Source organism: Prevotella sp. SGI.167, from assembly GCF_050313615.1.
Lineage (GTDB): Bacteria > Bacteroidota > Bacteroidia > Bacteroidales > Bacteroidaceae > Prevotella.
Genome location: NZ_JBNPLT010000006.1, coordinates 57,110 through 114,780, shown reverse-complemented (window position 1 = coordinate 114,780; position 57,671 = coordinate 57,110). Strand labels below are relative to the sequence as shown.

Genomic DNA, 57,671 nt, shown 5'->3' with positions numbered 1-57,671 from the left:
AACATGTCAACAGGCTTGATCTCTGCACCCAACTTCAAGGTGCTTACACCTTGCAGATTCAATCGGGTATCGTTATTCATAGCCTCGTCACTGCTACTGCTCTCATAATAGTCTCCCCAATAAGCATCATAATAACCGCCATCTTTTACACGGTTGTCCATATGGTCGTACCATGCATACTCATAAGTTGCACCAAGAGCCAGATAATTACTTACTGTATGGCCCAAGCTGGCACCCACCTTCCATGGTGTATTGAGACGGAAATCATAATCTATACTCTGACCTCTATCACCCTTGACATAACAAGGCTGCTGACTTCCATCTTTTTCCTCATAGGTAGCAGGATCATTGTTTCCCCAAATACTAATATCATTATCACCACTAACCGTAAGATCATAGAAGATAGGGCTATTGAAATAAGCACCAATACGGAAAGGAGAATCCTTGACAGGACGGAAGATAACACCTGCCTTCACATCAAATCCAGTACCTGTAATCTTCAGCTGTTCAAAAGAATCCATTATATTGCCGTCAACGAAGTTTTCGGAATAAAAGGAATTGCTGTTGTAATGAACGTCATGAAGACCGATGGTCAGACCCAGCCAAACCTGATTATTAAGCGATCCACTGATATTGAAATCATAGGTACCGATATAACCATGCTGATACTGACCAAACAAATACTGATTAGCCTCAGCATAAGCCAAGCCACCATCGGTAGGAACAGTAAACAAACCAGGCTGATAGTTTCCTGAATTATCCTTATACCCACCAAGGTTGGCGTCCTGACTGGTCCACCCCGCATACTCCTTGAAATTCTTAGCTGCGGTTATCTTATTAAGAGAAACATCCTTCAATGCTCCGGCAGCATTCAGAATTTGTCCAAAATCAGCACTCTTATGATAATTGAAAGCCAGATTCAGCCAATTGGTACCTTTGTTTTTCGGACTCCATACGATACCCACCTGGTCAAAGGTAGGATGACTCTTCTTACCATTAAAGGTAATAGTAGAAGCATTGTATTCCGTATAATTCTCTGCGTCTGTCTGAGCAATAACTCCTGCAGTAAGAGTCACTTGACTTCTACGGAAAAGACCAACACCAGCAGGGTTACTGCTGATAGTGGAAATATCGGCACCCAAAGCTTCCATAGCACCACCCATACCCACATAGCGGGCAGTACCGGTAAGCTGGGGTGCAGCCAACTTAGCGTCCTGATAAGTTTCTTGCGCAGCAGCAGTCATGCTAGCCATGAGCATACTGGCAAAGAATATATGTTTTAAATTATTCATAATCTTCTCAAATACTAATTATTGTTATCATTTTATCTTCTTCCACCGAAGCTGCCGCCACCAGAGTGACCGCCACCGCCACCGAAGCTACCGCCACCGGAACGGCCACCGCCACTGAAGCTACCACCTCCGAAGCTGCCGCCACTGTTACCAAAGCCTGAATTGCCGCGACTACCCCAAGAAGAGTTGTTATTGTTGTAGTTGTAGTTGCCGTTATTCTGGCGCTGACCAAAGCTGCGATTAGATCCACTTCGGCGCGAATAAGTATTGCGATTATTACCAGCAATGCCAGTAAACCGATGATTAGAACCATCGATACGGCCCGGGTTGTTATAACGCTTGTTGCCAGCAAATCCGCCATAACTTACATGACCAATCATCGGACCACCCCAATACCATGGGTTATAATATCCACCCCAGCCATAGTACCATGGGCTGTACCAGCCACCATACCAACCAGCATAGCCATAATACCATGGATCGTACCAAGGGTCAAACCAAGGATCATACCAGCCGGCATAATATCCGTAACGCCAAGGATTGTGCCATCCCCACATACGGCTGCGCCAGTAATAAGGACCATAGCCATAATAGTCGTAGAACCAAGGATCATAATATCCATCCCAACGGCTCATTTCCCGAGTCCGGCTGAAGTCTTCTTCCGGGTCAGCATATTTCTGAGCAAAATAAGCATCATCATAGATACTGTCAGGAGCAACACCCTTTCCTACATGAAACTGGATGATATCATTACCCAGGGAATCTTTCCCTACATTCTCATAATGACTCAAGAATCTACCACCGCGATTATATTCATCCACGCTTCGGTTGCTTCCACTCCAGTACAAGGCATATATACTGTCTCTACGTGCTTTCTGCTCGGCATAAGCACGCTGTAATTGCGCACGATGCTCAGCTTGCTTCTTGGCCTCTTTCTTTGGATTGAAGTAGAGGTCATCGTCCTGCGCCATTGCCGTAAAAGGCATGGTTGCTGCCATGAGGACTGCTAGAAGATACATCTTTTTCATTTTACTATTCTCCTATTTTGATATGGAGTTTTTACTCCATTTTGGGTTATTATTTATATAAATATAATAATCATAATGCAAAAATATTGCATATCTTACTGCAAAAGTACAGAAAAACCCTAAATAATGGTAGGATTTCCCCTATTTTTTATAATTTTGCAGAAAAATTAAATGAATTCAAACGTTTTTCAACATTTATACACATAAAAAGGCATGAAATACTTAGTAGCATCATTCAATATTAAGACCGCTCCCGACCTGATGGAAGCAGCTCGCGACCTCCTTGCCGACGGAGCTGCCGAGGCTGGATTTGAATCGTTCGAGGAAACGGAAACAGGCATGGAGGCATACGTACAGAAAGACCTTTTCGATAAGGAGGCACTTGATGCCTATATCTCTGATTTTCCTATCATGGATACCCAAATCACCTATGACATCCAGGATGCCGAGGACAAAGACTGGAATCAGGAATGGGAGGAACAAGGATTCGCTCCTATTTTTGTGGACGACCAAGTTGTTATATACGATGCCAAGCATCCAGAACTCTATCCAGACACAAGTAACCGTCCGGACATCATCGAGATAGGTATTGAAGCAAAACTTGCCTTTGGCACAGGAAATCATGAGACTACCCGTATGATTATCTCGCAATTGCTCCAGATGTCTATCAAGACCAAACGCATTCTGGATTGCGGTACCGGAACCGGCATTTTGGGACTCACCTCTTCCAAACTAGGAGCCAAAGATGTTGTAGGATATGACATCGACGAATGGAGCGTTGAGAATGCCAAACATAATGCTGTCCTCAATGGCGTTGACAATATGGAAGTATTCTTCGGAAACAGCAGCGTTCTCAACCATGTCAGCGGCGTATTTGATGTAGTGATGGCAAACATCAACCGCAACATCCTGCTTGAAGACATGAAACTGTTCCGCAGCGTCATGAACATTGGTGGCTCTCTGATACTCAGCGGATTCTACGAAGAGGACATTCCTGTTTTGCTGGAAAATGCTGCAGAGCTTGGACTTCATGAAACCAACCGTCATGTTGACAACAACTGGGCTTGCCTAGTACTTGGGGAATAGAAAAGCCAGAGCGTCAGATTACCCTATCAACAGTAAAAATATAAGGTGTAATTCATAAAGTACATTTTTCATTGTACATGATGAATTACACCTTACACATTCCGTCACTCGTTAAATATTTTCTCATTGTTATTACTTCCTATGCACAATTGCTTCAAGTCGTAATAACTTCCATTGTAGATATCAAAATCTACATATCCCTTGATGCCAGGCAACTTACCAGCATCCGTATGCTGCCAGAACTTCCATTTGCCCTTGTATTGCACCTTGTCCACATAATAATGGGCTATCCAATAAGGATAATCATCAAAAACCGGCGCACTTAGGTATTGCTCCTTAAACTTATAATAAGTATAGATGATAGGCTTCACATGATACCTGTCTTCTACGATATGCAACCACGTAAGTACATCACGCTGAAAATCCTCCACGCTCTTATCATCCGGTTTGTGCTCGATGTCAAGCACCGGCGGCAAATCTCCATCGGTAAGATGTACTTGCTGCAGGAAATAATAAGCCTGTTCACGAGCCGTAGATTTATTGCTCCAGAAATGATATACACCACGGATAAAACCAAAATCGCGAGCCTGATTGAAATTAGAACGGAAATTCTCATCCAACCTGCTGGAGCCCTCAGTGCTCTTAATGATGACAAAACGCACAGGGCATCCCTTAATCATTGCATTCTTAAGCTGCTCCCAATCTATATCTCCCTGATAATGAGAGATATCTATACCATGAATTTCATATCCTTCAGGATATACCTCATCACCATAAAGCGCACGCCATCTAAAACCGGTAGGACCTACGAAGAAATGGTAAAACAAAAAAACATACAGTACAACAACTGCTATTCCGCCAATCCACCAAGCCCAACGGGGATAACGGCTCCAAAGCCCCGACGAACGTCTGGACCTACGTCTACGGGCAGGTCGCTTCGCCGTGGTTCTGACCGGGGAAGAAGAAGTTTTCTTCGCTCCACCACATTTGTTGTTGTTGCTAGTTTGTTTGTTTACCATGATAATGAATTATATATAAAAAAGAGGGAGGAGGTGCATGCATGGCTATACAGCCTACGGCAAGACATCCCCTCCCTAAAGGTCGGCTAGAAGAATCTAGCACCTATATAAGAATGTTTATTCCTGAATCATCAGAAACATATTTCTTACTTAGCCTGCTCCAACTGGAGAGTCTTTGTGGTCTGGTCGCAAACCTCAGATGGACCCCAGTACTGGATAGGACCTGGATATACAAAAGCTGTCTCCTTAGCCCACTGCTCACGCTTAGAAGCGAAGAACTTGAATGGAGCACCGTCGAGCTCTACGAGAGCCTTGCGGATTACTGGCTTGTTGGCACCGTTACGACGCTCGATGTTCATCATCATTGTGATAGGCACACCACCAGCAATCCACTCAGCAGCAGGAGCTGTTGTGTTCTTGATGATTGACATGTAACCAGTCTTGCCGTTAGCGATGAGGCGAGATGCGTTGAAACCGAGTGAGTAGCAGTAGTCTGCATCGTAGTTAGAAGGAGCTGCGCAACGTCCCTCGTAACCGAAGAAGTGGTGCTGAGCTGAGAACTTACCTACGAACTTACCCTCCTTCTTCCAAGCAGCCAACTTCTCAGCTACCATACGAGAGAGCAACTTCTCTGTCTCGATGAGAGAAACCTGTACGTTTCCGTGAGGGTCACGGTCGAGGCAGAGCTGGCGAGCTACGTCAGCTGGCAAAGACTCCAATACAGCGAGGTTGTCCTTAGCAATGGCACCCTTAACGAATGCAATCTGCTCCTCAGCACTTGCAAACTCACGGCTCTCGCCTGTTGCAGGGTCTGTAAGAACCTCGTTCAATTCTGCGATAAGCTTCTTGATAGCTGGGATGAACTCGATCAAGCCCTCTGGGATGAGAACAGTACCGAAGTTGTTGCCCTCAGCAGCACGGTTAGCTACTGCAGTTGCAATATAAGTAACAACATCATCGAGTGACATTTCCTTAGCCTCTACCTCCTCAGAAATCAAACAGATGTTTGGCTGAGTCTGGAGTGCGCACTCAAGAGCGATGTGAGAAGCTGAACGACCCATCAACTTGATGAAGTGCCAGTACTTGCGTGCAGAGTTACAGTCGCGCTCGATGTTACCGATGAGCTCAGAATATGTCTTACATGCTGTATCAAAACCGAAAGAAGTCTCAATCTGCTCGTTCTTCAAATCACCGTCGATAGTCTTAGGACAACCGATTACCTGAACGCCATACTTCTTGGCAGCATAGTACTCAGCGAGAACGCAAGCATTGGTGTTAGAATCGTCACCACCGATGATAACGAGCGCCTTGATACCGAGTTCACGGAGAATCTCGATACCCTTCTCAAACTGGTCTTCCTTCTCCAACTTGGTACGGCCAGAACCGATTATATCGAAACCACCAGTGTTGCGGTACTCGTCCATGAGCTCAGAAGTAATCTCCATATACTTGTGATCAACGAGACCACCAGGACCGAGGATGAAGCCATAGAGCTTGTTAGCTGGGTTGAGAGACTTCACGCCGTCGAAGAGACCAGAGATAACGTTGTGACCGCCAGGAGCCTGACCGCCAGAAAGGATAACACCTACGTTGAAAGCAGGGAGTTCCTGAGCCTCGCCAGCCTCGAAAGTAATAACAGGCATACCGTATGTGTTAGGGAAGAGAGCCTTGATTTCTTCCTGGTTACCTACTGACTGAGTTGCTGCACCCTCAACTGCCTTAACAGGACCCTGAAGCGCCTTTGGCAACTTTGGCTGATAAGCAGCTCTTGCAATCTGCAATGCACTTTTTTCCATAATTCTTTTATTAATATTTAATTAGTTGAAACTTCAAAAACACTGCAAATTTAAGGTTTTTCTGCGAGATACGGAAAGAAAAATGCTAAAAATGCGTTAATAAGAAGATTTTTTCTGAAAAAATATTGGATTTACAAAGAAAATGATTATCTTTGACCAATATTTCGAATCATTTATTAACTAAAAGATTATAATATGGCTAACAAAAGAGATTTAAAACGCACTATTAACTACATCACCAGCGAGCTTTTCGCTGAGACTGTAGCTGCCTCCTTGTATAACGGCAAACCGAGTCAGGAAGACGTAGATGGAATTCTGTCTTCAGTGGTGATGATTAACAACGATTTCATCAGCCGAGTTTCTCACCCGGAACCTGGCATCAAGGCTGGCGTCTATTACCAGAACTTGATTAAGGATTTCAACAAGCAGGTAAGCGAAGTGGTGAATCAAATCGCTAATTTGGGATAGCGACACGTCAGAAAGAGAAAAGAATTAAAAGAAATAAGGGAATAAGAGGAGTTTCTTTCCAAGACTCCTCTTTTCACCTATTTTTATATATAACATAAAAAATAATGATAAGAAACATCTGTCAGTGGGTATTGTACAAGCGTTTGGGATGGAAAAAGGATGTAGCCTTCGAACTTCCTGAAAAGTATATCATCTGCTTAGCTCCTCATACCAGCAACTGGGATTTGATTCTCGGTCAGCTGTTCGAACACGCAGAAGGTATGAAGTGCAATTTCCTCATGAAGAAAGAATGGTTTTTCTGGCCTCTAGGTCCCATCTTCCGCAGAATGGGAGGCATTCCGGTTTGGCGCAGCAAGCACACCAGCATGACCGACAACCTTGCAGAAGAAGCCAAGAAGCGCGAAAGCTTTGGACTTTGCATTACTCCAGAGGGCACCCGCTCACTGAATCCAGACTGGAAAAAGGGCTTTTACTTTATTGCCCTCAAGGCTGGTCTGCCTATCTATCTCTACGGGGTTGACTTCCAGCGTCGCCTTATCCAGTGCAACAAAGTCGTCATTCCTTCTGGAGATGTAGATAAAGACATGCGCGAGATAAAACTCTACTTCAAGAACTTTAAAGGCAAGAAGCCTGAGAAGTTCACCATTGGCGAAGTAGACTAAAAAAAGAGGGTTAAAAAGAAAAGTGAAACATCAACATATAACATATTGTTTAGTAAGCAGTTTGCTGTTGGCTACCGGAATTATATTCCAAGCTAACGGCAAATCGTCTTTTGCTACCTACGATGAAGGCAACAGCCTGGCTTGGGAAGGTATAGATTACGATGACGACCCATGGGTATTCAATGCCTCCCGTCCTTATTTCCCAACAGCAGGTCTGTCCAACCGGCATATCTCTTTATGGGCTTCCCACGGCCGCTATTATTGCAATGATCTCCGCCGTTGGAAATGGCAACGCCCCAACCTCTTTTGTACAACGGAAGACCTCTTCACCCAAACCATTGTGGTGCCTTATCTCATCCCAATGTTGCAAAATGCAGGTGCCGTGGTATTTACGCCCCGCGAAAGAGACTGGCAAAAGAACGAAATCATTGTAGACAACGATGATGCAGAAAAATCAGTATGCTACAAAGAATTGGCTACCGGCAGGAAATGGACCAATTGCGACTCTGTAGGCTTTGCCAACAAGCAGAACGTATACAGCGAAGGCGAGAATCCTTTCCGCATGGGTACGGCAAGAAAAGCCAAAGCTACCAAGCGGAAGAAATTCAGCCAGGTCAGCTATCAGCCCCGTTTCCCTGCAGAAGGAAAATATGCGGTTTATGTCAGTTACCAGACGGTACCCAAGAGCGTGAGCGATGCAAGATACATCGTCTATCATAAGGGAGAAAAAACAGAATTCACCGTCAACCAGAAGATGGGTGGCGGAACCTGGGTATACCTCGGCACCTTCGATTTCGACCGTGGATGCAATGAGTTCAACCGGGTGGTATGTACCAACCAGTCTTCCAAGAGAGGCATTGTAACCACAGATGCCGTACGCTTTGGTGGCGGTATGGGCAATATAGAACGCGAAGGCAATCTGAGCGAACTGCCCCGCTGCCTGGAAGGAGCGAGATATTACGCTCAGTGGGCCGGAGCACCCTACAAGGTTTACAGTGGAAGAGAAGGCAAGAACGACTATGCAGATGACATCAACACCCGCTCTCTGATGACCAACTGGCTGGGTGGCGGCAGTGTATACATGCCTGCTTTGGAAGGAAAGAACGTTCCTATCGAATTATCGCTGGCACTACATAGCGATGCTGGATATAATAGGGACGGTAAGTCAACCTGGGGCGCACTCTCTATCTGCACCACCGATTTCAACGATGGTATGCTGAACAGCGGTGTATCCAGAATGGCTTCCAAGGATTTTGCCAGAGCACTACGTGATAATCTGGTAACAGATATCAGCGCTATCTATGGCGAGTTTGGCAAGCGCTATCTATGGGACCGCAACTATTCGGAGACTCGCCTGCCCGAGGTTCCTTCAGCCATCCTTGAGATGCTCTCTCATCAGAGTTTCCCGGACATGCGTATCGCACAGGACCCAATGGGAAAATTTGCCATAGCCCGGTCTATCTACAAGACCATCTTGAGATATATAAACAGCAATCATGACAAGCCATACGTGGTTCAGCCACTGGCTCCCAAGAACTTCAGCGTAGAACTGGATGATAATTTTGCAAATCTTTCCTGGACTCCACAGCTCGATTCCATCGAACCATCTGCACGCCCTACCCGATATATCGTATATAAGGCTGAAGGCAAGGGAGGTTTTGACAACGGAACCGTTGTAAGACGTCCCAACTGTCAAATCAAGATGGAACCAGGCAAACTATATAGTTTCAAGGTGGCTGCCCTTAACGCTGGTGGCGAGAGCTTCCCAACCGAAACGCTCTCGGCACTCTACAATCCAACAGCTACGAAGTCGGTATTGGTTGTCAACAACTTCCATCGTCTCGCTTCACCACAAGTAGAAGACAATGATTCTATCCAAGGTTTCGACTTCGACAAAGACCCAGGTGTCAGCTATGGACTCACAGCCGGATGGAGCGGAAAGCAGACCAGCTTCGATATTAACAGGATGGGACAGGAAACCACCAACGGACTAGGTTATTGCGGCAATGAGATGATAGGAAAGTTTGTGGCAGGCAATGATTTCAACTATGTAGTAAGCCATGCACGGAGCATCGCTTTGGCAAACAAATACAACATTGCCAGCTGTTCCAGCGAAGCAGTCGCCAATGGCAAGGTTAGGATGGAAAACTATCAGGCAGTAGACCTTATCAACGGTCTGGAGCGAAATGATGGTTATACCCGTGAATATTACAAGACATTCACCCCTGCCCTGCAGAAACGCATCACCTATTATGCACTCAGTGGAGGCAAGATGCTTATCAGCGGTTCGTATAACGGAAGCGACATGCAGACAGAAGAGGAGCAAACCTTCATGAATGACATTCTCAAGGTGAATTATGAGCCTACGGGCACCAGATTCATCGTACAGGACATCAACCCGGAAGATTCCACCATCACGGAACGAGATAGTATCGTGTATACTACGGATAGTGTGGCAGGCATGGGGATGGAGTTCAACTATTACAGTCAGTTGAACGATCGCCACTACGCCACCACCCATCCTGAGATATTAAATCCTGCAGTGCAGAAAGCCTTCACAGCGATGCAATATACTTCAGGTGCCAGTGCAGCCGTAGCATACAAGAGTTCCAGCTATCGAACCTTCGTCATGGGATTTCCATTGGAATGTATCATCGATGAGAAAACCCGCAACGGCATCATGCTGGGAATCCTCAAGTTCCTGACAGAATAATCAAATTCTTAACGGAATAGGAGAATAAAAGAATAAACATAATAATAACAATTTGAGCAAACTTTGCAAATCATAAAGTTCAAAGTTCAAGGTTCAATGTTCAAAGTAAAAAAAGATATGTATAAAATTCAAGCAAACCAGTCTGGCACACGCTCTATCGAAGTGAGCGACCAGCATTTAGAGACTATTGACAAGTATCAGTTGCTCCGCAACCTCGTAGATAGCAATGGTATCATCGACGAGGAAGTGCTCGACAAGTTGAAGTTCAATGTTCGTTCTCTCCTGGAGAGCAGCGACATCAAGGACAAGGCGTTGCTCGACCTCTGCCTCGACGTAATCTACCATCAGAACATGAAGGCTCTCGGTCTCCACAATCTCGTATTGCTCTACGTAGACTGGAAGGACAAGAAGGCAGCAGAAGAAGCTGCAGGAGCAGAACCTGATGCAGTAAATGATTAAATAATTTTGAATGGATTATAAGTTAACAGACTTCCTGCCAACCACCAAGAAGGAGTGCGAACTCAGAGGATGGGATGAACTGGACGTCATCCTCTTTTCGGGAGATGCCTACGTAGACCACCCATCCTTCGGGGCTGCTATCCTCGGAAGAATCCTGGAGGCAAACGGCTATCGTGTAGCCATCGTTCCACAGCCCGACTGGCATGGCGACTTCCGTGACTTCAAGAAGCTCGGTCGTCCTCGCCTCTTCTTCGGTGTATCTCCGGGAGCTATGGACTCGATGGTGAATCGCTACACGGCAAACCGCCGAATGCGCAGCGAAGATGCTTTCAGCCCCGACTCCCGTCACGACATGCGCCCCGACTATCCGTCTATCGTCTATACCCAGATACTGAAGAAACTCTATCCCGATGTACCTGTGGCACTGGGCGGTATTGAGGCTTCGTTGCGCCGCATCAGCCACTACGACTACTGGAAGGATGAGCTGCGCAAGTGTATCCTCTGCGATTCGGGTGCCGACCTCATTCTCTACGGCATGGGCGAACGCTCTATCGTGGAACTTGCCAACGCCTTCGCCAAAGGCAAGACCATGGACCAGATTCACGAGATGCCGCAGGTGGCTTTCTACTGCAAGGAGAAGGACATTCCGGGCGGATTCAAGGACGATGACATCATCCTGCACAGTCATGAGGAGTGCCTTCACAACAAGAAGGGACAGGCAGAGAACGTGCGCCATCTGGAGGAAGAAGCCAACAAGATGCATGCTCAGCGCATGATTCAGGAGACCGACGGCAAGTATGTGGTGGTGAATCCACCGTTCCCGCTGATGACCACCGAGGAACTGGATGCCGCCTTCGACCTGCCTTATACCCGTCTGCCTCATCCTAAGTACAAAGGCAAGACCATTCCGGCATACGAGATGATCAAGTTCTCCGTAAACCTGCATCGCGGCTGCTTCGGCGGTTGCTCGTTCTGTACCATTTCAGCGCATCAGGGCAAGTTCGTGGTTTGCCGAAGCAAGGAGAGTATCCTGAAAGAGGTAAAGAAAATCATCGAAATGCCAGATTTCAAGGGATATCTGAGCGACCTGGGCGGTCCTTCTGCCAATATGTATGGCATGCACGGCAAGAACCAGAAAGCTTGCGAGGTATGCAAGCGACCATCATGTGTGAACCCACAGATTTGTCCGAACCTGAATACCGACCACAGCAAGCTGCTGGAGATTTACCATGCCGTAGATGCCCTGCCAGGCATCAAGAAGAGCTTCATCGGTAGTGGTGTGCGCTACGACTTGCTCCTGCACAAGAGCAAGGACGAGAAGGTAAACCAGGCAGCAAGGGAATATACCCGCGAACTGATTACCAAGCACGTGAGCGGCCGATTGAAGGTAGCACCGGAACATACCAGTCCAGAGGTTCTGAAGTTCATGCGCAAACCATCGTTCGACCTGTTCTACGAGTTCAAGCGCATCTTCGACAAGATCAACAAGGAAGAAGGACTCAACCAGCAGATCATCCCATACTTCATCAGTTCGCATCCGGGCTGTCATGAAGAGGATATGGCGGAACTGGCGGTCATCACCAAGGGTCTCGACTTCCATCTCGAGCAGGTGCAGGACTTCACTCCTACCCCAATGACGATATCTACGGAAACCTGGTACACGGGATATGATCCATATACATTGGAACCAGTATTCAGTGCCAAGACGCAGAAGGAAAAGCTTGCCCAGCGCATGTTCTTCTTCTGGTATAAGCCAGAGGAGCGCCGTGCCATCGAAAGTGAACTTCGCCGCATCGGCAGAGCCGACCTCATCGACAAACTCTACGACAAGAAGAGTTTTGACCGCGGATTCAAGGGAAAGAAAACCAATTACGATGACAAGGCTATTGGATCTACCTATGATAATCCGGGGGTTGGCAGAGGAGCTAAAGGCAAGCGTGGAGCCGGCAGAAATGTTCCAGAAGCAAACGCTGGCAGAGGTCGTGGAAGAAATACTTCAGACCGCTTTGCCCCAAAGGGTTACGGCAACGTGGGTTGCTATGACGAAGAGAAATACCTTAACAATGGAAAATCTCTCAAGTCAGGCAAACCCACGAATGCAAACATCCGCGATGCGGTAGCAGCAGCAAGAGCCGAACTCCGTAATCAGAAAGACCCAAATGCCGGTTTCTTCAAGGATAAGAAGAAAAAGAGTTTCAATCCTAATTTCGATAACGACAACCACAATCGCAAGAACCGTTATAACAGCGGTGACAAGAACGAGCGTGGAGGCAATCGTGGAAATCAGGGAAGAAACGAAGGCAGAGGAAGAAGAAGATAAAAATTAAGCCTGGATAGGATGATTTCTTTCTATCAACCCTATTCAGGCTTAAATTATCTTGCTGCACTCATCAAATAACTCCTTAAATTTTGTAGATTCTTTAATTCTTTACAAACTTAGTGGCAAATTTGTGAGACGCTGTCTCACAAATTAAAAATATTATTCGATGTTGTTTTCCTCAAACTCTGCAATCCATTCCCTAACCTTAGCTTGCAACAAAGCTTTATCTGGCAAGTATAATTGATATGCCGAAGCATAGACATGAGAGTCTTTTGGCAAAGTCAATTCTACAAGTGCATCATTCTTGCTCTCACAAAGTAATATGCCAATGGTTGGCTTTTCAAAATCCTGTTTTACAAAGCGGTCGTAATAGTTGACATACATCTGCATCTGTCCTAGGTCTTGATGAGAAAGCTTATCTGTCTTCAAATCAATAAGAACATAGCACTGTAGCAATCTATTATAGAAAACCAAATCTACATAATAGTTCTTTTTGAATTTGCTAACCACTGGTTAGCATTTTTGACATCAAAAGGATAACCACTATTTAGCCTTTTGGCATATACTATATAGAACTGCCTAATATTGCGGAGATTAGGATATGACCAACCCACCCCAAACCGCACAGTCAAACTCTTGGATAATTCTTGCAAGACCCGCTTCCCATATTCTGCACGAACATTCCCACTTTGTTCATACTCCATATTTACCAATATAATACTTGGTATAGACCTCAGTAGTATTGACTGAAGTCTTCACATAAGATCTTGCCTGTTCTATAAGACCAGATACCTTACTAAATAAGTCCTCTATGCTAGGAGGTCTTTATGATTCCATTTGCCATAACCCTATTATTGCTTAAGACATCATTAATCTTGTTTAGTTTCATAAATTCGCCGAATTTTATTGCAAATATACATTAAATGTTGCAATAACCGTTATAAATTAAACTATTTTATACAAATTTTCCAATAAAGCTATTGCAGCTTCAGATATGAAGATGACTTCAGGGCAAACCGAGGATTCCTTGACAATTTCTTCAATAAAAGCAAAAAACAGAGGGCCTCTTGTCCACAGAAACAATTTAAACTATATCTTCTTAAAAAACAGCCTAAAAGTTTGGATGTTACAAATATTAAGTTTATCTTTGCATATAATATAAATCGTATGAAACAGGTAGAAGAACGATACATCAACTTGCTGACCGATTTTGGCTTCAAGCGAATTTTTGGAACGGCAATGAACAAGGATTTGCTCATCTGCTTCCTCAACAGCTTGTTTAATGGCAGACAGGTTGTGAAGGACGTGTCGTATCTGAACCCGGAGCACGTCGGTGATGTTTATACCGACCGCAAAGCAATCTTCGACGTGTATTGCGAAGGAGAAAACGGCGAGAAGTTTATCGTAGAAATGCAGAATGCCTACCAGACGTATTTCAAGGACCGCTCTCTCTTCTACTCCACTTTCCCTATCCGCGAGCAGGCACCAAAGGGGAGTGAATGGGATTTCAAGCTCAATCATGTCTATACTGTTGCGCTGCTCAACTTCAACATGAATGAGGATGCCTTCGACAAGGAGAAGATTCGCCATCATGTACAATTGTGCGATACCGCTACCCACAAGATTTTCTACGATAAGCTGGAGTTTATCTATGTAGAGATTGCCAAGTTCAACAAGAGTTTGGATGAACTGGAAACATGGTATGATAAATGGCTATATGCACTGAAGAACCTCTATAAGCTTACCCAACGCCCAAAGGAGCTGTGCGACAAGGTTTTCGACCGTCTCTTTGAGGCAGCCGAGATTGCCAAATTCACACCTCAGGAACTGAGGGAGTATGAAGCAAGTAAGATGGCATACCGGGATATCAAGAACTCCATTGATACGGCGAAGCAAGAAGGTCTTGCGGAGGGTATGGAAAAAGGCATGAACCAGAAAGCCCTGGATATTGCCAGAAATATGCTGGCAGATGGTGTTGACATCAATCTGATCATGAAGTATTCTGGACTAACCCAGGAACAAATCGAGAAATTGAAATAAAATATAAAATGAATATCGTATGAAACAGGTAGAAGAACGATACATCAACTTGCTGACCGATTTTGGCTTCAAGCGAATTTTTGGAACGGCAATGAACAAGGATTTGCTCATCTGCTTCCTCAACAGCTTGTTTAATGGCAGACAGGTTGTGAAGGACGTGTCGTATCTGAACCCGGAGCACGTCGGTGATGTTTATACCGACCGCAAAGCAATCTTCGACGTGTATTGCGAAGGAGAAAACGGCGAGAAGTTCATCGTAGAAATGCAGAATGCCTACCAGACGTATTTCAAGGACCGCTCTCTCTTCTACTCCACTTTCCCTATCCGCGAGCAGGCACCAAAGGGGAGTGAATGGGATTTCAAGCTCAATCATGTCTATACCGTAGCCCTGCTCAACTTCAACATGAATGAGGATGCCTTCGACAAGGAGAAAATCCGCCATCATGTACAGTTGTGCGATACCGCTACCCACAAGATTTTCTACGATAAGCTGGAGTTTATCTATGTAGAGATTGCCAAGTTCAACAAGAGTTTGGATGAACTGGAAACATGGTATGATAAATGGCTATATGCACTGAAGAACCTCTATAAGCTTACCCAACGCCCAAAGGAGCTGTGCGACAAGGTTTTCGACCGTCTCTTTGAGGAAGCCGAGATTGCCAAATTCACACCTCAGGAACTGAGGGAGTATGAAGCAAGTAAGATGGCATACCGGGATATCAAGAACTCTATTGATACGGCGAAAAGGGAAGGTAGAATAGAAGCTAATATTGAAACAGCTCAACGTTTGCTGGCTATGGGGCTTCCAACAGAACAGGTTGCTAAAGCGACCCAGCTACCTTTGGACATGGTTCAAAATCTGAGCAACTAATAAAAGTGAAAACTAACGTTTTTCTTTTATACTGGATATCATACAAATAACCCCAACCGACTTTTTCAAGCGGGTTGGGGAATTTTTATTTCAATATAAAATATGACGACTGCTACCCTTTCATCTTTACAAACATCAAAGGTCCAATCCTTGTTAAGGAGGAAGATATGGATGCTTATATCAGAAGCCATGAAGATGACTTCATCGGTCAAGCCGAAGAATCCGTGCCAATCAAATCCTGCAGAAGATTATTTGAATTATTCGACATAGATACCGACTGGCTGGAATTATAATATACCGCCAAAGTACATGATAACAGGAGTACTTTGGCGGTACGGAATTTAAGGTTTACCCTTCGAATTAGTATCTATTCTGCGTTCTTCTTATCGGTAGTTATCGATTGAGAAAAGCAACTAAACTATCTTGCATAAAAGTTAACAAATTAGTTTGTTCAACCCTCAAATACTTTTTCCAAATAGGATTAACCTCTATAAAAGAATCAAATTTTTTGAGATGCAAAGAGTATAAGCATCTATTTACATAATTAGCAGAATGCAATACCAAATCTCGCTCATCCTTATCGTCCAACCATAATCTTAGAACATTAGCAGGAGATTCCTCAACAAGCTCATCTACTAAATCCTCAAAAATACCACTCATTGGATATTCTTTGATAGAACTATACACTTCGAAACTTGGAGTAGTCCAACCTAGTTTTTGCTCCATATTATCCTCAGATTCATTGATCAAGAACTCAATACACTCTACCAAAGACTCGTTATTCATCTTAAGATGAGGATATTTGTCCAACAGCCTCCAAGCCTCAGCTATCATCATACATGCTATTTCATCGAAATCGAACACACAGGCATGTTGGTGAACATTCACCAAATCAACAATGGCCATCAACCAAAGATAATCGTAAGAACTGCATAACTTTGTGGTGATAAATTCAAGTCCTCCTTTGAGCACAAAATCTTTCCCTGCATTTCGGACCTGGATTCCTTCACATTCAACATTGCCCAATATATCAGGGAGTTGTTCTGTTGCTCTACCTATTAAATTACCATCAAAATCATACCATTTTCCATCGACACGAATTTGATTTTGCTGCATACAACTACCTTCTTTAATATCCTCAATTTGGTCCAGATAATGGGTTCTATCCAATAACGGGAACAAATCAGTTTGCATATAAGCAACTATTGTCTTCTCGCCCTTATCCCAAACTCCATTTGTACACACCATGTCCTTAACTGTGAAACAAATATCATCTTTGTAATTGAAACGATAGAGCTTACCATGCAGAATCTTTAATTTTCCATCTGTAGAATAGACACGTTCACCATTTCTGTTCAAGATAAAGCACAGCCTCTCCATGTTCTCAACATAAAAATCAAGAGTTGCCAATTCCTGATCAGTATTTTTAGAACCTTCAGTATTTTCACTTTGTGTAAAATCATACTTTATCTTTCCTAAATTGGCGAGACGCAACTTAATTGAGTTCTGTGGTCTCCCTAGAATACTAGCAATATCCTCTATGTTTTTTCCCTTTTCATAACAAAGTAAAAGTAATTCTTCTTCATTCTCGGTCCATGGCAAATCCTTTCTTCTATAATTCACGACAGAAGATTCGTCATCGGCAGAAGATATAGAATCATCTGAAAGCGTTGAATCTCCAGAAGAGTTTTCTTTTTTTACAGTATCATCTTCTATTCCAATATTCGACGAGTTGAACACATCCTCTTGATGCTCATGAGCATGAAGCTGGTTGATAGCATTTTCAATACAATCTACCAAACTTAATGTAGCATCCACACCTAAAAGATTTACTTTTAAATCCATCAAGAAGTTCTCATAAAGATACAGCAAAGAACTTGTTACATCTTCCTGCTTTACTGGATGAGCCGAGATTTTATCATATAAATCAAAGACCGTTGGACATAATGATCTAAACATTTCTCTCTCAGCCTTATGTTCCTTGAGGAAAGTATAGTATTCTATGTTTAATTGAATTTGTACATCTTCATCTAAAGCATAAAAAAGGTTTTGCTTTTCCTCATCACACGACTCTGCCACAAGATTATGTTTGGGTTCATTTTCAGATGACAAAATCTTTTGATACTCCGCCAAAGCCTCTATAGACTTATCTATGGCATTGTCTTTACTTGTTGCCAATTCACCTATTTTCTCTTCAGTAAGAGCTGAATAGTTCTCTAATAGAGCACGCTTCAAAGAAGAACGTCCTGACGGTAAAGTCATAAGAAAAAACAGATCCTCATCAAGTTCCACGTAATCAACACATTCCTTGATTTTACTCTCAGAAGGTCTAACCTGTCTTTCTTTCAGCAGAGTCAAGTTCTCTTCTTTGCCACGATAGGGAACAAGATGCCAAAAATCTTCATTTTGCATAGTCCAGAATGGGAAATACGCATCCACAAATAAAGAATCATCATCAGGCAGGGTTCTTTTCCATACCTTATGAAAAGTATCTATCAGCTGCTGATTATATCTAATTTCATTAGAATAAATCTCATCCGATTCACACATTTCTATAATGGTAAGCAAAAGAACCGCCTTATGTGGAGTTTTACGGCCATATTTCTCATTCGGCTTTAAATTTTCAAAAGCCTCTACATAGTCCATATTTTCCCTTTCTATATTACTTTATAATTCTTCTGGCTCCTCTTCATCATGTTCTTCATCAACCTTTTTGGAGGTTAACTGTAAAAACATATCCAAGAAGGAACGATGAGAAAAGAAATATCCCTTATCTTCTTTTAATTTATCCTCCATAACAGAGAAGCCATAATTAGCATACTCTTCCATTGTAGTTATCAATTGTAAAACTACAGTATTTGCCTTTATATCACCTTTATCCAAGGCAATCCAATCAATATCTGTCTTTGCCACGAGAGCCATAAATATATAAGAACGCAACGCAGGATAAGCTTTTCGAGTTTTCTTCGAATCAAGATTGCCCCAAAATTGCAAAGGCTGTCCCAAAACCTTCAAATCATCGGAATCTTCTGATAATGGAAGTTTCTTACCTGCATATAGGCCGATAAAGAAAGCCATGATGTAAGGTTCATAACCTGCACCCAACACCTTTCCTTTTGCACCTGTATTCTCTGATGCTCCAACACCATAATCCGAGATTACTCTCATAACGGTTTGCTCATATTTCTTTTCAAATTTTGGAGTTCTACGCCCCCATATATCTATAAGCTTCTCATTTTTATCAACGAGTTCCTCTATATTATTCATATCCTCTGTCATAGTTACTTTATTTTTGTTATAACTGTTTGAATTGTAGCCAGATCCTTATCATCGAAAGGCTTTTTCTTTTCAATACGGAACACTCTACCAGAGACTTCATTTACTTTGTTCTGATCAAGAACCAAATTACCCTCATAACTTTCCTTTAAGAAGCTCTTAGTCACGATAACAACCTGCTTGTCCAAATTGCTAATCACATTGAAGAACTCCGTCTCCTTAGCATCAGTAAAGGAAGAAGTTGGAGCATCGAATATCAAAGGAAACTCCGTTTCACTTCTTTGAGTGGCTAACTTGCCTATAGCAAACAATACCGACATCAAGTAAGTTGTTCTTAAAGCTGTATTAGGATTGAAGATTCTTGTATTATCACTATTCATAAGAACAGCCTCTCCTTGTCCATTAGCCTTTTCCAAAATACGGATGGTACCCTTGAAATCATTGGTATTCAAACTTTCCAAGAAGACATTCGCCTCATCTTCAATTGAATGAAGAAGACGTTTCTTGTTGGTTTCCTTTGCAGACTTGAATGCTTCCGATATTTGACGAATAATTGATGCAGCCTTGGCAAATACTGCCGCAGAAGTACCTTCAGCCAACTTACCCAACGCATCCTGAGATTCCTCAAGAGTCTTACGATGTTTTGCTCTCTGTTCCTTCAATTTTGCTATGCGATTCTCTGCACCAATCTTTTGATTCATCCAATTAGAAATATTCTCATAATTAGATAACAACTGCTCTTCAGACAAACCGTCAGTTTGAGCAAGAATACGTTTTTTCTGCTCAATCTCTACATTCAGATTTGCCTCAATCTTCTTTACCTCATCATGCAAACGATTGTTATAAGAAATAACCTCCTGAATCTTATGACGGAGTTTAGTAATCTCTGCAAGATTATCATTCAGAGAAGTATCTCTTTTTTGAAGCTCAACAATATAATTGTTCTTATAAAAAGGCTCAACTTCCTCATCTTCATTTACTTCCAAAGACTTTTGATACTCTTCTAAACGATGAAGCATAAAATTCCATGCATCACTATGCTTCTTTGCTGGACGACCACATATTTTACAAACTTCTTCATCCAACATTTCCTGCATAATTTTTTGTCCAGGAATATGAACCGGAAGTGGCACAAAGTCAGTTTGCATCTTCTTGATAGCTTTTTCTGCTCCCGCAGAAAGCAAATATGCCTTTTCCAGTTTTCTGCGTTTCAGATCCACATCATTAACCTTCTTTGAATATTCCTCTGCAATATCACCAAAGCCCATTAAAATCCACATGTCATCAAGAAGACTTGTCGTATATTCTTCCTTGATAAGAGCCTGAGTTTGAGCACGTTTTTTAGATAAAGTTTCAATTCTACGATTTACCATTATCAGCAATTTTGATGCTTCTTTACTCTGCTCGATACTCTTCAATAGATTAGAAAAATTAGAAGCTTCATCTTCTTTACGTCCAATTTCTTTCTCTATATCATCCAACATTCCCGTTTCCTGCTCAATGGTACGTCTCAATTGATTAATTTTCTCACTATTCTTACGATCTGACTTTTGGGCATTATCACGAGCCTGTTCTGCTTTTTTGGTAGCAAATTCCATAAACGAGAAATAAGCTTCAAAATCCTTAACGTCACTAAAAGTTTCTACTAACATTTTTAATGCATTTGAATTTTGAAAAACATCTAAATCACTTTCGCCTTTGAACATAGTGTATTTACGAATCTCCGAAGGCAAATCATAATCAAATTTAATGCCATCTCGAACCATTCGTTCCACTCCATTCTCCTCTATTAAAGAGAAAGAAAAATTAGACATGGTGATTTCTCCATCGAAAGATTTCGTAAAACGAAAACTCTTTTCCAAAGTCTTGACATAACCTTTATGTTCGTATGTCATTGAAACACGAACATCGTCAGACTCATCAGCCATTAGTTCCTCGCATCTTTTCTTTGAGATAAGCTTTGTGTCCATTTTACTTGTTCCGTCAGTTCGAAACAGCCACTCTAAAGCTTCAAAAAAAGTTGTCTTACCATCACCATTTGAGCCGATAATCAGATTCAATCCGTTATCAAGTTCAAAAACATTAAACTTGTAATAGCTACGGAAATTATTTATTTCAATCTTCTTTATTATCATATTATCAAGTTTTCATTTATGTAATTAAACACTGTCATGTACACTTTCTTCTGAACACTCTCATCAGTAGAACCATCAAGCTCCTTTATGATGCGAGCAACAGAAGCCACAACCACATTATCTGAATTCAAGGCTGTATATAAGTCCTCATATTCAGACTGGTCGTAATCATAGAGTTCTTGCAACTTTGTGTCATCGAGAACCATGTGAAGCATTCTTTCTTTATTTGTCATTGTATATTATCATTATTATATAAATTCAAACCATAATGTTCCATCACCTCTCTCAGTTCCAATTCTGAGTAAGAAGGATTCTCTGATAGCAATGCGAAGTTGTTCACTCTAATCAGTTCACTCTTCAGCATGGCACGCTCCATTCGATAACTACTACTATTTGGATTAATCTCAGGAGCAACAACCAAATCATGCAACACCGCTATCTTCTTCTCAGGATGTGTTCTCAACACACGTCCTCGTCGCTGAATGAACTGACGTGGATTTCCTGTACTTGAACAAAAGATTGCCAATTCACTTCTTGGAACATCAACACCCTCATCCAAACATTTCATAGAAGTCAGCACTTGAAGTTTACCACTGGCAAATTCTTCAAGAATTTCATCTCTATCCTTTTGCCCTGATACAAACTTACGCACCGTTATTTTATCATCCAGCTTCAATATCGACTTTGTATATAAATCTATAAGATGCTCAGAATCCTCATCTTGATTAAGCGTATCATCTTCAACTTCAAGATAATTAGGTTCATTTCCTTCAGGGACATATATCAGAGAATATTTCAAATTTCCTTTTTCTTGATACCGCTTCTTGATGATGTCCTCAAAAGCTTTAAGTTTGTTTGCAGCCTTATGAACAATTCGCTTTCTTGCCAACAAGAGCATTTTAAGTCCCTCATCCATTTTTGCAAAAGAGCAGGTATCATCATTGAAATACTTAGCTATTCTTTCAGACAGTTCAACATAAGCTTCTAGTTCTTCCGTGGTCAGCCGTACTATATGTGGATAATACAGATACTTACAAAGCACACCTTTTCTGATAGCTTCTTCCATACTATACTCATAAGTATAATGATTCTCTGCACCAAAGAATTTACGCAAGTTCCTGTTACCTTCATCATCGTATTGACAATCAGGTGTTGCCGATAAGCCTATCCTACGCAGATAAGGAATATAGGCTAATCGTTTCAACATACTACCCGAAGCCATATTATGGCATTCATCAGCAATCAACAACAACTGTTTTTTGCTGAAGCCATTCAATGTATTAAATACTTTTTCACGAGTATAAGATGCATAAGTAGATATAATCACATAAGAGGTCTCACGCTCATTCTTCAAACGATATTCCTCATTAAAATGAATCGACTCAACATCCTCTTTCCATAAAGGATTCCTAGAATAAACCTTTATGACATTCATAAAATTAAACTTATGACATTCTTGCTCCCACTGATTTACCAAAGTAATCGTTGGTACCAGAATTATCGCCTTATAGTATCTATTGCGCTTATAAATCTCCAACAAGCAATTCAGCGAGGTGATTGTCTTACCCGTTCCTGTGGCCATGGCAAAAAGACCTTTCTGCTTATTGTTTTTCCAGTTTTCAAAAGCCTGCTGCTGGTATTCTCTTGGACCTGATGGATATGGAAAACGTGGAGTTATCTCTTCCAGACAAATGTCCTCCCTAACCATATCTCCACCCATAAATGCCTTTTGAGCTTTTCGTTCCTGGCGAATTCTATCCAACTTCTTTTCTACATCTAGCAGCTCTTCTATGGTCGTGTCCTGATAACATGACGATACTGCCGTCTCCAACTGACTTGGAGACAGATACTCTATATCGCTTTCCTGCTCATTCATGATAAGCTCAAACTTTGCTCTTTGAGATTTGATTCTATTCTGAGTCATCTCATCAGGAGAATCGCTTCGGTCTATCTTGATTTCCTCTATGTTATAAAGCAAGCCATTAATTGTAAAATTGGCTGAACCAGTGAACGAAGTAATGGTATCATCATCACGGAATTGCCCAGTCTTAGTATGAGCAATTCCCTTATGTTTCTTTGGCTTAATGATTTTGATTTGAATTCTATTTTGAGAAATCAGATACGCCAAGCATCTGAAAAACTGATTCTGATACTCATCAAATGTCTTTCGAAGAGACTCAAAATCAGACAGATCCATACAATCTACCACTTCACCAAAGACTCCTTTCTGGATAGCTTCCTTATCTTCTTCAGATACAATCTGGTTGATGATAAGACGCATAACTCCGCCTTTTGCAATAAACGTAGCAAAGCCTTCTGCCAATACACTAATAGTGGCAGAACTGAAATAGCCCAGTTGCAGATCGAAACTGCAACTGTTCTTCAATCCATCATTAAAAAACCTTTCTGGAGAAAATTCTTCTCCAGGTATATAGGTTCCATCCTTAGCCCATTCTACATCTTTCAACATAGACGTCCCTCCGATTATATTCTAGTTATAAAGTCTTAAATAAAACAGTTGGCACAAACATATTCATCACCGAAGAGTTCGGCAAGACTAGTGCCTTTATTCTTATTTTTGTTTGTTTCCTGTCGCTTGATGATATCCAGTTTCACCTGGCGAATACGCTCTGGTTTTATCAAGTCTGCCAGACTCTCATTCTGAATCCAGGTATAACCATCCTTCTCAAACGACATTGCTTTTTTGTATAAGTCAGGATGCTGCTCATAGAGCCAAATCCATTCTATTTTCTGCTGGAAGAAACAGAAATAGCATCCGCTTCGGCTTCTACAATAGGTTCCCGTCTTACCATCCACCTCGAAAGGAATTTCCTCATAATAAGATGGTACTCCTACTCCACTATCCCTCAGCAGTCTGAAGATATCTTCCTTTACAAGCACCTCGTCGTTATCTATCAAAGGGAATGAATCCAGATGACCAACAGGATAATCCGTAGTCTTCAAGTATTCAAAGACGGCATGGTTAAACATCTTCACGTCTATATCCAACAATGCATTCAGCTTTTTGGAATAGTAGAATTGCTTGGTAATCGGTTTCTTCAACACATCTATCAAGTCTTCCTTCATCAATCCCTCAGGGCATAACTTATTGTAGATGTCAATAATCTGCTCCTGGTTTTCTTTGTGCAAAAACTTATTGATGACATCCACGCTCCAGATATTTCTTCTAAAAGGGAAGACAGACTGAATATTAGGTTTAGAAGACACATAACCGTCACGGTCTTCATCACCTCGAATACCAACATATGATACTGCATAGTCATCACCAACATATCTTTCAAACTCATCAAGTTTCATCTTCTTGGTACACCATCGAGCTTGTGGCGAAGGCAAGAATCCACCTGTAGCCTTCAGAAAATGCTCAAAGGGCGTAGGCTCAGGACTGTCTTCAGCAGCCCTAAGTCTTTTGATGTTTCCCAGATAAGCGCTCAATCTATCAATCAGCAATTCCGTCTCAGCCAATTCACAGCCTGTATCAGAATTATAATACTCAATCTTTAAGTTTGGGTATTTCTGCTTGAGATAGATGGCCAAAGCCGCACTATCCTTTCCGCCAGATATTCCTAAAATATTTCTTACTTTCATTTTGCTCTATTCATTTTACGGAAGAGGCTTTAACCCAACTTCTTATTCAATATTTTCAACAATGTACATACCGATACATTGTCATTTCCAATGCCATCAAGTAGCTTGTCGATGCTCTTTTCCAATTCCTCAGCCTTCTGCATCTCGCTTTCTGGCAATCTGAAAGTCTGAGAATGGATACTGCTGCCCTTCGTTGAAACCAAATCCAACGAATAAATCTCATCTGATTCATCCTCTGCCACCTTGGATATGTCAGAATATTTCTCACATTCATGGAAGAGCATAAGCAAACTGTCAATCAGTTTTTCTTCTTGATCGTCGCGCAATCGCTCTAATGGTTGCTCCAATGCCGTATAGCAAATAGACTGATACCACTCATTACGATTATCAAACTCAGCCATCACATGCTGATAGAATTCCTTTAGTCTATCTGTCAGGAGATATGCCTTAACATGAGCCAAACGCTTTCTGATCTCTACCACATATTCAGAATAATCGTATGACTCGATGCCCAATGTTTCCAACAAGCGACCTTCCACACGGTCTATCATATCAGAATAGCAAGAACGAAGTTCCTTGACTGCCCGATTAATGACATAACAGAACTCTTGTACTTTATCAGGATTCTGCAAAGCTTCCTTGTCGTAGCCCAGAGCCTCAGGCAAATCCTCAAAGAATGTCTTCTCCGGGTCCTTTGCCCTAGCCAGAGTATCACGGAATCTTACCGTCTGCTCATGGTTGAACTTACGGGTATGCTTGGCATAATCATTCAATCTCTTGTTATAGAAGAAAAAGAATGGCTTGATGGTTTCAATGAAATCATCGCTCTTGATACTTCCCATGGCTTCTACATTCAGGAACTTGCGGTACTGATTGAATATCTGCACCTTCACACCTGTCACGTCGAATGCCTTGACCAGATATTCTCCCGGATGCTTCTGCAATAACTCGAAGAACTCCATGTTGATATTTGGGATATATGCTCCATTGGTTCCATACAGAGAGAAATCCTGCTTCTTTATATATAAATAGGTGGGAATCCAGAAATCCAGGAATCCCTGCTTCAACTTATATGGTTTTGCTGACAACTTCTTAATCAGCTCAGAAATCTTACGAGGTTTGAAAGTCGTAGATTTCAGGAATTCCTCACATGCATCCCACAAAGGCATGATTCCTTCATTGGATGGCACATCAGCAAACTCTCCATTCACATGAAGTCCCGTACTCTTCAAGAGAGAATAATAGATGGTTTTCTCCGGTGGGAACTTGTCGCCAGGGAATCCTAAGTCCTGTTCATTGCTCTGGTTCAGCAATGCAGCCAGGTACTTACCTTTCGCACTAGAGATTGAACCACTCAACTTATGCTTGTTGAACAATTCATTGTTCATCACAGGAGTCTGAGAATAAATCTCATCGCATACCACTGACAGCAACTGGTTGAAGTCTCTTAAGGAGCAAACCTCTCTTTCCTCTCCCATGAAAATCCAAGTAACATCTCCATTATATGCAAACAAGCTATCACTGATAGATTTATTGAGAACCACTTTCTCATACTCCATCAGATTATTGATTTCGTTGATAGCAACCTTATCAGATTTATCTACCAACACCTTGCTCAATATATATTTGTACTTTTCTATCAGATAGAGGTGAGACACCAACTCGTCTGTATTTCTGAAACAAACAAAGATGATGGCATTCTCACTTTTTTCACTCAGCTCGCAAATCTCCTCCAACACTTTCTTACGGGAAGAGAAGATCAACTGAATATATCCATCAGTATCGCCAGTAGGAGTCTTGTCCACTCCTTCACCCAGCACTTCATACTCAAAGTATCTTGGAGTACCTTTCTGGAAATAGCAAGCCTTGACAGGAGCCACCTTCTTGAAACAATAGTTTCTGATATCATCCACAAAGTTTACAGGACGGCTAACCACCAAACCAGCCTTGCGGATTTCATCTTCTATATTGATATCTGTGCCATCAAAAAGAATGTAGCGGAACTTATAGCTGGCATATCGGATAATCTTGAATTGCTCCAACTTCTTTAAAAGCCCCGTTGGGTTTTCTATATTCAAAGCAGTCTTGGCATACAGAGCAGTATCTTCACGGTTCATCTTAAATGAAGCATTGCCGAAAAGATTCTGTAATCCGATGGCTTTCACCAGCTTGATGGCATCTACAAGGTCTGTCTTGGTTTCCCATAGTTGACCTTCCACTCTCTCGATGGCAACCTGCATTGAACTCCATTGCATGGAGTCGGCATTCGCCTCCTTCAGGTAAGAGTAGAAATTATAGTAGATATAATCATAGCAGCACTGAAGCTGATATATCTTTCCCTCATATTCAGACAAAGAGTTACGTCCCCTTGCATTCAAGAAAGAGAACAAAGAACGCTCATTCTGTCCATATCTCTGAATGGCCTGTGTAATGACGTATGCAGCAAATGGTTCCAGCGGAGCCAATGCCTGTGCAGTTGCTTCTGAAAAGTTTTGAGAAACAAAGCCAGTTTTCTTTGCCAACGAAGCCAGTGAATCAATCAAAGAATCATCATTTTGCATGGTTCTACTGGCATCAATCTGCGTAGAAGCCAGATAGAGAAGTTGCTCTATCGGTTCTACGAATACCAACTCCTGGAAACGCCCCTTTACTTTCGTCCACTCTTCTTTCTGTACTTCATTCAACTTACGGGAGTAGGCGTTGAAATTCTGATGAAGCGTAGTCAGAAGAAGGATATTTCTGGATGGCACATTCACGAACTCAGCCAATTTCTGCATGAAGTAAAGTTCACGCTCCGGATTATTCTTGGCAGCATGCTCCAGCACCTTGCCAAACTCATCAATGAAGATAACCAGGAATTTTCCCTGGCTCTTCAGTTTGTTATATTTGGTTTTGAGTTCATCCAGAATGCTATCAGCAGTGCCATCAACAGAGAGTTTTTGACTCAACAAGACAGACAGTTCCTTATAGTCGCCAACAATTTTAAGAACTTCAAACTTCTTCTCTGAAAGTTCAGAAGGATTCAACAAATCATATTGCTTACCTCCCATCAAGTCTCTTTCCAAAGCCAATAAGAAACTTGACTTACCTGTTCCATAAGAGCCAATGATGGTATAAGAATGAACTCCCGATCGAAATCCATTCGCAATACCCTCTGCCACTTGGCGAGCATTAGGAGTTACGATATATTTGGCCTCACTAGCAAAGCCTTCCTCTATGTTTGCTGATAAACTAAACTGTCGCATTCTTATAATACTTATCTAAAACATCAATGTCCTTCAAAGAAGAACCTTCCTTAAACAATAACTGACGGATACCTGCATTATCACTATACTGTACATACTCTGAATAATGCTCACCTATAGACTGGGCCATATCTATGACCTCTGCATCTGTCATGCAGAACATTAAGCCTATTTCCTGCAATGTATCATATGATACAGACTTATCTTTACCTTTTTCCTGAAGAATGGCATATAAGAAAATCTCCATCGGAACCCTGCGCTTACCTTCGATATTGAAGGCGAACGTCTTACCATTATCTTCAGTTCTTATCAGATCCAAATCAATCAAAAGAGAAGAATAATCCTCAAACGACTTGGCTTTATAAGGCTGGGCATAGTTCTGCAACAGTACACCCACATCTTTCTTGGTGGTATTCACATTAAAGATTTTGTCCTTTCCATCCTCTATCATCAGTCTTTTCACGAAGTTTACCAATTGCTCCCTTTCAAAGACCTTGCGTTCTTTTTGGAATTGCACAAAAGTAATATGATAAAGCGTTGCTTCTTTCAAACTGACCAGAAGGTAGTGAAGCAACCACAAAGTTCCCAAACTTTCAATGTACTTATCTACGCCTTCTGATTCATCGAATAAATAAACTGCTATTCTGCTTGGCTTATCCTGATTGGAAATACCAAACACCTTGAGCCAATATCGGATAGAAGAAACCATGTTTTTTCCCACTCCCAAAGCTATTACAGCATCAGAAGCATTGAAGTTTCCTCCATCTATCATAAAGTTATATCCCTTGGTGAGCCATAAGGTTTTGCAAGGAAAAGATTCATGTCCAGAGAGTGTATATTTGTTGTACATCTATCTTCTTCAAAGCGATAGAATCCCGGTATCGTGAGTTGTGTTAGTATTCTGTTAGGCCTCTATAAAACGGAAACGTGGGATTCTCCTTGCCCATCCCACCACTCGAAGGCCTTCGCATTGCCCTAGTTGAAAGAGACGGACAATGCAGAAAGCCCACGTTATGGTATATGATGATTCCATGTACGAACATATAGTCATACACGATACCAAAACATACAGTTATGGTATGTATACGACAGTTCGCAGCAGGATACTATACACCCTCCGTGAACATTCACCATTGTCACATCTACGTCCAACTAAAGGTAAAGTTGCGAAGTTTACGAGTAGTCGCAGACGAACGTTAGTAAACGCTCTATTTCATAAAAGTCACACCCACCCGCTCAGCCCTACGGGCTTTCTGCGGTAGAATGCAATTGCAAAAATAACAATAATTTCCGAAAAACGTGCGCTTATCTCGAATTATTTTTGTATATTTGCAGAAAAAGTTATCAAACCCATAAAAATATAGCAGATTATGACTACATATCTCAGATTCTTTGACTACGATGAAGCCTTCGATTACTATTGCGAGCTCATCGATAAGATGCTACAATGTACTAACAAGAATAATCATACACGCATCATCGCCAAACCAACACTTATCCTATCCATCATAGAGCTGATGGAAAACGGAAAAACGGTCAACCATTTCACTTATGAAGAGATTGCACCTATATACCAAGGCATTTTCGGGAAGTTTTTCTTAAAAGCTCATCAAGAGAACCTTACCCCCTTACATTATCCGTATTATTTCTTGAAATCAGATAAGTTCTGGCATTTAGTCTGGACAAATGCTGAAGTAAAAACGGAATCTCCTTCAAAAGCGTGGCTAGATAGAAATACCCAATATGCCTACATTGATCAAGAGCTTTGGATACTACTCTCTCATCCTACTTATCGAGATAGACTAAAGGACTATATCATAAAGGAAAAAGTTCTAAAAGTATTCAAAGAAGAGAAAGACAAGGGCATATTCAAAACTTTGGTGCAACTACTAATGATAATATAAAACCAAAAGAATCCTGTCAACAAGGCGATAAATGGCAACATCAAACATGCTCGCGCAAAAAAGTTTTTCACGAAAAAAGTCTCATAGTATCATTTTTCGACCCAAATATAGGATTATATCATTAATATTCAATACTTTAGCAAAATGAGACTTCTCTAAAAAATGGAGGGAGATGTATCATCGAAGTATCATAAATCAAGGAGAAGTATCATCAAAATCGGGCTTGGTGCCAGAAAAATATGCCGAAATGTGTTTAAAATAAGCATAAAAAAGATAAAATACTCATGCTCATGGGAAAAAAGATAAAATACTTATGCTCATGGGAAATAGAAAAAAGACAAAACACTCATGCTCAAGGCAATAAATACACTTTTTCTGCGTTAAGAGAGAAAGTTATTTATTTAAATACTTACGAAACATGGATGAAAAGGAATTATTGAAAAAGGCTTTTAAGTACGGAAACGTACCTAGCAACATCACCTATTGCTTCACCGAACCATGTCCGATGAAAGACAAATGCATACACTATCTCTCTGCACTCTACAAAAATGAGGAGACTGAAAGAGGAGACGCCATTTTCCCTAATGCTCTCAAAAACGGGAAATGCAAGTACTTCGCACCACTCCGTGTCGTGAAAATGGCATGGGGATTCGACAAACTCTTTGCTGAAATGAAAGTAAAAGACGCTCCTGCCTTGCGCGCTGAAATGAGAGACTACCTCGGCAGCAAAGGACAATACTATCGATACAAACTGGGACAACTCAAACTCTTGCCGGAACAGCAGAAATATATCAAGCAACTCTTCGCTCGATACGGATATAAGGATGTTGAGTTCGAGCACTTCTCTGATGAGATTGACTTCACTAAAATCTAACCGTTACAAGTGTCTAGTATTTCTGTTTTATAAAACTGATAGTGTCTACTTTTCCAGTTTATAAAGTATGTCAATACAAACTAGGAATAAGGTAAAAAACTGACAAGTAGGACTAGGAATAATGACCATAAGGAGGTCTGTTACAGCCCGTCAAGCGGTCTATCTGTGCCCATCAGACGGGCACTCAGAGACCAAGTGGTGGGCATCGAGAGAACAAGTAACGGGCACTGATTGCCCGTACTGCGGGCATCGAGTGCCCAAATTGAGAGCCTAAATTTGGGCACTCAATGCCGGTGAGTTGATTGATTGTTATTTGGATTTTAAACATCAAAAACGAAGTAAAAAAGAATCAAAAACGAAGTACCTTGTAAAGAAAAGTAAAAATCATGACACTTCTATGATACTTTAATGATACTTCTCGGCTCTAAAACCGAGAAGTATCATTTTGTTATCTTTCTATCCATCAAGCCTTTAAGTCAATATTTTCAACAGAAAAATGAGACTTTGAGACTTTTTTCGAGAAAAAACTTTTTCGCATAAGACTTATTCCTTTAACCATCCACTAATCAAGTTGATGATTTCCTGTCTTGTTGGCTCAGGGAATGAAAGGATGCGAGCCTTGTGCGAACCACCAGGACACATATATACATGCAGGTTCTTCTTGTTCTTGGTGAACGGCAAACCATAGATACCGGATGCTCCCCATGGGTCAATGTCACCATAGATATATACCATCTTCGGATCGTTCTTGGTCAGGAAGTCGACAGTATGATTGTAAAGCGCTGGCGAGAACTTCACATTCTCAGCACCCTTTGGTACCATCAATCGCTTCAGATATCCCTTAGCCGTCTTGATGCTGAGATATTTCTTGAACGGTTTGGTATAATAGCCATAATATCCCAACTCTCTTGCAGCCTGCACATCAAACGAAGCGGTAGCATTATAATTGGTGAAATAGCTTGGCTCACACATATTGATCCAGTAATCAAACACTTTTTTGTCATCCATATCACTTGCAGGAATCTGATTGATATCCTCGCCCCACTGCCAGAAAGCAAAAGCATATTCAAATACCGAGAAGTCGAAAATTTCTGGCAATGGAGCATTAAAGACATACTTCTTCTCATTGCAATACTTCTCGAACATTGGCAACAAGGCTGCCTTGCGCTTAAAGAGAAGCAACTGGAAATTGAGCACCTTCAGTCTGTTCTCCTTTGTGGATACCTGATACTGCAGGAACTTTTCATGTCTGCCATCCTCTACACCCTTATTGAGCGGTGCTACGTATGGTACTGAGATATCTACATCATCAGGAAAATAAGAACGATAGAACATTGTTGTCTGTCCACCCTTGCTGATACCGGTAGCAATCCACTTGCCCTTATACATCGCATGCAAAGTTTTGTTCACATGATGCAGGTCATAAAGCGAATTTTCTACGGTAAGGTAATCCCAGTTACAAGGATTAGGCATCGACTTATTGAAATAGCGATACTCCACGGTGATGATATTGGTATCGAAGAGTTTGGAAAGTTCCTCGATATATCCCTCATGCAAGGCATAGTTGGCATCATATCCTTCTGTCACGAGAACGGTAGGACGGTCGAATCCACGATGGCACAGAACCACTCTCTGATCAAAGCTACCCTTGGAAGCATCCTTGCCATCCAATTGCTGCTTGATGAAGAACACATATTTCTCCGGGAAATGTGTACTCTTCAGTGTTTCCACATCACTTACTCCTGGCAAAGCTGCCAATCGCTTACCAGCCTCTCCTAATTCTGCCGCCAATATCTGCAAAGGCAGAATCAACAAAAGCAGCATTAGTCCGAAGGCAGACTTCACGCTGCTCATTCGGTTTCTAAAAGTTTTCTGATTCATTGTTATCTCTTTTATAAATTCTTATTCAGCGTTCTGAAGTGCAAAGGTACTTCAAAAAATAGAGAATAGAGAACATGAAGAAGAAAAAAGCAAATATTTATAATAAAAAAGCGCAAATATCTTATTATATTTCGTATCTTTGCACCTAGATAGATAAAATAATAACAAATACATATATATAATAAGGTGGAAACAGAAGATATTATCCAAAAATTGGAGGCAAAGGGTATTAAACCGACAGCCAACCGTATACTCGTGATGAAAGCTTTGAAGAGCGACTCTCATCCCCAGAGCCTCAGCATGCTGGAACGAAAGATGGTGACGATGGACAAGTCGAGCATCTTCCGTGTGCTTACGCTTTTTCTGGAGCATGACGTGGTTCATGCTTTTGAGGACGGACGAGGTATCCTGAATTATGAGATATGCGAAGAGGACGGCGCATGTGATCATCACGATGGTCATATTCATTTTTATTGTGAATCCTGCCAGCGTTCTTTCTGTATGGAAGACATTCATATTCCGAGTTTCCAGTTGCCCGAAGGTTTCTTCCCCCACTCTGTTTCTTTCGTCATCAAGGGGGAATGCCCTGAATGTAGGAAGAAAGGCTGTGGCAGAAGCATCTAGACTAGAGTATAGTTCATAGTATAGATAAGGCACGGATTACACGGATTTATAGCGCTCATGTAAATAAAGCGCATTTATAATCTCATAGAAAAATCCGTGTAATCCGTGCCTAAAAACAGAAAGCAAAAAAACTCCGAAGAACAAAAGTTCCTCGGAGTTTTCTCTTGTACACCCTTAGGGATTCGAACCCTAGACCCACTGATTAAGAGTCAGTTGCTCTACCAACTGAGCTAAGGGTGCATCCATTTCGTAAAAGCGAGTGCAAAGGTACTACTATTTTTTGAAACTACCAAACTTTTTCTCAATTATTTTCACTTATTATGCAAAAAAGTGGTAAAAAGCACTCAAAACAGACTTTTTTTCATCTAAAACACGATGTTTTCGGACAAATCCTTCGTATTTTCGATGTTTTGTAGTACCTTTGCACACATTAAACAATTATTGTTATGAATGGTATATATACTATATTATTATTGGTACTGAGCAATATTTTCATGACATTGGCTTGGTACGGGCATCTCAAACTTCAGCAGACAGGGGTGAGCAGCAACTGGCCTCTGATAGGAGTCATCGCCTTCAGTTGGGCCATAGCCTTCTTTGAATATTGCTGTCAGGTACCAGCCAACCGCATCGGATTCATAGACAATGGCGGTCCTTTCAATCTGGTACAGCTGAAAGTGATACAAGAATGCGTATCGCTTATCGTCTTTGCCATCATTGCCAACATCCTCTTCCAGGGACAGGGATTGCATTGGAATCACCTGGCTGCATTCATCTGCCTGATAGCGGCAGTATATTTCGTATTTATGAAATAAACATATAATACAATAACAACATAAAAAACATAACCGACAATGGAAAAGAAATTGCGTGTTGCTTCCCTCTGCGTACAGGGAGGCTATGAACCAAAGAACGGCGAGCCGATTGAGGTGCCAATCTATCAGAGTACGACATTTAAATATGACAATTCTGAGGAGATGGCGATGCTCTTCGATTTGAAGAAAGAGGGATATTTCTATACCCGACTCCAGAATCCAACTAATGATGTTGTGGCCAAGAAGATTGCTCAGCTTGAGGGTGGCGTGGGCGCAGTGTTGACTTCCAGCGGTCAGGCTGCCAACTTCTACGCTGTGTTCAACATCTGCGAGGCAGGCGACCACATCGTCACCTCTAACGAGATTTACGGTGGCACCTTCAATCTCTTCGGTGTAACCTTGAAGAAACTCGGTATCGAGTGCACCTTCGTAAATCCTAACGACAGCGAGGAGGAAATCCAGAAGGCTTTCCGTCCAAATACCAAGGTAGTTTTTGGTGAAACCATCAGCAATCCTGGCTGTGCAGTACTCGATATCGAGAAGTTTGCACGCATCGCTCATAAGAACGGTGTACCTCTCATCGTAGACAACACCTTCGCCACACCTATCAACTGTCGTCCATTTGAATGGGGAGCCGACATCGTTACCCACTCTACCACTAAATATATGGATGGTACAGCCTCTCAGGTAGGTGGCGTTGTTGTGGATAGCGGCAACTTCGACTGGATGGCGAATGCCGAGAAGTTCCCTGGCCTCTGCACTCCGGACGAAAGTTACCACGGATTGACCTACGTAAAGGCATTCGGCAAGATGGGATATACAACCAAACTGGTGGCTCAGCTGATGCGTGACCTGGGTTCTATCCCTGCACCAATGAATTCGTTCATCCTGAACTTAGGTCTTCAGAGTCTCCATCTCCGTATGCGTCAGCATTGCGAGAATGCACAGAAGGTAGCAGAATTCCTGCAGAACGATGAGCGTGTGGCTTGGGTTCACTATAGCGGACTGAAGGGCGATGAATATTATAATCTTGCCCAGAAGTACATGCCAAACGGCACCTGCGGTGTTATCGCATTCGGATTGAAGGGTGACCGCGAAACAGCAATCAAGTTCATGGATTCGCTCGATATGATTAATATCGTGACTCATGTGGCTGATGCCCGTACTTGCGTGCTCCATCCAGCCAGCCATACCCACCGTCAGCTTTCAGACGAGCAGTTGAAAGAGGCAGGTGTTGCCCCAGATTTGATTCGTTTGTCAGTAGGTATCGAGGATGTCGAAGATATTCTGGATGATATCAAGCAGGCATTGGATAAAATTTAGAAGAAGAGGGTGGCATAAACTTCTCAGGATATAGATAAGGCACGGATTACACGGATTTATGGTGCCAATATAAGTTAAGCGATTATCATCTCTCATAAAAAATCCGTGTAATCCGTGCCTAAAAACTGCAAAGGAAAGACTTTATGCCACACCTTCCTTTTTATTTACTCCAGTTTATAAATCTCACTAGGCGTCTTCCGCTTCAGCACTTCCAGTTCGAAGTCCTTTCCGGCTACAATGCCTTTGCTTCGCAGAATCTGCTCCACGGTCTTTCTCGCCAGTTCGGGATGATTGTTCTCCTCACTGAGATGGCAGAGCCAGACATGGCGAAGGTTTGGTGTGGCATAATCGGCCAATGCATTGGCACAGTCATCATTGCTGAGATGACCGTTAGGTCCCAGAATTCGATCCTTCAGATACTGAGGATAAGGTCCCTGCTGAAGCATCTCTACACTATGGTTGGCCTCTATCACCAGATAGTTGGAACGACTGATAAAATCGTGCATCTCCTCGGTGATATGCCCCACATCAGTAATGAGACAGAAGGTTACGCCTCCACACTCTACAAAATAGCCCACATTATCAGTACTGTCATGAGGCACCCCAAAAGGAGTCACCTTAAATTCCCCCACATTGAAAGGTACGCTTTTCTCGATGACATGCACATGATTGGGCGCAATTTTCTTTCGGACGCAATAATTGCGCTCGATACCTACATGAACTTTACGGGTTGTATATACTGGTAGTTTATAATCAGTACTCAAGCTGCCCACCGACTTTACATGGTCGGCGTGGTCATGAGTGATGAGGATGTGATGTACATCCTCGAAGCGTAATCCATAGTTATGGAAGTGCTTCTTCAGTGTTCTGATTCCTACTCCAACGTCTATCAATATCGAATCCGTATCAGTGTAAAGATAGTAGCTATTGCCACTACTTCCACTGCCAAAGGATATAAATCTTAGCATTTTAATTGTTATTTTACTGCAAAGTTAGCAAAAAAGATTCTTATTACAAAGTTTTTTACTATCTTTGTGCACAAAATAAGCAAATAAATAGATATTTTAAGAAATAGGAATCATGATAAAAAAACATATAATTGCCATAGGAATGGCTGTAGTAGCCATAACTACAAGCCTTTACATCCTTACAGGATGTCAGGCACACGAAGGTAACGAAGAACAGTTGGAAAACGACCTAGATTCTTTTGCCACCTATTATTATAACTGGCAATTTCCAAAGGCTGTCAAGTTCTGTACTGCCAGTTCAGAACCATGGCTGAAGTATGCTGCCAGCAATGTACATGAAGCAGATGTGGAACTTTTAAGGAACAAGGCAGAGGATGCCACGGTAGAAATCAACGACATCGATTTCGGTGATGACGAAGTAAGCGCCATTGCTGATATCACCGTGCGGAACTTCCTGCAGATGGACAGCATTGGCGAGGAAGCACACCTCGTAGAAGAGGCCGACTTCCTGTTGCCAATGTGTATGGAAAATGGGGTATGGAAGGTTAGAATGGCAAGCCTACCGCAAAGTGGAAAGAAAAATCACGACTAAGCTTTGGGTGAATAATCGCCCAATGCTCATCTCCACTTTCATAGGCAGGATTAATCGCCTTCATACCCATATCCAAACGTAGGATGAAATAATCGAAATTCAATCGGAGTCCCAAACCATACGCTGCAGCTATCTGCTTATAGAACTCATTTATCTTGAACTGTCCTCCTGGCTGTTCGGCATAATTGCGGAGCGTCCAGATATTACCGGCATCCAGGAACAGCGCTCCTTCAAACTTCCAGAAAAGAGCAGTACGATACTCTGCATTCAAATCCAGCTTCAAATCTCCCGTCTGGTTGATGAAGTCGATTCTGCCATCATTTCCTTTATATTTACCAGGACCCAATTCTCTGACTCCCCATCCTCTCACCGAGTTGGCACCACCTGAGAAGTATCGCTTCTCGAAAGGCAGCACGGTACTGTTGCCATACGGATAGGCCACACCAAGACCGGCATGCAGCGCCAGGGCATTGCGCTTATCCAACTGCAGGAGATGGGTATAGTCGAAATCAAACTTGGCATACTGAGCGTATGCGATGTTCAGGAACGTATGCTGTCCCTGCGAATTGGTTCTGAATCCCAAGGTCTTAGAGAAACCATCAAGCAGATTGCCTGCCGACTCCACATTCAATCGGAAAGCATCTACCCCATTGCTATAGGTCAGTCCAAATCCCATCTTCATGATAAAGATATCTTCATAATTATAGCGCAAGATGGCATTTCTATTATCATCATTGTCGAGATAATCCTTCTTGAATGTCTCCGAAATCCAAGGCATATATACATAGTTGAGATCGAGCAGGTCGAAACGCCAAGCCAGATGATGACGTGGTTCAGCCCAGCGATAACGCCATGCCGTTGAGAAGACACGGCGATGGAACTCCGGACGGTTCTGTAAATCCCAGCTTACAGACAACTCGCTATTAGCCGTCTGTCTGCGGCGGAAATTCTTGGAAAGGAAAGGTGCCACGAATCGTGGGAACACCAACTTTCCCTCTACCGAATACTCGGTATAGTTCTGGTCCTGGTATCCCTCCAGACCAGTTATTGCCTCGTAAGCGCCACGGAGTTCGATGCTCAGCTGTTCACTGCCACGGAATAGATTTCTGTTGGTATAAGTGAGCGATGCTGCAGCACCAAAATCGCCTGCCGTATTGGTTCCTTCCGGCTGGAAAGAGATTGTAGAAGGCTTATTAGTGCTAACCTGAATATTACAATCCAGCAGACGGTTGAAGTCATCATCACCAGCATTCAGATTCTTTCCGAAATAAGCTATCCTATCACTATCAGGCACTTCCGTAAATCGGATATTGGTATACTTCACCGCTTGCAGACGGGCAAAATTATTATAGGTGCGCTGCAAAGCAGAGGCACTATAAGGTCTTCCCTCCTTCAAGACTGTAGCATTGAGCAATACCTGACGGCGAAGGTGAATACGGTCACTATCATTGCTGAGATAATTGATATTGCGAATCTGATAACGGGGATGATCAGTTTCGGGTGCATTGCTGCTAGCCTTATACTTCGTAAGATGCAAGGTTAAAGCAATATCATTCTGTCCTGCTATCGTATCGGCACTAAAATAGATAAAGTCTTTGTTAAACCTAAAATAACCGTCATCCATCAGCAGGTTGGCAATGCGTTTGCGCTCATTATCCAGCGCCTCTACCGAGAATCGCATCCCTGGCTTGAGGTTCTGGTTGTCGGGGTCATCGAGATGCAGAATGTTCTGTATGTTCTCATCCTCAACATCATACTCCACCTTACCCAAGACATACGGAATGCCGGGATGCAAAATATACTTTGCATCCAGTTTCTTGCCTTCAGTGGTGGTATAGAGCGAAACGCCAGCATGCATGAATCCCTGGTTCTGCATTGCCTTGACAAGGTCCTGACAAGTAAGCCGAGCCTGCAAGGTATCGTAGATGACCGGCTTCCTGCTGAAAGGGTTCTTAAAGAGCGAAAAGAGTTTCGGTTTCTCTTTCTGGCGCACATACTGCTTGAGCGCCCCAGCATCATAATCATCTGAGTCGCTCTCCATCTCTACCTTATTTAATATATACTCTCCCTCTGGCACGTATTTGCTGGAAGAACAAGCCCCCAAGAGCAACGGCAAAGAAAGGATGAAAATCGTTTGTTTCTTCACTAATCTTATTCGTTATTTGCCTAATAAGACAATGTAAATATCCATTTTAGACTGCAAAGATAATGCAAATCACAGACAATACAAAATTAAATGCGAAAAGAAATCTTAATTTATTTTGTATTGTCTGCTTTTTGCAGTATCTTTGCACGCATAATGATTAGCAAGAATAAGATAAAATACATTCGTTCTCTTGAACTGAAGAAGAATCGTAATAAGGAAGGCAAGTTTGTTGCCGAAGGTCATAAGGTGGTAGACGACTTACTCGTTCTGCAACCTGCCGACCTCATCGTGGCAACAGGTGAATGGCTCAAAGGCAAGCATTTCCCAGCACAAACAGAAGTGATTGAGGTTACTGAAGAGGAGCTGAAGAAAGTAAGTTTCCTGCAACATCCGCAACAGGTTCTTGCCGTTTTCAAACAGGCAACATCAGGAGATTACAGCATCAACACCAATGAACTGAATCTGGCTCTTGATGGCGTACAAGACCCAGGCAACCTGGGTACCATCATCCGCATTGCCGACTGGTTTGGCATCACCCATATCTATTGCAGTCAGGATACTGCCGATGTATACAACCCAAAGGTGGTGCAGGCTACGATGGGCAGCATTGCAAGAGTAAAGGTAGAATATGGCGATTTGCTGGGTCTGGTAGAATCTCTTCCAAATAATGTTCCCGTATACGGAACCTTATTGGACGGTGACAACATCTATCAGCAAACGCTCGAAAACCGAGGACTCATCGTGATGGGAAACGAAGGAAAAGGTATTTCACCTGCCCTGGCAAAAAAGGTGAACCACAAATTGCTTATCCCTAACTTCCCGGAAGGAAGAGCCACTGCTGATAGTCTGAACGTGGCTATCGCAACAGCCATTACCTGTTCTGAATTCAGAAGAAACTTTTAAGGGTAAAAAAGTAAAAAGGTAAAAAAGTAAAAGGGTAAAAAGGTAAAAAATACAAAAGCGATAATTAGAAATTAAAACAAGATAGTTATGGAAGGAAATGAATTATTTAAGCAGCGCAGCATAACTGCTTGTATGAAAGCATCCTACAATACAGTGACGAGCGACATCAAATCGTTTGTCAAGCAAACTTGGGCTACAAATGTTCCGTTTGCGGTATTGTTGGCTATCGTACTCTACTTTCTCCTCCCCAACAAGTCGCTTCACGATTGGGGAGTAGTAAATCCGATGGCATCATTCATTCTGCAAACCATCATTTACTTAGCCACCATCGTCATGGCAGTCATTTCGTTCTGGCACCTCATGCCACGAAAGCAACTGTGTGCAAAGGGCGAAAAGCGCAAGGTTGGCAAGTCTTTGCTCCGTATCCTCCGTCATTTCGGAGGTTTCTTCATGACTTGCTTCCTCGGCATCATGATTGTAGGCATTGCCACCTTTATCGCAGCCTTGCCTTCCATCATCCTCATCATCGCCCAGTTCTACTCACAGCTAGGCGCTCTTGATGGCGACCCACTGGGAGTACCAGGGTACTTCACCCCACTCCTCTTCCTCGTCTTCACCATCACCAGCCTCCTTATCATCTATGCACTGAGCTGGCTTGGCATATCCTTGGCCTACCTTTATGGTTCGTACAAGGTAACAGATGAAGAAAAGCAGAAACAGATGGACAGCCAACAGATGACAACCACAGAAATAGAAAAGTATTAATCATATTAGCATAAAACACTAAGAGAAAATGAAACAGACAAGATTACTCTTCATCGACCGCGATGGAACCCTGATTCAGGAACCAGAGGATGAGCAGATTGACAGCTTCGAGAAGCTGGTATTCACCAAGGGCGTATTCCGCAACCTCGCCTTCATTGCCCAGCACACCGACTACGAGCTGGTGATGGTGAGCAACCAGGACGGACTGGGTACCGACTCCTTTCCGGAAGATACCTTCTGGCCAGTACACAACTTCATCATCCAGACCCTGGAGAGCGAGGGCATCCACTTCGCCAAGCAGCACATCGACCGCCACTTCCCTGAGGATAACTCACCAATGAGAAAGCCAGGCACAGGCATGCTGACCGAATATATCGACAACCCAGCATACGATATGGCAAACAGTTATGTAATCGGCGACCGTGAGACGGATGCCCAGCTTGCTGAAAACCTGGGTTGCAAGAGTCTGATTCTCGGAAAAGACGGTATGGACTGGGATAAGATTGCCGAGATTCTCTTTGCCGGCGACCGCATTGCCGAGGTGAAGCGCACCACCAAGGAGACGGATATCTACATCAAGGTAAATCTCGATGGCAGCGGCAAATGCGACATTTCTACCGGTCTTGATTTCTTCGATCACATGCTGGAGCAGATAGGCAAGCACGGCATGATGGACCTCACCATCCACACTAAGGGCGACCTCTATGTGGATGAGCATCACACCATTGAAGATACGGGTATTGCCCTGGGCGAATGCCTGCTGCAGGCGCTGGGCAACAAGCGTGGCATCGAAAGATACGGCTACAGTCTGCCGATGGATGATTGTCTCTGTCAGGTGGCATTGGATTTCGGTGGCCGTCCATGGTTGATTTGGGATGCCGAGTTCCATAGAGAGAAGGTGGGCGAAATGCCAACCGAGATGTTCAAGCATTTCTTCAAGAGTCTGAGTGATGCGGCAAAGATGAACCTCAACATCAAGGCTGAGGGCGAGAACGAGCATCACAAGATAGAAGGCATATTTAAGGCACTTGCCCGCTCGCTGAAAATGGCGGTAAAGAGAGACATCTACCATTTCGAGCTTCCTAGCTCTAAGGGAATGCTGTAACTTTTAGGCACGGATTACACGGAGGCTGGCGCTATGAGTTTTTTAAGTTACGCAAGTCAAAAAAATCCGTATAATCCGTGCCTAAAAAAATTAAAACTTTGTCATGAACTCCACAACAATCTTATCTTTTTCTGAAACTTTAGCTATACCACCTTTGCGATAGAAATACTTCTCGTAGTTGATACGGATATCCGAGATGAAAGGCTTGGCAAGGCTCAGGGTTACTCCGCCAGTTACACGATGGCGCTTGTAATCGTTTATCTTCAAGGCATCAAGCTCAGTATCAGAACCGCCATATCGAGTACCATCGCTGTGGTCGCTCATGAAATCATATCTTGCCAAAGGCGAAACCTTCCTGATGATGCTCTTCTGATTGATGACCGGAATGTCATAGCAAATGAAGCCATCGAAAGCATGCACATCGTGGAAAGCATCCTTGCTGTAATGCTTGTAAAGATACTCAGCCTCAGCAATGAAACCACCTTTGTGGAAGGTGATACCACCATCATACATCGTTACCGTGATATCAGATGGCTTGATCTTCTGGGTGCTCAACACCAGGTTCACATTCGGGAAGAGGAACTGTGCCTTGGCAGAATAGTTAACGCCCTTGGTCCAGTAATCCTTCTGGTTGGTCAAGCCCGAACCGTTGAAGATACCGGCATTCACCACGATAGGGAAACCAACATTCCAGGTATATCCTATTTCTGCACCCACGTCGCGAACGTTACCTACCTGCTTGGCGATGAACGAACGGTTGGCAAAGTACTGCTGATGAGGAGAACGGTGAGCATCGATGGTGAATGGCACACGCTCCTGACCGATGGTGAACTGCAGGGTCTTCCAAGGCTTGATGCGTGTATAGGCATCGAGCATCTTGATCTTACCCTCATCACAGAGATCAATCTCAGCCTTATAACTAACCTCCTTTGTTACATTTCCTGCTACATTGATACGGGCCGTACGCACCTCAAATCGACCCTCCCCCTCTTCGGTCTGGTACTCATACTTAGAGCGGATGGTTCCACCAATTTTCATGGTCTTGGTGAATTCCCCGATGCCCTTCTCCAAAGAGCTGTTTCCAGAATTCTGGGCATTCATTCCCATCGACACCATCATGAGTGCCATCAACAAATACGTTTTCTTCTTCATTTCTTACCTTATTATATATACACGTAAATCTGATTTTCTTAATTCCGAATGAAATCTTTTCCGATGATGCGGAAAGACATCTTCTTCATTTTGACTGCAAAGGTAAGGAGAAGATATTTCTACCGTAAAACATAAGTATTACAAAGCTGTTACATCACTGATTTTCTGCACCTGTAATATCATTGTAATGATGGCAAAAACAGAGGAATAAACCACTTCATCCACAAATAAAATAAAAGATATGTCTATATCTCAAATTTTTATGCTATCTTTGCACGGAAATGTACGAAGGTAGCATTTTTTTGTTTACCTTCCGCCTCTTCTTGCGTCATACACATAAAAAGAAACAAATGGAAGAAACAGAATTTGAACATATCGTCCAGGAAATGCGCCCCAGGTTGACGGCACATTGTCAACGTTATCTCTCGGCAGGAACCCTTGCCGAAGAAGCCGATGACATCGTGCAGGAAACCCTGGTGAAGCTCTGGAAGATGCGCGACAGGCTCTCTGAATACCAGAGCATCGAGGCCTTAGGTATGACGATAGCCAGGAATCTCTGCATCGACCATCTGAGACGCAACAAAGCCCAGACGGCATCGCTGGAACAGATGAAGCATCCCGCAGAAATCTGTACGGCAACCGAGCATACCGACCAGACCATCATCGGCGAGGATACGCAAAGGCGACTCAACAGGGCGATGGACAGGCTTCCGGATACGCAGAGAAGAATGCTGCTATTGAGAAGCGAGGGAAAGAGCCTCGATGAGATTGCCGAAATCTGCGGAGCCAACAAGACGAGCACCAAGACGATGATTTCTGCAGCAAGAAGATCATTGCTGAAAATGATGAAGTCATAAAAGGCTGGTGCTCAAATTGAGCTCTAAATTAAACTTCAAATTGAATTCTAAAAAAGGAACTCTAAAAAGGAAAGAAATGAAGAAACTAGAAGATATAACCTATCGCCACGGGCTGATAGAGCGCTACCTCGATGCTGATACCAGCGTGGAGGAAGAACAGGCATTGGCTGATTTCTATCGCCATTGCGAGAATAAGGATTTAACGGATGAGGATCTCGACATCAGAAACCTGATGCTGGGGATGGAGAACTATACTCCGAATTTCCATCAAACAGAAATGGAAATGATGGAAGAATTGGACGGAAAAGAAGAGATGAAAGAACTGGACAGAAAAAAAGAAGCTGATGGACAGCCGCAAATGAAAGAGATGTCCCTTGCAGCTTCTAAGAAGCACAAAACAAGATGGGTACGCCTCTCTGCCATTCTTCTCGCTACGGCGATGCTGGCAGGCCTCATCTTCCTGCTCTTCCCTATCAAGGATTATTTCTCATCCTCTTCTGAACAACAACCTAGCCTTGCCAATCTGGTTCCTACAGAGCAGGTAGTTCGCTCGCAGCCATCTTCCAAGGATGAAGACGGGAACCTGAACGCATACGAAAAGATGGAACGTGCCGACTCCCTCTTCCTGGCTGCAACCCAGGATATCGTGACCCCGCAGGAAATGAAGTCAAGCAAGATGGCCCTTGCCAAAAGAAAGAATATCGCAGAAAGAAGTGAGAAACATGCAGGGAAGACTGCAGAAAATACAGAAGAGACCTCTTCTGGCAATACGGAGAAGACTGCAGAAAATACGGAGAAGACTTCAAGAAGAAATGAAAAGACTTCCGGCAATGCCGGGAAGACTTCATCTGAAGCAGAAAGAAGCATTCATGAAGATTTCACTCAGATTTATGAAGTAGCCTCTGCCGCCCTGCCTTCTGCCGAGCAGCTGACCATCAACCGCCAAGGCAATAACATCGTTATCTCAACCCTGGACAACGAAGGCAACATGCAGCATTACACCATCAATTCATCAGAGACACAAGATGGTAGTTATCAACTACTTCCACTGGCACAGTTAAACGATTTATAAAACTCTCTACGCTTATGAAAAAGTATATTTTCACCATTGCATTTGCTCTGCTGGGCATAACCAGCAGTATGGCATCGAAGGCAGATACCCTGCGTATCTACAGCATTGACGGTGAGCGCATCCCAAATTTCACCGGCAAGGAGCTTATCGGTAAAACCATCAAGAATTACCGGGTAAACACCACCGTCTTGCCGGCACCCAAAAGCGATGTGATAGAGATTCATATCATCACCACTACCACACCTCCTGCCCCCAAGCCAGACCCTCACTATCTGATCAAGGGCAGAGAGCAGGAGCTGACTAAAGAGGAATTCAACAAGATTTCTTCCAGCAAGATCAGAGCCATCGAGATCTTGAAAGAGGGCACCAAGGCCATTCAGGAAAGAGGTTTGAAAGAGGATGGCAGAAGCTACATCATCGTTACTCTGGAGAAATAACAGACAAAACACATCCCTTTTTCTTCAGCGACTCAATCTTAACGGTTGCATCATGCTGAAGAGCATGGCGAAGATACGTCATCTGCACATTCACAGCCTGGGAGTTGGCATAGCTTACGGTACCCCACACCGCCTCCTGTATCATCTCCTTGCTTACTACATTACCGATATTCTTCGCCAGCAGACGGAGGATGTCGGCTTGTCGGCTGGTGATGAGCACACGAGAGGAACGGGTACGAAGCTCATTATTGTTATAGCTGAAGGTGGTTTCACCGAAATGATACACCTCCTCTTCTATCGTCTCACTCTCATTCATGGAGAACCGCTCCTCTATTCTTGCCAGCAACTCTTCCGGATAGAAGGGTTTGGCAAGATAATCGTTTGCCTTCAGGGAGAAACCTTTCAGTCGATCGTTCTTCTCCGTACGGTCGGTGAGAAAGAAGATTAGTACCTTCGGGTCGATAGCTCTGATGCGATCAGCCACCTCATAGCCATCCATCTCCGGCATATTGATGTCGAGCAATACCAGGTCGGGCTTCACCTCCGGGAACTGCTCCCATGCCTTCTTGCCATTGCCGGCATAAGTCACATCGTAGCCATGCTGCTGCAGGAAACTCTTCAGCAACATGGAATACTTCAAGTCATCGTCTGCAAATAATATCTTGATCATTTTTTCTGTTGTTTATAGCGTTAAACCGGATGCATCAGGAGTGCTGCGGGATGATGATCGAAATCCTGGTTCCCTTGCCCACTTCGCTCTGCATCATTTTCCTGCCCCCATGGGCCTTCACAATTATATCCACAAAACTCAAACCCAAGCCGATGCCCGGCTGCATCATATCCGGGTAAGCATTGCTGCGATAGAACTTCGTCCAGACTCTCTGCTGCTCGTCGGGCGAAATTCCGATACCATTATCTGATACAGAAATCATGACTTCCTCCTTCTCGGTATCTCGGCAGGCAACATGGATATTGACAATATCGCCGGAATACTTCACCGAGTTCTCCATCAGATTGCTGACCACATTCAGAAGCTGGTCTCTATCTCCCATCATCCGGTTGGAAGTGCGCTGGTAATCGAGCGAAACATTCACCTCCTTCTGTCTGTTCTTTCGATACACAGCCACCAGATTCTGCAAGGCGGCATGGATATCGAAAGACGTTATCTGGAGCGGGATATGTTCCTCTGCCCTGATTACTTCCCGAAGTTTGGCGAGATAGGCGGTCAGGTTATCGCTCTCCTCTCTAACCGTCTCCATGATGAGAGCATTCTCATCCTTCTCATCAGTCTTTTGAGCAGAGAATACAGATACACACATCTTCAGCGTCTGCACGGGGCGTTTCAGCTCGTGAATCATCGTATGCACGAAGTCGCTTCGCATCTTATCCACCTTCTTCTGCAGGAGCATCACCTTGATGAGATATGCTATGCTCAGGAGAAGCATGATAGTAACCAGCAGACTTCCTATTATCTGCCACATCATTCCCTTCAGGATGGGCAGCATCGGCACCTGCATTCTCATCTGCATCGACTGATACTGGATAGGATTAAAAGGCACTTCCACCAGCATTTCCTGACGAAACAAGGTAGGAGGCTCTACGATTCTTGTCTGCCACAGACGATGCTTGCCCATCTTCATCTCTGCCCCGATGAAATCATTGCCCAGTTTCTTACTGATGAAACGGTCAAAATGCGCCTTGTCAAAGTGGGTAAGCTGGTAAGTGATGTAAGTATTCAAACAATCAAAAGAATTGTTGGAATCCGTCTCACGCAAATCGAAAGTATCTCTCTTCTGCATCACGTTGCTGAATCCCGGCTTGGTATACACCACTCCACCTATGATTGTATCCGTATCCAGCGGAGAGCAAACCGTTGTAACGGGACGCTTGTAGTCTGAAAAATATGCCGTGACGACATAACCGATATGTGATTTTTCTTTTACCGCCTCTCCGATATTTGTCTGATAAGTGACTATTGCCTGTTCCGCCTTTTCGGCATTTTTCTTCCCCATCTCTCCCATCGAATAGGTCACGCTATTATAGAGCCAATAGGTCTGCAAGCCTATCAGCAGGAAAGAGGAAAGGATGGCGAGCAGCCAGACTTGTTTGATTCTTCTATTCATATCATTTTTCTTTTTTCGATGCAAAGGTACGAAGATTTCACTATATATAATAAGGTGAAGTCCGATTATTTTGCCAGCGTAATGTTTCAGTAATGATTATTTGCGATTTTAAGCCCGAAAAGCTGTTCCTTTGCAGACGAAAACAAAAAGCAAGGAAGAAAATGAAGAAAGAAACAGTTATATGTACGATGCTAGCCACCGCCACCTGTGCAACAGCACAAAACGGGAAATTCCCGACATCCGGAGTTTCCGCAGACTCGGTACAGACTGAAAAAGATTCGATCAAAGCTGATAAGGAGACTGAGATCTATGCTGATAAGGAGGCTGAGACAAAAGCTGATAAGGAGGCCGAGATTCAAGCCGTAACCGTAACAGGTCATCGCCCGATGTACAAAATGAGAAACGAGACCCTGGTTACCCGTGTCCGTAATACTCCTTTGGCAAAGGAGCCAACGCTGGATGATGTATTGAAGCACATCCCCGGCATGAAACAAACCTCCGATGGAACTCTGGAAGTAAACGGGCTGGGAGCCCCCATCATCTATCTCAACGACAAGAAGGCGACTTCTGCCGAACTCTCTCATCTCGATGTGAAGCAGATAGATGAAATAGAACTCATTACCACTCCTGGTGCAAAATATGATGCAACGACGGGAGCCGTACTGAGAATCCTGACGAGAAGAACAGACGAGGGTATATTCGGCAAGATGCAGGTGTATGATAAATTGAGCGAGGTGAACACCAACCACGAGGAATTGACCCTGGGTTGGGTAACGAAGAAGATTTCGCTCACAGGATTTTACGGCTACACAGACAACCGATACAATGTGCATCAGCCACAGGAAGCGCTCGTAAGAGCCAAAGATGGCGAATATCTCTTCGGAACCGACCGCCATGGCAAGAACAAGGCAAATTATAACGCTACAGAACTCAACTTCGACTGGTTGCTCAGCAAGCAACACGAAGTGGGAATACAATGGGAAGGGCTTTGGCTGAATGGCGGCAGAAGCGAGAAACAGCAGCAGTACTATCGCTATCCTAACCCAGCAGGAGAAGATACAAATAGAGAGATGAAGCTTTCTGATGCGGATGGCGAGATGAAGTATTTTGATGCGGAGAGCCAGCAATGGGGACACCAGCGCAGTCACCACTTCAATCTCTTCCATCTAGCTAAATGGTCGAAACATCTCTCATCACAGATTTATCTGGACTATGCCAGAAACAAGGATTCTGACAGACAGCCTATCACGGAGAAAGAAGGTAGCGAGATGCAGGAAACCCTCAACCGTTCCAATTCCAACTACGATATCTATAGTGGAAGAATCGAAGTCAAGCAACTCATCTCAGACAAGCATTCCATCAACTATGGTGGCGAATGGAGCCTGATGGATGGCAAGGGTAGAACCGAAAGTTCTGCCGATATGCTTGGAACTACGGAATACAAAAACCACGATACCAAGACGGCTACTTACCTGCAATATCAGGGTGAAGCTGGCAGATGGAGCTGGTGGGCAGGCATCCGATACGAGCATCTCACATCCCGATACACCAATCTGTCGGAGGAATCTCCCGACAATATGGAGCGCCATTACGACCAGTGGTTTCCATCGTTCGGTATCACTCTCAAAGAACCGTCGTGGCATCACTCGCTCAGCTTCCGCACTACCACCGCCCGACCTTCTTTCAGTCAGCTCAGTGGGAACATCTACTATATCTCGCGCTTTCAGTATCAGATCAGCAATCCGAAACTGCAGCCTGTCAACACCTATCGTCTGACCTACTCCGTGCAGTGGAAAGATTTCATGGGAATGCTGAGATACACCCGTACCGACCACTCCATCATGTATGTGCATGAAGTGGCGGAAGACAAGCCCGTAAGATACGTGAGTACATTCATGAACTTCAACAAGATTCAGAAATACATGGCATATCTCAACTGGGGACACGTCTTCGGCTGCTGGCGCCCAAATGTCAATGCAAGCATCACTTACCAGCGCTTCTCCGTAAATGATCATGGAGAGCTAATCAGTTACAACGGAGCAACTTGGAATGCATCTTTTGACAATTACTTCACGCTACCAAACGACTATCAGCTGTCGCTCTCCTACAGTTTTGACAACGGAGGGCAAGTGGGTAAAACGAAGTTCAGCCCCACTCAGAACTGGAGTCTTGGTGCCAACAAATCGTGGATGGACGGCAGATTACAGGTTGCCTTCAGTGCCAACGACCTCTTCCATCAGCAACTCTTCAAGGAGCGAATCCACGAGCATGCCGTTGACTTCTCCCAGACTGAGGATTACAAGCTATGGAGCTACAAGTTGACCGTAACCTGGAAATTCAATAAGCGCAAGGGAAGATACAACGGCATGAACAGTGCGGAAGATGAATTGAACCGACTATAGCCGGACAAGACACTCTTATCTTAATGATCTTTATAATTTCAAGTATCCGGGTTATCCCACTCCCAGCAGTTCTACTTCGAATATCAGGGTAGAGCCGCCTGGGATGCCCGGCTGCGAGAACTTGCCGTATCCCATCTCGGCAGGGATGTAAAGTTCCCACTGGTCGCCCACGTGCATCTGCTGCATGGCAACAATCCAGCCATCAATCAGGTCGCTCAATCGCATGGCGAATGGCGTGCCGCCACGGCTGGAATCAAACTTCTTGCCGTTGATGGTCCAACCGGTGTAATGAGCCGTCACGATGCTGCGTCGGCTAGGCTGTGCTCCCTTCGGGTCGCCCTGCTTCAACACCTTATAATATATACCACGAGGCAGCGCCATAACGCCCTCCTCCTTTGCCTTTTCCTCCAGCCAACGCTTGTTGGCCTCAACATATTCTCTTTTTGCCATAAATCTATTTGATACTTGATATACTATGATTTTTGCGCAAAGTTACAAAAATCTATCGTATCTGCAAAAGAAAAAGAGGAACTTTTCTTCTTTTATCAAAGAAAAGCAGTACCTTTGCATCCTAATCATCAAAAAATACGATATGCCACAATCACTACATATTGCAATTATTGGTGGGGGTGCCGCAGGATTCTTTGCGGCGATAGAGGCCAAGCGCAACTTCCCTCACGCTGACATCACGATTTTCGAGAAAAATTCGAAGGTTCTCGCCAAGGTAGAAATTACGGGAGGAGGAAGATGCAATCTTACCAATTCCTTTGAGGAGATTTCCGACCTAAAACAAGCGTACCCCCGCGGACATAAACTGATGAAGCGACTCTTCAAGAGATTCGACTACCAGCATGCCTTCGACTGGTTTGAGGAGAACGGCGTGCCACTGGTTACGCAGGAAGACCAGTGCGTGTTTCCACAATCGCAGGATTCGCACAGCATCATCGACTGTCTGGTGAATACCGCCAAGCGACTAGACGTGAAGATACAATGCAACCACCAGCTCACCGCCATCACCGAACTGGAGGATGAGCGCCTGCTCCTGGATTTCAAGGTTTCAAAAGAAAGGGGAAATCTATCGGGTGCATCTTCTGCCTCTCATCCCGTTTCCGAAATCAGGCAGATTGCCTTCCACCGGGTAGCCATTACCACAGGCGGTCATCCGAAGCAGGAAAGCTTCAAGCATCTCTCAGACCTGGGACATGCGATAGAGCAGCCTATCCCATCGCTCTTCACCTTCAACATTGCCGACAAGGCTTTCAAGAATCTGATGGGCACGGTGGTTGAGCCGGTATATACCAGCATTCCGGGCACCAAGCTGAAGGCTGAGGGTCCGCTCCTCATCACCCATTGGGGCATGAGCGGTCCTGCCGTGCTGAAGCTCTCATCCCATGCAGCCCGCTATATGCACGAGAACAACTATCAGATTAAGATTTCCGTAAACTGGGTACACGAGAGCAACCGCTCGCTGGTGGAAGAGAACATCCAGGGCATCATCATCGCCAACCCACAGAAGCAGCTGGCTAGCATCCGCCCTTACAATCTGCCATCCCGCCTCTGGCTCTTCCTGATTCAGAAGATGGGATATGCACCCGAAAAGAAATGGAGCGAAATGGGAAAGAAGGGTTGCAACCTGCTGATAGAAACCCTCACCAACGACCTCTATCAGGTGAACGGCAAGGGAGCCTTCAAGGAGGAGTTTGTTACCTGCGGCGGCATCAGCCTCAGCAACATCGACCTGCATACCCTGGAGAGCAAGGTATGCCCTCACCTCTTCTTTGCCGGCGAAGTGCTCGACATCGATGCCATCACCGGCGGCTTCAATCTGCAGGCTGCCTGGACCACGGGGTATGTGGTGGGACAACATATCGGAGAATAGCCTATTCCTCTTTCGAAACAAAGTCTTTTACGATGCGGGTATATTCCTCGTGATGATCGCGATATGCCATAGCATGAACGGAGCCTTTGGCGATGAAGATGGCTTTTCTGCCCTTCGTCTTTGCCTCGTAAAGCGGATGAAGCATGGCGTAGGGCACGAAGGCATCCTTATCGCCATGGATAAAGAGCATCGGTTTGGTGCTCTTGCGAACCTGCTCTATCTGCTGCGCCTCGGCAAACGACCAGCCGTAGCGATGCTGGCAAAGGGCGGAAGTGGTATTCATCAGCGGGAAGGCAGGCAAGCCAAACTGCTCTTTGAGCTGAGCGGAAAACTCATCCCATACGCAGGTATAGCCGCAGTCCTCCACAAAGCACTTCACGTAATCGGGAGTCTTCTCTCCCGATACTGCCATCGTGGTTGCCGCACCCATCGAAATACCGTGAATCACCTGACGGGTATTCTTCACTCTTCGTTCTTCATTCTTCACTCTTCGTCCTTCACTCTTCACTTTAAAAATCTCATTGGCGATTTCCGACCATCTGATCACATCCCATCTATCCTTCCATCCCATCTGGATATGGTCGCCCTCACTCTCTCCATGTCCATACAGATCTGGCAGGAGCACATTATACCCCATATCGTGATTATAGAGATAGGCGATGTGCAGCATTCCCTCGGAGCGCACCTGATAGCCATGCACCACCACGGCAGTCTTTTCCGTAGCCTCCGGTGCATAGAGATAGATGGCATGGGCCTTGTAGCCAGACGGCATCACGACAAAGGTATCCTTCACGCAATGGTGCTGATACACGGAGTCCATCCAGCCAATCATCCAGGGGCACTCTTTCTTCATTCTGTTCTTCCAGTGCTCAGACGTCATTCTCTCATCCTTCGGATAGTTGAGCGAATAATTGAGCATATAGTTGCTGGCGCCATACAGTCCCAGCACCACGAGCACCACCAAGCCCAGAGCCGAAGCGATGCCTATCTTTCTCATCTTTTCCTGTTTCATCTTCATTCTTATTGCCATTACAAATATCTATTATAGAGTTTCCGCTGCAAAATTAAGGAAAAAGATGGAATTAGCAAAGAAACGGAGGGAAAAATCCTGTTAAATTGAAGCATAAAGCTGCATTTATAAGGGTATATGAACTACGACAAACAATCGATAAGCATATCCCAGAAAGGATAGAGTTTAAACAGTTACAATCTATCCATTTCCTTTTTCCCTGCCCCTTTACCTTTATATTTTGTTTTAACTGTATTAAACTTATATCTTACGATACATTCCACTGCCCTTACAGACGCAGCCTTTTCAATATAGACATCATTCATTCCGCTGAAAATGGTAAAAGTATTTTTGCGGGCAGTATTAAAGATGTCATTTGCAGACAACTTGACATTCCATTTTTCAGATAAGTCCTTAGCCAAAGAAAGATTTATCTGTCCAACACTCCCCATCTTAATATTCTCACTATTTCCCTCACTACGCCAACTGTTTTTTGTTATACATCATCTCTTAAAAAAACTAACTCATAGAGATAGCATCCAAAAGTCATAGAGTTACGGGGAGAAAAGCATAGGGTTACGAGAAGAAAACTATAGGGAGAAAAGCTGAAAAAGCCTGATTTTGACTCCAAAACCACAGAAAAAAATAACACGGACAAATTGAATTTGTCCGAACCCTTTGTCCGTCGGCTTATAATATCCTAAATATCAGATACTTAGAACCAACCGGACAATTTGTCCGGACAAATTCAATCTGTCCGTGTTTTAAAAATGAGCTATAATCTGCTCTTTTCTGCATTACCGGCACCCGTACCCTTGTACTTGCTCTTGGTGGCATTGAAGTTATAAGATAAGCTCATACCTACACAACGCTCATAGCCATAACAGTCTTTTTCCATTACAGTATGGCTGCCATACATTGTCCATTGTTCCGTGTCGGTCTTGAACAAGTCGTTGGCATAAACGCCTATTACAAGAGCGTCGTTAAGGAACGACTTTGTGAATTTCATATCCACACGAGCAAATGACTTTGTTTTTTGCAGGTCATTAAGCCTACCCGTCTTATATCTCATATTGAGAAAAGCCTTTAGTGTAGGCGTTATTTTGAAACGATTGTTTAGACGGAAGTTGAAGCATGGTCTGTTTGACAGTTTGTTGACATCAAAACCGTCAGTACACAAGAACGACTGTGTGTAGTCTATCTCTGCCATAGGATTATACCAACCAAAACGGGGCGAAGCCACTATCGAAACATACACATCCTGACTATTATTGAAGTTGACATTGCGTAGAAAAACAATGTCTTTGCCTTGATAGAGTGTGGCTACCCACACCATCGGCTTGTCTATATAGTTGTAGCCAGCATTCAACGACAACCAGTCGTACGCCACATTCAAATCAACATTATTTGTTATACATGGACGGAGATAAGGATTTCCCCCCTCATAAGTATAGCGGTTGTCATACTGCACCTCATCTCGCAGACTGTTATAGCTTGGGCGCCGTGTCTTGCAGGTATAGGCAAGTTGCAATGCCCATTTGCCACTGTTCCATGACATGGAAGCAGAAGGAAACCAATCGGAATATCTACGACTCGGCTCAGTCTGCAATTCCCCGAAATAATAATAATCGGACTTTACATATTCGTATCTTACACCTGCATTTGCAGAGAATGCTCCAAACTTCAAACCATACTCAGCAAAGCCGGCTATGCTCTGTTCGTTAATCTTTGTATTCGATGCATCTACATATTGCTCGGCATTGGCATATTCGCCACGAATACGGGATGAAATAAATTCGGAGCCTACACTTAGTGCTCCCTTCCAAACGGGGTAAGACAAAATGAGTTTGGCAGCAGCCATGTCACTATGCTGTCTGTTACGTGTATGTACGTCGCGACTCTCAATATCTGCGCTGCTTTCTTTGATTGACATAGTCCTGCCTTTCTTTTTCCAGAAATAAGTGGCGTTGAAATCCACACCCAATTTACCAATCTTACCCACATAATAGGCGTTAGCATTATGCACCGGACTAAAGCAATCACTTATATTGGTCGCTTCGTTTACGAATGCTGTTTGCACCCCGTCTTCCATTATCTTCTGATAAGAGTCGGTCGTTCCTCCTTTGCCCGAACCATACTGATTCTCATAGCTCAATCCAAATGTATTGTCATCATCTATAGAATAAGCAAAAGCAACCTTTGCGCCAGTTCCCTTTGAGCGATACTTAATCGGTGAAGTCTGTTCTATAAATATATTCTTCGTGCCATTGATTTTGGTAGACAACACATTATCCTCACCGCCTGGTGTCGTTGTTCCCCAAAGTTCGCCAAACACTTCTGCTTTTCCTGTGCGATATGTTGACGATAGGTATTGCGAACCACCCCACCACTTGTTGAACTTTGTAGTAGTATAGTTCTCGCCACTCCATCCTTCGCCTTGACGGCGAATTGTCCTGATACGAATTACAGACTTAATCTCCGCATTGTATTTGGCACCAGGAGCGGTTACTATCTCTACATTCTTAATATTATCCGACTTCAGTTGATGAAGCTCTTTGAGATCGTTCACCTGTCGGTTGTTGATATAAATAATCGGTGAACCTTTGGCAAACACATTCACCGTTCCATCCGAACTGACATCAACGCGAGGCATTTCGCGCAACACATCAGTTGCTGTACCAATTTTGTTTAGCTCTGAGTGCTCTATATCCACAAGCATTCCCTCTTTGCCCAACTTTATATTCTGGCGTATAGCTTTTACCTTCACGCCTTTAAGGTTTATCGTATTCTCATGCAACACGATAGTTCCTATCTTGCCTGTATTATATGTATTGCTTGCCGTAATATAGCCCACGCAACTTACTCTTACTATCGCCTTTCTCGCCTCGCAGGGAATCACGAACTGGCCGTTCTCATTCGTCACGCCGCCATTAATCAAAGAAGAATCACGGACATTCAGCAGGGCTACATTGGCGAAATCGACAGGGCGATTCTTATTATCTATGATGCGACCTATCATCTTGGTGGGAGTCTTCTGCGTACACTCCACAAAGATGTTTTCGCCATCTATCGTCATCTTCATCGGATAGAAACCCATGATCTGGCGGATGGCATCCGGAGCAGTTCGCTTCACGATACTCGTTGTAACCGTGAAATCCTCCAGTTCATCATACATAAAGTTGATACGATAATCCTTGGTGCTCTTGGCAAGGATGGTGAGCGCTTCTGACATAGAAGTGTTGCGGAAGCTGCGGGTGATGCGTTGGGCATAGATGGTCTGAAGAGAAAGGCTCATCAAACCTGCCAGCAGCATGATATATCTTAATCTTTTCATCTTATTCCACGATTAAAGTTTGACCTTTATGACGAATATTCACTTTCTCGAAATGATTCAACAGTTCGATGATATCATCCAGACTCATGTTCTTCTCCAGTTGCAGGAAGAGACGGATATGGCGAGCCGACTCGTTCTGATAAGTTACCTGGAGATGAAAATGCCCGGCAATAGGAGTCAGGATATTCTGAAGCTCAGCGTTTTCGTAAACCAATGGGAGCTGGGCAAGACTTGCAGAATCTGCCTTTTCTTCTATGTTGGATTTCTGAGGAGCAGAAACCTGCTGGATAGAATCCTTTCGGGATGATACGAGTTCGGTATTGCTGTTATCTGATGGCTGATGAGAACGGGTTACCAGATGAATGGCAGCAAAGGTGATGCCGGAGACGACAAGGACGGCTGCAACGGCAGCCACCTTTCTCATCGGGCTCCAAAGAGGAAACAACTTGGCAGTTTGCTGGGTTTCTGCATTCTGATTCATCTCTTCTTTCTGCTGCTTTTCTTCTTTCTGCTGCTTTTCTTTCAGCTTCATCTCGTCTTTCAGCTTCTCCCATTCTGCATCAATCGAAGGCATCTTCATTTCTTCCTTCGACTTGGCGAAATCCAGAGATTGTCGGGTCTCTACCAACTGCTGATAGAATTCGTTCACTTCCTCATCGCCCAGAAGTTCATCCTTCTGGGTTTCGGAATACTTTTCGGGATGCTCCAGGAGATCGAGGAGCATATCCCATTTCTGAGAATCCATCTTCTGAGGATTTATGTCAGATAATTCATGTTTCATTTTCTTTTCCTTTCTTCATTTTAGGGTTATTGTATAAGCGGATTGCAAATCCGCAAAATAAAGAGGTCGAACCTTTTTTAACGACGGATTGCAAATCCGTCGGAACACCTGGCGGAAGACTTTCTTGCGGCAAAGACTATCTTGTCGGAACGACTGGCGGATTATTTTCCTTTCAACTTTTCTCTGAGCGTTCGCAAACCTTTCACGATATGCTTGTTCACTGCCGAGACACTGATGCCCAGCTTCTCCGCCGTATTCTTATACGACATTCCTTCCCGATAGCACAATCGGATGACGGAAGCTGTCTGGTCGGTCAGGTCATGGTCGATGCAATCCACGGCAGCCTGCCATCGCTCTTCCAGACGAGAAGGTTCTTCCTCCGTCAATTTCTCTTCCGAGAGAGGGAGAAGCCGTTTCAGTCTTTCATCTCTCTTCTTTCTGGCTATGAGATTGATGCAGGCATTCTTCACGCTCCGCATCAGGTAAGCCCGGTCTGGAACCAGCTGTTTATCCCACAATCTGGAGAACACATCACTCACCACATCCCTCGCCTCCTCATTATCATGGAGCAAGGCAAAGGCGAAGCGATACATCTGCTCGTAATGGTCGTGGAACAGCCGTTCCATCCGCTGTTCATTTTCTTCTGTCATCAAGTCATTTTCTTCTTGTTTCTACTCTTATATACAAGCTTTCCTGAAATCAATTACCC

General features: G+C 43.6%; 46 protein-coding genes, 1 tRNA gene and 1 pseudogene (1 of these 48 cut by a window edge). 22 read left to right on the top strand and 26 right to left on the bottom strand.

Annotated features, from left to right (window positions below):
- A protein-coding gene (locus tag ACQRBJ_RS05050; RefSeq protein WP_264949921.1) for an OmpP1/FadL family transporter crosses the window boundary here: on the bottom strand, positions 1 to 1,292 show its 5' portion. Its footprint begins 316 nt before the window's first position; the window shows 1,292 of its 1,608 coding nt (coding positions 1–1,292); the start codon lies at positions 1,290 to 1,292; its stop codon lies off the left edge, out of view.
- Between the two features lie 32 nt (positions 1,293 to 1,324).
- Positions 1,325 to 2,320, bottom strand: coding sequence for a hypothetical protein (locus ACQRBJ_RS05045; protein WP_445303003.1), 996 nt, complete (start codon positions 2,318 to 2,320; stop codon positions 1,325 to 1,327).
- Positions 2,321 to 2,533: 213 nt separating this feature from the next.
- On the opposite strand from ACQRBJ_RS05045, the gene prmA reads away from it, so the two are divergent.
- The gene (gene prmA, locus ACQRBJ_RS05040) at positions 2,534 to 3,406 is read left to right on the top strand and encodes a 50S ribosomal protein L11 methyltransferase (protein WP_445303002.1); all 873 of its coding nucleotides are present in this window, start codon (positions 2,534 to 2,536) and stop codon (positions 3,404 to 3,406) included.
- A gap of 104 nt (positions 3,407 to 3,510) precedes the next feature.
- On the opposite strand, the gene ACQRBJ_RS05035 is transcribed toward prmA, so the two are convergent.
- Entirely contained in the window at positions 3,511 to 4,425 is a 915-nt protein-coding gene (locus ACQRBJ_RS05035; protein ID WP_294967640.1) for a GH25 family lysozyme, read from the bottom strand.
- 146 nt (positions 4,426 to 4,571) lie between these two features.
- Positions 4,572 to 6,221 (bottom strand): diphosphate--fructose-6-phosphate 1-phosphotransferase, encoded by a 1,650-nt coding sequence (locus tag ACQRBJ_RS05030; RefSeq protein ID WP_294967642.1) that lies wholly within the window; start codon positions 6,219 to 6,221, stop codon positions 4,572 to 4,574.
- Between the two features lie 195 nt (positions 6,222 to 6,416).
- On the opposite strand from ACQRBJ_RS05030, the gene ACQRBJ_RS05025 reads away from it, so the two are divergent.
- The 5 genes from ACQRBJ_RS05025 to ACQRBJ_RS05005 all read left to right on the top strand — a co-directional run bounded on the left by ACQRBJ_RS05025 (position 6,417) and on the right by ACQRBJ_RS05005 (position 12,843).
- A complete protein-coding gene (locus ACQRBJ_RS05025; protein WP_294967644.1) occupies positions 6,417 to 6,689 on the top strand; it encodes a hypothetical protein in 273 nt (90 codons plus the stop codon).
- A 104-nt stretch (positions 6,690 to 6,793) separates the two neighbouring features.
- Positions 6,794 to 7,351, top strand: a complete 558-nt coding sequence (locus tag ACQRBJ_RS05020) for a 1-acyl-sn-glycerol-3-phosphate acyltransferase (RefSeq protein WP_445303001.1) — start codon at positions 6,794 to 6,796, stop codon at positions 7,349 to 7,351.
- A 22-nt stretch (positions 7,352 to 7,373) separates the two neighbouring features.
- Entirely contained in the window at positions 7,374 to 10,064 is a 2,691-nt protein-coding gene (locus ACQRBJ_RS05015; RefSeq protein WP_445303000.1) for a fibronectin type III domain-containing protein, read from the top strand.
- A 117-nt stretch (positions 10,065 to 10,181) separates the two neighbouring features.
- Positions 10,182 to 10,523: a hypothetical protein gene (locus ACQRBJ_RS05010; RefSeq protein WP_217761008.1), complete on the top strand. Its 342-nt coding sequence runs from the start codon at positions 10,182 to 10,184 to the stop codon at positions 10,521 to 10,523.
- 10 nt (positions 10,524 to 10,533) lie between these two features.
- Positions 10,534 to 12,843, top strand: a complete 2,310-nt coding sequence (locus ACQRBJ_RS05005; protein WP_294967649.1) for a YgiQ family radical SAM protein — start codon at positions 10,534 to 10,536, stop codon at positions 12,841 to 12,843.
- Between the two features lie 159 nt (positions 12,844 to 13,002).
- Here the strand turns inward: ACQRBJ_RS05005 and ACQRBJ_RS05000 are convergent.
- A pseudogene (locus tag ACQRBJ_RS05000) lies at positions 13,003 to 13,656 on the bottom strand (PDDEXK nuclease domain-containing protein).
- A gap of 354 nt (positions 13,657 to 14,010) precedes the next feature.
- Here ACQRBJ_RS05000 and ACQRBJ_RS04995 point away from each other — a divergent pair.
- Together ACQRBJ_RS04995 and ACQRBJ_RS04990 are read left to right on the top strand one after the other, a co-directional pair.
- Positions 14,011 to 14,883, top strand: a complete 873-nt coding sequence (locus ACQRBJ_RS04995; RefSeq protein WP_445302999.1) for an Rpn family recombination-promoting nuclease/putative transposase — start codon at positions 14,011 to 14,013, stop codon at positions 14,881 to 14,883.
- Between the two features lie 19 nt (positions 14,884 to 14,902).
- Positions 14,903 to 15,754 (top strand): Rpn family recombination-promoting nuclease/putative transposase, encoded by an 852-nt coding sequence (locus ACQRBJ_RS04990; protein ID WP_445302998.1) that lies wholly within the window; start codon positions 14,903 to 14,905, stop codon positions 15,752 to 15,754.
- Between the two features lie 393 nt (positions 15,755 to 16,147).
- Here ACQRBJ_RS04990 and ACQRBJ_RS04985 read toward each other — a convergent pair whose 3' ends face one another.
- The 8 genes from ACQRBJ_RS04985 to ACQRBJ_RS04950 are packed head-to-tail and all read right to left on the bottom strand — an operon-like array spanning position 16,148 to position 28,866.
- Complete coding sequence (locus tag ACQRBJ_RS04985; RefSeq protein WP_445302997.1) at positions 16,148 to 18,400, bottom strand: hypothetical protein; 2,253 nt, start codon at positions 18,398 to 18,400, stop codon at positions 16,148 to 16,150.
- Between the two features lie 21 nt (positions 18,401 to 18,421).
- Positions 18,422 to 19,033 carry a glycoside hydrolase family 15 gene (locus ACQRBJ_RS04980; protein WP_445302996.1) on the bottom strand — a complete coding sequence of 204 codons (612 nt, stop codon included), beginning with the start codon at positions 19,031 to 19,033 and terminating at the stop codon, positions 18,422 to 18,424.
- Positions 19,034 to 19,035: 2 nt separating this feature from the next.
- Positions 19,036 to 21,165 (bottom strand): AAA family ATPase, encoded by a 2,130-nt coding sequence (locus ACQRBJ_RS04975; RefSeq protein WP_264958773.1) that lies wholly within the window; start codon positions 21,163 to 21,165, stop codon positions 19,036 to 19,038.
- Positions 21,162 to 21,398, bottom strand: a complete 237-nt coding sequence (locus tag ACQRBJ_RS04970; protein WP_022328753.1) for a hypothetical protein — start codon at positions 21,396 to 21,398, stop codon at positions 21,162 to 21,164. Before ACQRBJ_RS04970 ends, ACQRBJ_RS04975 begins: the two co-directional genes overlap by 4 nt.
- Positions 21,395 to 23,635 carry a DEAD/DEAH box helicase family protein gene (locus ACQRBJ_RS04965; protein ID WP_445302995.1) on the bottom strand — a complete coding sequence of 747 codons (2,241 nt, stop codon included), beginning with the start codon at positions 23,633 to 23,635 and terminating at the stop codon, positions 21,395 to 21,397. Before ACQRBJ_RS04965 ends, ACQRBJ_RS04970 begins: the two co-directional genes overlap by 4 nt.
- A 35-nt stretch (positions 23,636 to 23,670) precedes the next feature.
- Complete coding sequence (locus tag ACQRBJ_RS04960; RefSeq protein ID WP_441932262.1) at positions 23,671 to 24,771, bottom strand: phosphoadenosine phosphosulfate reductase; 1,101 nt, start codon at positions 24,769 to 24,771, stop codon at positions 23,671 to 23,673.
- 29 nt (positions 24,772 to 24,800) lie between these two features.
- On the bottom strand, positions 24,801 to 28,016 hold the full coding sequence (locus tag ACQRBJ_RS04955; protein WP_441932261.1) for a hypothetical protein: 3,216 nt from the start codon (positions 28,014 to 28,016) through the stop codon (positions 24,801 to 24,803).
- Entirely contained in the window at positions 28,003 to 28,866 is an 864-nt protein-coding gene (locus tag ACQRBJ_RS04950) for a DUF4007 family protein (protein WP_294967665.1), read from the bottom strand. The genes ACQRBJ_RS04955 and ACQRBJ_RS04950 overlap by 14 nt, the downstream gene beginning before the upstream one ends.
- A 520-nt stretch (positions 28,867 to 29,386) precedes the next feature.
- Here ACQRBJ_RS04950 and ACQRBJ_RS04945 point away from each other — a divergent pair.
- Together ACQRBJ_RS04945 and ACQRBJ_RS04940 are read left to right on the top strand one after the other, a co-directional pair.
- Complete coding sequence (locus ACQRBJ_RS04945; protein WP_294967667.1) at positions 29,387 to 29,920, top strand: hypothetical protein; 534 nt, start codon at positions 29,387 to 29,389, stop codon at positions 29,918 to 29,920.
- 418 nt (positions 29,921 to 30,338) lie between these two features.
- Complete coding sequence (locus ACQRBJ_RS04940; protein WP_295347861.1) at positions 30,339 to 30,794, top strand: DUF6078 family protein; 456 nt, start codon at positions 30,339 to 30,341, stop codon at positions 30,792 to 30,794.
- Between the two features lie 543 nt (positions 30,795 to 31,337).
- Here ACQRBJ_RS04940 and ACQRBJ_RS04935 read toward each other — a convergent pair.
- On the bottom strand, positions 31,338 to 32,648 hold the full coding sequence (locus ACQRBJ_RS04935; protein WP_445303019.1) for a S28 family serine protease: 1,311 nt from the start codon (positions 32,646 to 32,648) through the stop codon (positions 31,338 to 31,340).
- A 213-nt stretch (positions 32,649 to 32,861) separates the two neighbouring features.
- Here ACQRBJ_RS04935 and ACQRBJ_RS04930 point away from each other — a divergent pair, with 213 nt between their 5' ends.
- Positions 32,862 to 33,299, top strand: a complete 438-nt coding sequence (locus tag ACQRBJ_RS04930) for a transcriptional repressor (RefSeq protein WP_295347996.1) — start codon at positions 32,862 to 32,864, stop codon at positions 33,297 to 33,299.
- 167 nt (positions 33,300 to 33,466) lie between these two features.
- Here the strand turns inward: ACQRBJ_RS04930 and ACQRBJ_RS04925 are convergent.
- A tRNA-Lys gene (locus ACQRBJ_RS04925) sits at positions 33,467 to 33,539 on the bottom strand.
- A 206-nt stretch (positions 33,540 to 33,745) separates the two neighbouring features.
- Here ACQRBJ_RS04925 and ACQRBJ_RS04920 point away from each other — a divergent pair.
- A complete protein-coding gene (locus tag ACQRBJ_RS04920; protein ID WP_217761017.1) occupies positions 33,746 to 34,114 on the top strand; it encodes a DMT family protein in 369 nt (122 codons plus the stop codon).
- A gap of 39 nt (positions 34,115 to 34,153) precedes the next feature.
- The gene (locus tag ACQRBJ_RS04915; protein WP_294967675.1) at positions 34,154 to 35,437 is read left to right on the top strand and encodes an O-acetylhomoserine aminocarboxypropyltransferase/cysteine synthase family protein; all 1,284 of its coding nucleotides are present in this window, start codon (positions 34,154 to 34,156) and stop codon (positions 35,435 to 35,437) included.
- 164 nt (positions 35,438 to 35,601) lie between these two features.
- Here the strand turns inward: ACQRBJ_RS04915 and ACQRBJ_RS04910 are convergent, their stop codons facing one another.
- Entirely contained in the window at positions 35,602 to 36,405 is an 804-nt protein-coding gene (locus ACQRBJ_RS04910; protein ID WP_294967678.1) for an MBL fold metallo-hydrolase, read from the bottom strand.
- A gap of 112 nt (positions 36,406 to 36,517) precedes the next feature.
- Here ACQRBJ_RS04910 and ACQRBJ_RS04905 point away from each other — a divergent pair, with 112 nt between their 5' ends.
- Positions 36,518 to 36,997, top strand: coding sequence for a hypothetical protein (locus tag ACQRBJ_RS04905; RefSeq protein ID WP_445302994.1), 480 nt, complete (start codon positions 36,518 to 36,520; stop codon positions 36,995 to 36,997).
- On the opposite strand, the gene ACQRBJ_RS04900 is transcribed toward ACQRBJ_RS04905, so the two are convergent.
- Positions 36,951 to 39,143 (bottom strand): BamA/TamA family outer membrane protein, encoded by a 2,193-nt coding sequence (locus ACQRBJ_RS04900; RefSeq protein ID WP_445302993.1) that lies wholly within the window; start codon positions 39,141 to 39,143, stop codon positions 36,951 to 36,953. The two genes, ACQRBJ_RS04905 and ACQRBJ_RS04900, sit on opposite strands and share 47 nt — an antisense overlap.
- Before the next feature lie 153 nt (positions 39,144 to 39,296).
- On the opposite strand from ACQRBJ_RS04900, the gene ACQRBJ_RS04895 reads away from it, so the two are divergent.
- From ACQRBJ_RS04895 to hisB, 3 genes are all read left to right on the top strand, one after another.
- A complete protein-coding gene (locus ACQRBJ_RS04895; protein ID WP_441932256.1) occupies positions 39,297 to 40,046 on the top strand; it encodes an RNA methyltransferase in 750 nt (249 codons plus the stop codon).
- Positions 40,047 to 40,133: 87 nt separating this feature from the next.
- Complete coding sequence (locus tag ACQRBJ_RS04890) at positions 40,134 to 40,811, top strand: hypothetical protein (RefSeq protein WP_445302992.1); 678 nt, start codon at positions 40,134 to 40,136, stop codon at positions 40,809 to 40,811.
- Between the two features lie 28 nt (positions 40,812 to 40,839).
- Positions 40,840 to 41,916 carry a bifunctional histidinol-phosphatase/imidazoleglycerol-phosphate dehydratase HisB gene (gene hisB / locus ACQRBJ_RS04885; protein WP_445302991.1) on the top strand — a complete coding sequence of 359 codons (1,077 nt, stop codon included), beginning with the start codon at positions 40,840 to 40,842 and terminating at the stop codon, positions 41,914 to 41,916.
- Between the two features lie 90 nt (positions 41,917 to 42,006).
- Here hisB and ACQRBJ_RS04880 read toward each other — a convergent pair whose 3' ends face one another.
- Positions 42,007 to 43,068: a porin gene (locus ACQRBJ_RS04880; RefSeq protein WP_445302990.1), complete on the bottom strand. Its 1,062-nt coding sequence runs from the start codon at positions 43,066 to 43,068 to the stop codon at positions 42,007 to 42,009.
- 350 nt (positions 43,069 to 43,418) lie between these two features.
- On the opposite strand from ACQRBJ_RS04880, the gene ACQRBJ_RS04875 reads away from it, so the two are divergent.
- From ACQRBJ_RS04875 to ACQRBJ_RS04865, 3 genes are all read left to right on the top strand, one after another.
- A complete protein-coding gene (locus ACQRBJ_RS04875; protein WP_445302989.1) occupies positions 43,419 to 43,925 on the top strand; it encodes an RNA polymerase sigma factor in 507 nt (168 codons plus the stop codon).
- Positions 43,926 to 44,001: 76 nt separating this feature from the next.
- A complete protein-coding gene (locus tag ACQRBJ_RS04870; protein ID WP_441932253.1) occupies positions 44,002 to 44,997 on the top strand; it encodes a hypothetical protein in 996 nt (331 codons plus the stop codon).
- A 14-nt stretch (positions 44,998 to 45,011) separates the two neighbouring features.
- Entirely contained in the window at positions 45,012 to 45,434 is a 423-nt protein-coding gene (locus tag ACQRBJ_RS04865; RefSeq protein ID WP_441932252.1) for a hypothetical protein, read from the top strand.
- Here ACQRBJ_RS04865 and ACQRBJ_RS04860 read toward each other — a convergent pair.
- Entirely contained in the window at positions 45,418 to 46,104 is a 687-nt protein-coding gene (locus ACQRBJ_RS04860; RefSeq protein ID WP_445302988.1) for a response regulator transcription factor, read from the bottom strand. The two genes, ACQRBJ_RS04865 and ACQRBJ_RS04860, sit on opposite strands and share 17 nt — an antisense overlap.
- Before the next feature lie 34 nt (positions 46,105 to 46,138).
- Positions 46,139 to 47,557 carry a sensor histidine kinase gene (locus tag ACQRBJ_RS04855; RefSeq protein ID WP_445302987.1) on the bottom strand — a complete coding sequence of 473 codons (1,419 nt, stop codon included), beginning with the start codon at positions 47,555 to 47,557 and terminating at the stop codon, positions 46,139 to 46,141.
- A 161-nt stretch (positions 47,558 to 47,718) separates the two neighbouring features.
- Here ACQRBJ_RS04855 and ACQRBJ_RS04850 point away from each other — a divergent pair, with 161 nt between their 5' ends.
- Entirely contained in the window at positions 47,719 to 49,959 is a 2,241-nt protein-coding gene (locus ACQRBJ_RS04850) for an outer membrane beta-barrel protein (protein ID WP_445302986.1), read from the top strand.
- Between the two features lie 51 nt (positions 49,960 to 50,010).
- On the opposite strand, the gene ACQRBJ_RS04845 is transcribed toward ACQRBJ_RS04850, so the two are convergent.
- A complete protein-coding gene (locus ACQRBJ_RS04845) occupies positions 50,011 to 50,409 on the bottom strand; it encodes an FKBP-type peptidyl-prolyl cis-trans isomerase (RefSeq protein WP_022121977.1) in 399 nt (132 codons plus the stop codon).
- Positions 50,410 to 50,551: 142 nt separating this feature from the next.
- Here ACQRBJ_RS04845 and ACQRBJ_RS04840 point away from each other — a divergent pair, with 142 nt between their 5' ends.
- Positions 50,552 to 51,838 (top strand): NAD(P)/FAD-dependent oxidoreductase, encoded by a 1,287-nt coding sequence (locus ACQRBJ_RS04840; RefSeq protein WP_445302985.1) that lies wholly within the window; start codon positions 50,552 to 50,554, stop codon positions 51,836 to 51,838.
- 1 nt (position 51,839) lies between these two features.
- Here ACQRBJ_RS04840 and ACQRBJ_RS04835 read toward each other — a convergent pair whose 3' ends face one another.
- The 5 genes from ACQRBJ_RS04835 to ACQRBJ_RS04815 form a co-directional block, all read right to left on the bottom strand.
- Positions 51,840 to 52,868, bottom strand: coding sequence for an alpha/beta hydrolase (locus ACQRBJ_RS04835; RefSeq protein ID WP_445302984.1), 1,029 nt, complete (start codon positions 52,866 to 52,868; stop codon positions 51,840 to 51,842).
- Between the two features lie 173 nt (positions 52,869 to 53,041).
- Positions 53,042 to 53,347 carry an outer membrane beta-barrel protein gene (locus ACQRBJ_RS04830; protein WP_445303018.1) on the bottom strand — a complete coding sequence of 102 codons (306 nt, stop codon included), beginning with the start codon at positions 53,345 to 53,347 and terminating at the stop codon, positions 53,042 to 53,044.
- Between the two features lie 275 nt (positions 53,348 to 53,622).
- Complete coding sequence (locus tag ACQRBJ_RS04825; RefSeq protein ID WP_445302983.1) at positions 53,623 to 56,181, bottom strand: outer membrane beta-barrel family protein; 2,559 nt, start codon at positions 56,179 to 56,181, stop codon at positions 53,623 to 53,625.
- 1 nt (position 56,182) lies between these two features.
- Complete coding sequence (locus ACQRBJ_RS04820) at positions 56,183 to 56,962, bottom strand: DUF4974 domain-containing protein (RefSeq protein ID WP_445302982.1); 780 nt, start codon at positions 56,960 to 56,962, stop codon at positions 56,183 to 56,185.
- A 161-nt stretch (positions 56,963 to 57,123) separates the two neighbouring features.
- Positions 57,124 to 57,612, bottom strand: a complete 489-nt coding sequence (locus ACQRBJ_RS04815) for an RNA polymerase sigma factor (RefSeq protein WP_445302981.1) — start codon at positions 57,610 to 57,612, stop codon at positions 57,124 to 57,126.
- Between the last annotated feature and the right edge of the window lie 59 nt (positions 57,613 to 57,671).

Bases quoted from the DNA above. Each gene is read 5' to 3' on its own strand.
- ACQRBJ_RS05045 (WP_445303003.1), bottom strand. From the start codon at position 2,320: ATGAAAAAGATGTATCTTCTAGCAGTCCTCATGGCAGCAACCATGCCT.
- prmA (WP_445303002.1), top strand. From the start codon at position 2,534: ATGAAATACTTAGTAGCATCATTCAATATTAAGACCGCTCCCGACCTG.
- ACQRBJ_RS05035 (WP_294967640.1), bottom strand. From the start codon at position 4,425: ATGGTAAACAAACAAACTAGCAACAACAACAAATGTGGTGGAGCGAAG.
- ACQRBJ_RS05030 (WP_294967642.1), bottom strand. From the start codon at position 6,221: ATGGAAAAAAGTGCATTGCAGATTGCAAGAGCTGCTTATCAGCCAAAG.
- ACQRBJ_RS05025 (WP_294967644.1), top strand. From the start codon at position 6,417: ATGGCTAACAAAAGAGATTTAAAACGCACTATTAACTACATCACCAGC.
- ACQRBJ_RS05020 (WP_445303001.1), top strand. From the start codon at position 6,794: ATGATAAGAAACATCTGTCAGTGGGTATTGTACAAGCGTTTGGGATGG.
- ACQRBJ_RS05010 (WP_217761008.1), top strand. From the start codon at position 10,182: ATGTATAAAATTCAAGCAAACCAGTCTGGCACACGCTCTATCGAAGTG.
- ACQRBJ_RS05005 (WP_294967649.1), top strand. From the start codon at position 10,534: ATGGATTATAAGTTAACAGACTTCCTGCCAACCACCAAGAAGGAGTGC.
- ACQRBJ_RS04995 (WP_445302999.1), top strand. From the start codon at position 14,011: ATGAAACAGGTAGAAGAACGATACATCAACTTGCTGACCGATTTTGGC.
- ACQRBJ_RS04990 (WP_445302998.1), top strand. From the start codon at position 14,903: ATGAAACAGGTAGAAGAACGATACATCAACTTGCTGACCGATTTTGGC.
- ACQRBJ_RS04985 (WP_445302997.1), bottom strand. From the start codon at position 18,400: ATGGACTATGTAGAGGCTTTTGAAAATTTAAAGCCGAATGAGAAATAT.
- ACQRBJ_RS04980 (WP_445302996.1), bottom strand. From the start codon at position 19,033: ATGACAGAGGATATGAATAATATAGAGGAACTCGTTGATAAAAATGAG.
- ACQRBJ_RS04975 (WP_264958773.1), bottom strand. From the start codon at position 21,165: ATGATAATAAAGAAGATTGAAATAAATAATTTCCGTAGCTATTACAAG.
- ACQRBJ_RS04970 (WP_022328753.1), bottom strand. From the start codon at position 21,398: ATGACAAATAAAGAAAGAATGCTTCACATGGTTCTCGATGACACAAAG.
- ACQRBJ_RS04965 (WP_445302995.1), bottom strand. From the start codon at position 23,635: ATGTTGAAAGATGTAGAATGGGCTAAGGATGGAACCTATATACCTGGA.
- ACQRBJ_RS04960 (WP_441932262.1), bottom strand. From the start codon at position 24,771: ATGAAAGTAAGAAATATTTTAGGAATATCTGGCGGAAAGGATAGTGCG.
- ACQRBJ_RS04955 (WP_441932261.1), bottom strand. From the start codon at position 28,016: ATGCGACAGTTTAGTTTATCAGCAAACATAGAGGAAGGCTTTGCTAGT.
- ACQRBJ_RS04950 (WP_294967665.1), bottom strand. From the start codon at position 28,866: ATGTACAACAAATATACACTCTCTGGACATGAATCTTTTCCTTGCAAA.
- ACQRBJ_RS04945 (WP_294967667.1), top strand. From the start codon at position 29,387: ATGACTACATATCTCAGATTCTTTGACTACGATGAAGCCTTCGATTAC.
- ACQRBJ_RS04940 (WP_295347861.1), top strand. From the start codon at position 30,339: ATGGATGAAAAGGAATTATTGAAAAAGGCTTTTAAGTACGGAAACGTA.
- ACQRBJ_RS04935 (WP_445303019.1), bottom strand. From the start codon at position 32,648: ATGAGCAGCGTGAAGTCTGCCTTCGGACTAATGCTGCTTTTGTTGATT.
- ACQRBJ_RS04920 (WP_217761017.1), top strand. From the start codon at position 33,746: ATGAATGGTATATATACTATATTATTATTGGTACTGAGCAATATTTTC.
- ACQRBJ_RS04915 (WP_294967675.1), top strand. From the start codon at position 34,154: ATGGAAAAGAAATTGCGTGTTGCTTCCCTCTGCGTACAGGGAGGCTAT.
- ACQRBJ_RS04910 (WP_294967678.1), bottom strand. From the start codon at position 36,405: ATGCTAAGATTTATATCCTTTGGCAGTGGAAGTAGTGGCAATAGCTAC.
- ACQRBJ_RS04905 (WP_445302994.1), top strand. From the start codon at position 36,518: ATGATAAAAAAACATATAATTGCCATAGGAATGGCTGTAGTAGCCATA.
- ACQRBJ_RS04895 (WP_441932256.1), top strand. From the start codon at position 39,297: ATGATTAGCAAGAATAAGATAAAATACATTCGTTCTCTTGAACTGAAG.
- ACQRBJ_RS04890 (WP_445302992.1), top strand. From the start codon at position 40,134: ATGGAAGGAAATGAATTATTTAAGCAGCGCAGCATAACTGCTTGTATG.
- hisB (WP_445302991.1), top strand. From the start codon at position 40,840: ATGAAACAGACAAGATTACTCTTCATCGACCGCGATGGAACCCTGATT.
- ACQRBJ_RS04880 (WP_445302990.1), bottom strand. From the start codon at position 43,068: ATGAAGAAGAAAACGTATTTGTTGATGGCACTCATGATGGTGTCGATG.
- ACQRBJ_RS04875 (WP_445302989.1), top strand. From the start codon at position 43,419: ATGGAAGAAACAGAATTTGAACATATCGTCCAGGAAATGCGCCCCAGG.
- ACQRBJ_RS04870 (WP_441932253.1), top strand. From the start codon at position 44,002: ATGAAGAAACTAGAAGATATAACCTATCGCCACGGGCTGATAGAGCGC.
- ACQRBJ_RS04865 (WP_441932252.1), top strand. From the start codon at position 45,012: ATGAAAAAGTATATTTTCACCATTGCATTTGCTCTGCTGGGCATAACC.
- ACQRBJ_RS04860 (WP_445302988.1), bottom strand. From the start codon at position 46,104: ATGATCAAGATATTATTTGCAGACGATGACTTGAAGTATTCCATGTTG.
- ACQRBJ_RS04855 (WP_445302987.1), bottom strand. From the start codon at position 47,557: ATGAATAGAAGAATCAAACAAGTCTGGCTGCTCGCCATCCTTTCCTCT.
- ACQRBJ_RS04850 (WP_445302986.1), top strand. From the start codon at position 47,719: ATGAAGAAAGAAACAGTTATATGTACGATGCTAGCCACCGCCACCTGT.
- ACQRBJ_RS04845 (WP_022121977.1), bottom strand. From the start codon at position 50,409: ATGGCAAAAAGAGAATATGTTGAGGCCAACAAGCGTTGGCTGGAGGAA.
- ACQRBJ_RS04840 (WP_445302985.1), top strand. From the start codon at position 50,552: ATGCCACAATCACTACATATTGCAATTATTGGTGGGGGTGCCGCAGGA.
- ACQRBJ_RS04835 (WP_445302984.1), bottom strand. From the start codon at position 52,868: ATGGCAATAAGAATGAAGATGAAACAGGAAAAGATGAGAAAGATAGGC.
- ACQRBJ_RS04825 (WP_445302983.1), bottom strand. From the start codon at position 56,181: ATGAAAAGATTAAGATATATCATGCTGCTGGCAGGTTTGATGAGCCTT.
- ACQRBJ_RS04820 (WP_445302982.1), bottom strand. From the start codon at position 56,962: ATGAAACATGAATTATCTGACATAAATCCTCAGAAGATGGATTCTCAG.
- ACQRBJ_RS04815 (WP_445302981.1), bottom strand. From the start codon at position 57,612: ATGACAGAAGAAAATGAACAGCGGATGGAACGGCTGTTCCACGACCAT.